This is a genomic window from uncultured Bacillus sp. (assembly GCF_958411575.1).
Classification (GTDB): domain Bacteria; phylum Bacillota; class Bacilli; order Bacillales; family Bacillaceae; genus Bacillus; species Bacillus spizizenii.
Window position 1 is genome coordinate 113443 of the sequence record NZ_CATYRA010000003.1, and the last position, 57671, is coordinate 171113.

At 45.4% G+C, this 57671-nt stretch carries 59 protein-coding genes, 2 pseudogenes, 1 riboswitch and 1 other annotated feature (1 of these 63 running past the window's edge); of the genes and pseudogenes, 21 read left to right on the forward strand and 40 right to left on the reverse strand.

Annotation, left to right across the window (positions count from 1 at the left end; all coding sequences use genetic code 11):
- Positions 1–748, reverse strand: partial view of an oligopeptide ABC transporter permease OppB gene (oppB, locus tag Q5C82_RS06360; protein WP_003224585.1) — the 5' portion only. 188 nt of this gene lie to the left of the window's left edge; the window shows 748 of its 936 coding nt (coding positions 1–748); it begins with the start codon at positions 746–748; its stop codon lies beyond the left edge, outside the window.
- Positions 749–843: 95 nt separating this feature from the next.
- Entirely contained in the window at positions 844–2481 is a 1638-nt protein-coding gene (locus Q5C82_RS06365) for a peptide ABC transporter substrate-binding protein (RefSeq protein ID WP_003224583.1), read from the reverse strand.
- Positions 2482–2953: 472 nt separating this feature from the next.
- Positions 2954–3167: a binding site (T-box leader), on the forward strand.
- A 57-nt stretch (positions 3168–3224) separates the two neighbouring features.
- On the opposite strand from Q5C82_RS06365, the gene trpS reads away from it, so the two are divergent.
- Positions 3225–4217, forward strand: coding sequence for a tryptophan--tRNA ligase (gene trpS / locus Q5C82_RS06370; protein WP_003224581.1), 993 nt, complete (start codon positions 3225–3227; stop codon positions 4215–4217).
- Positions 4218–4250: 33 nt separating this feature from the next.
- Here trpS and Q5C82_RS06375 read toward each other — a convergent pair whose 3' ends face one another.
- The 9 genes from Q5C82_RS06375 to fabH form a co-directional block, all read right to left on the reverse strand.
- Positions 4251–5003, reverse strand: a complete 753-nt coding sequence (locus tag Q5C82_RS06375; RefSeq protein ID WP_003224580.1) for a YjbA family protein — start codon at positions 5001–5003, stop codon at positions 4251–4253.
- Positions 5004–5208: 205 nt separating this feature from the next.
- Positions 5209–6120, reverse strand: a complete 912-nt coding sequence (gene appC, locus Q5C82_RS06380; RefSeq protein WP_003224578.1) for an oligopeptide ABC transporter permease AppC — start codon at positions 6118–6120, stop codon at positions 5209–5211.
- 16 nt (positions 6121–6136) lie between these two features.
- Positions 6137–7087 (reverse strand): ABC transporter permease, encoded by a 951-nt coding sequence (locus Q5C82_RS06385; protein ID WP_003224576.1) that lies wholly within the window; start codon positions 7085–7087, stop codon positions 6137–6139.
- Between the two features lie 75 nt (positions 7088–7162).
- Positions 7163–8794 carry a peptide-binding protein gene (locus Q5C82_RS06390; RefSeq protein ID WP_003224572.1) on the reverse strand — a complete coding sequence of 544 codons (1632 nt, stop codon included), beginning with the start codon at positions 8792–8794 and terminating at the stop codon, positions 7163–7165.
- Positions 8795–8881: 87 nt separating this feature from the next.
- Positions 8882–9871: an oligopeptide ABC transporter ATP-binding protein AppF gene (appF, locus tag Q5C82_RS06395; protein WP_003224570.1), complete on the reverse strand. Its 990-nt coding sequence runs from the start codon at positions 9869–9871 to the stop codon at positions 8882–8884.
- On the reverse strand, positions 9868–10854 hold the full coding sequence (appD, locus tag Q5C82_RS06400) for an oligopeptide ABC transporter ATP-binding protein AppD (RefSeq protein ID WP_003224568.1): 987 nt from the start codon (positions 10852–10854) through the stop codon (positions 9868–9870). Before appD ends, appF begins: the two co-directional genes overlap by 4 nt.
- A 190-nt stretch (positions 10855–11044) precedes the next feature.
- Positions 11045–11830, reverse strand: coding sequence for a DUF2268 domain-containing protein (locus Q5C82_RS06405; RefSeq protein WP_003224566.1), 786 nt, complete (start codon positions 11828–11830; stop codon positions 11045–11047).
- A gap of 75 nt (positions 11831–11905) precedes the next feature.
- On the reverse strand, positions 11906–13147 hold the full coding sequence (gene fabF, locus Q5C82_RS06410) for a beta-ketoacyl-ACP synthase II (RefSeq protein ID WP_003224564.1): 1242 nt from the start codon (positions 13145–13147) through the stop codon (positions 11906–11908).
- 24 nt (positions 13148–13171) lie between these two features.
- On the reverse strand, positions 13172–14110 hold the full coding sequence (gene fabH, locus Q5C82_RS06415) for a beta-ketoacyl-ACP synthase III (protein WP_003224562.1): 939 nt from the start codon (positions 14108–14110) through the stop codon (positions 13172–13174).
- A gap of 165 nt (positions 14111–14275) precedes the next feature.
- Between fabH and Q5C82_RS06420 the strand changes: the two genes are divergently transcribed.
- Positions 14276–14503, forward strand: coding sequence for a hypothetical protein (locus Q5C82_RS06420; RefSeq protein ID WP_072183380.1), 228 nt, complete (start codon positions 14276–14278; stop codon positions 14501–14503).
- Positions 14504–14532: 29 nt separating this feature from the next.
- On the opposite strand, the gene comZ is transcribed toward Q5C82_RS06420, so the two are convergent.
- The 4 genes from comZ to Q5C82_RS06440 all read right to left on the reverse strand — a co-directional run bounded on the left by comZ (position 14533) and on the right by Q5C82_RS06440 (position 17158).
- The gene (gene comZ / locus Q5C82_RS06425; protein ID WP_003224559.1) at positions 14533–14724 is read right to left on the reverse strand and encodes a ComG operon transcriptional repressor ComZ; all 192 of its coding nucleotides are present in this window, start codon (positions 14722–14724) and stop codon (positions 14533–14535) included.
- Between the two features lie 14 nt (positions 14725–14738).
- Entirely contained in the window at positions 14739–15692 is a 954-nt protein-coding gene (gene med / locus Q5C82_RS06430; RefSeq protein ID WP_003224557.1) for a transcriptional regulator Med, read from the reverse strand.
- A 90-nt stretch (positions 15693–15782) separates the two neighbouring features.
- The gene (locus tag Q5C82_RS06435) at positions 15783–16340 is read right to left on the reverse strand and encodes a hypothetical protein (RefSeq protein WP_003224555.1); all 558 of its coding nucleotides are present in this window, start codon (positions 16338–16340) and stop codon (positions 15783–15785) included.
- A gap of 83 nt (positions 16341–16423) precedes the next feature.
- On the reverse strand, positions 16424–17158 hold the full coding sequence (locus Q5C82_RS06440; protein ID WP_003224553.1) for a hypothetical protein: 735 nt from the start codon (positions 17156–17158) through the stop codon (positions 16424–16426).
- 250 nt (positions 17159–17408) lie between these two features.
- Between Q5C82_RS06440 and Q5C82_RS06445 the strand changes: the two genes are divergently transcribed.
- Positions 17409–17594: a YjzD family protein gene (locus tag Q5C82_RS06445; protein ID WP_003224551.1), complete on the forward strand. Its 186-nt coding sequence runs from the start codon at positions 17409–17411 to the stop codon at positions 17592–17594.
- Between the two features lie 45 nt (positions 17595–17639).
- Here the strand turns inward: Q5C82_RS06445 and Q5C82_RS06450 are convergent, their stop codons facing one another.
- The 13 genes from Q5C82_RS06450 to Q5C82_RS06510 form a co-directional block, all read right to left on the reverse strand.
- Positions 17640–17819, reverse strand: a complete 180-nt coding sequence (locus tag Q5C82_RS06450; RefSeq protein ID WP_003224549.1) for a YjzC family protein — start codon at positions 17817–17819, stop codon at positions 17640–17642.
- A 100-nt stretch (positions 17820–17919) separates the two neighbouring features.
- Complete coding sequence (gene argF / locus Q5C82_RS06455; protein WP_003224547.1) at positions 17920–18864, reverse strand: ornithine carbamoyltransferase; 945 nt, start codon at positions 18862–18864, stop codon at positions 17920–17922.
- A complete protein-coding gene (locus Q5C82_RS06460; RefSeq protein WP_003224546.1) occupies positions 18852–21944 on the reverse strand; it encodes a carbamoyl phosphate synthase large subunit in 3093 nt (1030 codons plus the stop codon). Before Q5C82_RS06460 ends, argF begins: the two co-directional genes overlap by 13 nt.
- Complete coding sequence (locus tag Q5C82_RS06465) at positions 21937–22998, reverse strand: carbamoyl phosphate synthase small subunit (protein ID WP_003224544.1); 1062 nt, start codon at positions 22996–22998, stop codon at positions 21937–21939. The genes Q5C82_RS06460 and Q5C82_RS06465 overlap by 8 nt, the downstream gene beginning before the upstream one ends.
- 70 nt (positions 22999–23068) lie before the next feature.
- Positions 23069–24226: an acetylornithine transaminase gene (locus Q5C82_RS06470; RefSeq protein ID WP_003224542.1), complete on the reverse strand. Its 1158-nt coding sequence runs from the start codon at positions 24224–24226 to the stop codon at positions 23069–23071.
- Positions 24223–24999 carry an acetylglutamate kinase gene (gene argB / locus Q5C82_RS06475; protein ID WP_003224540.1) on the reverse strand — a complete coding sequence of 259 codons (777 nt, stop codon included), beginning with the start codon at positions 24997–24999 and terminating at the stop codon, positions 24223–24225. The genes Q5C82_RS06470 and argB overlap by 4 nt, the downstream gene beginning before the upstream one ends.
- Before the next feature lie 14 nt (positions 25000–25013).
- Positions 25014–26234 carry a bifunctional ornithine acetyltransferase/N-acetylglutamate synthase gene (gene argJ, locus Q5C82_RS06480; protein ID WP_003224536.1) on the reverse strand — a complete coding sequence of 407 codons (1221 nt, stop codon included), beginning with the start codon at positions 26232–26234 and terminating at the stop codon, positions 25014–25016.
- A 19-nt stretch (positions 26235–26253) separates the two neighbouring features.
- Entirely contained in the window at positions 26254–27291 is a 1038-nt protein-coding gene (argC, locus tag Q5C82_RS06485) for an N-acetyl-gamma-glutamyl-phosphate reductase (protein WP_003224534.1), read from the reverse strand.
- Between the two features lie 204 nt (positions 27292–27495).
- Positions 27496–28035, reverse strand: coding sequence for an MFS transporter (locus Q5C82_RS06490; protein ID WP_003224530.1), 540 nt, complete (start codon positions 28033–28035; stop codon positions 27496–27498).
- Positions 28035–29465, reverse strand: a complete 1431-nt coding sequence (locus tag Q5C82_RS06495; RefSeq protein WP_003224528.1) for an FAD-binding oxidoreductase — start codon at positions 29463–29465, stop codon at positions 28035–28037. The genes Q5C82_RS06490 and Q5C82_RS06495 overlap by 1 nt, the downstream gene beginning before the upstream one ends.
- A gap of 61 nt (positions 29466–29526) precedes the next feature.
- Positions 29527–29697, reverse strand: a complete 171-nt coding sequence (locus Q5C82_RS06500; protein WP_003224527.1) for a YqaE/Pmp3 family membrane protein — start codon at positions 29695–29697, stop codon at positions 29527–29529.
- Positions 29698–29765: 68 nt separating this feature from the next.
- On the reverse strand, positions 29766–30074 hold the full coding sequence (locus tag Q5C82_RS06505) for a metal-sulfur cluster assembly factor (RefSeq protein WP_003224525.1): 309 nt from the start codon (positions 30072–30074) through the stop codon (positions 29766–29768).
- Between the two features lie 63 nt (positions 30075–30137).
- The gene (locus tag Q5C82_RS06510) at positions 30138–30905 is read right to left on the reverse strand and encodes a prolyl oligopeptidase family serine peptidase (protein WP_003224523.1); all 768 of its coding nucleotides are present in this window, start codon (positions 30903–30905) and stop codon (positions 30138–30140) included.
- Positions 30906–31025: 120 nt separating this feature from the next.
- On the opposite strand from Q5C82_RS06510, the gene yitU reads away from it, so the two are divergent.
- The 3 genes from yitU (at position 31026) to Q5C82_RS06525 (ending at position 32292) form a co-directional block, all read left to right on the forward strand.
- Positions 31026–31838, forward strand: coding sequence for a 5-amino-6-(5-phospho-D-ribitylamino)uracil phosphatase YitU (yitU, locus tag Q5C82_RS06515; protein WP_003224522.1), 813 nt, complete (start codon positions 31026–31028; stop codon positions 31836–31838).
- 103 nt (positions 31839–31941) lie between these two features.
- Entirely contained in the window at positions 31942–32094 is a 153-nt protein-coding gene (locus Q5C82_RS06520) for a hypothetical protein (protein ID WP_003224519.1), read from the forward strand.
- Complete coding sequence (locus Q5C82_RS06525; RefSeq protein ID WP_003224518.1) at positions 32095–32292, forward strand: DUF3813 domain-containing protein; 198 nt, start codon at positions 32095–32097, stop codon at positions 32290–32292.
- 30 nt (positions 32293–32322) lie between these two features.
- Here the strand turns inward: Q5C82_RS06525 and Q5C82_RS06530 are convergent, their stop codons facing one another.
- Together Q5C82_RS06530 and Q5C82_RS06535 are read right to left on the reverse strand one after the other, a co-directional pair.
- Entirely contained in the window at positions 32323–32778 is a 456-nt protein-coding gene (locus Q5C82_RS06530) for a BsuPI-related putative proteinase inhibitor (protein WP_003224516.1), read from the reverse strand.
- An 18-nt stretch (positions 32779–32796) separates the two neighbouring features.
- On the reverse strand, positions 32797–33639 hold the full coding sequence (locus Q5C82_RS06535) for a YitT family protein (RefSeq protein ID WP_003224514.1): 843 nt from the start codon (positions 33637–33639) through the stop codon (positions 32797–32799).
- A 136-nt stretch (positions 33640–33775) separates the two neighbouring features.
- Here Q5C82_RS06535 and Q5C82_RS06540 point away from each other — a divergent pair, with 136 nt between their 5' ends.
- Complete coding sequence (locus Q5C82_RS06540) at positions 33776–34627, forward strand: DegV family protein (protein WP_003224512.1); 852 nt, start codon at positions 33776–33778, stop codon at positions 34625–34627.
- Positions 34628–34668: 41 nt separating this feature from the next.
- Here Q5C82_RS06540 and Q5C82_RS06545 read toward each other — a convergent pair whose 3' ends face one another.
- Complete coding sequence (locus Q5C82_RS06545) at positions 34669–34959, reverse strand: DUF3784 domain-containing protein (protein WP_003224510.1); 291 nt, start codon at positions 34957–34959, stop codon at positions 34669–34671.
- A 112-nt stretch (positions 34960–35071) separates the two neighbouring features.
- Positions 35072–35969: pseudogene (locus Q5C82_RS06550) on the reverse strand (S1 RNA-binding domain-containing protein).
- A gap of 98 nt (positions 35970–36067) precedes the next feature.
- Here Q5C82_RS06550 and Q5C82_RS06555 point away from each other — a divergent pair.
- From Q5C82_RS06555 to Q5C82_RS06585, 7 genes are all read left to right on the forward strand, one after another.
- Positions 36068–36559 (forward strand): YajQ family cyclic di-GMP-binding protein, encoded by a 492-nt coding sequence (locus tag Q5C82_RS06555; RefSeq protein ID WP_003224506.1) that lies wholly within the window; start codon positions 36068–36070, stop codon positions 36557–36559.
- Positions 36560–36666: 107 nt separating this feature from the next.
- Positions 36667–36784, forward strand: a riboswitch (SAM riboswitch).
- 90 nt (positions 36785–36874) lie between these two features.
- Positions 36875–38713, forward strand: a complete 1839-nt coding sequence (locus tag Q5C82_RS06560; protein ID WP_003224504.1) for a bifunctional homocysteine S-methyltransferase/methylenetetrahydrofolate reductase — start codon at positions 36875–36877, stop codon at positions 38711–38713.
- A 91-nt stretch (positions 38714–38804) separates the two neighbouring features.
- The gene (locus Q5C82_RS06565; RefSeq protein ID WP_003224502.1) at positions 38805–39254 is read left to right on the forward strand and encodes a GNAT family N-acetyltransferase; all 450 of its coding nucleotides are present in this window, start codon (positions 38805–38807) and stop codon (positions 39252–39254) included.
- Between the two features lie 5 nt (positions 39255–39259).
- On the forward strand, positions 39260–40117 hold the full coding sequence (locus Q5C82_RS06570; protein WP_003224500.1) for a GNAT family N-acetyltransferase: 858 nt from the start codon (positions 39260–39262) through the stop codon (positions 40115–40117).
- Positions 40118–40229: 112 nt separating this feature from the next.
- A complete protein-coding gene (locus Q5C82_RS06575) occupies positions 40230–41498 on the forward strand; it encodes an MFS transporter (protein ID WP_003224498.1) in 1269 nt (422 codons plus the stop codon).
- Between the two features lie 8 nt (positions 41499–41506).
- Positions 41507–42622, forward strand: coding sequence for a mandelate racemase/muconate lactonizing enzyme family protein (locus tag Q5C82_RS06580; RefSeq protein ID WP_003224496.1), 1116 nt, complete (start codon positions 41507–41509; stop codon positions 42620–42622).
- 95 nt (positions 42623–42717) lie between these two features.
- Entirely contained in the window at positions 42718–43347 is a 630-nt protein-coding gene (locus Q5C82_RS06585) for a YitT family protein (RefSeq protein WP_003224494.1), read from the forward strand.
- A 44-nt stretch (positions 43348–43391) separates the two neighbouring features.
- Here Q5C82_RS06585 and Q5C82_RS06590 read toward each other — a convergent pair whose 3' ends face one another.
- Both Q5C82_RS06590 and Q5C82_RS06595 read right to left on the reverse strand, forming a co-directional pair.
- Positions 43392–44150 (reverse strand): phosphosulfolactate synthase, encoded by a 759-nt coding sequence (locus tag Q5C82_RS06590; protein WP_003224492.1) that lies wholly within the window; start codon positions 44148–44150, stop codon positions 43392–43394.
- A complete protein-coding gene (locus Q5C82_RS06595) occupies positions 44147–44833 on the reverse strand; it encodes a 2-phosphosulfolactate phosphatase (protein WP_003224490.1) in 687 nt (228 codons plus the stop codon). Before Q5C82_RS06595 ends, Q5C82_RS06590 begins: the two co-directional genes overlap by 4 nt.
- Positions 44834–45022: 189 nt before the next feature.
- Here Q5C82_RS06595 and Q5C82_RS06600 point away from each other — a divergent pair, with 189 nt between their 5' ends.
- The 3 genes from Q5C82_RS06600 (at position 45023) to cysC (ending at position 47614) form a co-directional block, all read left to right on the forward strand.
- Positions 45023–45736 (forward strand): phosphoadenylyl-sulfate reductase, encoded by a 714-nt coding sequence (locus Q5C82_RS06600; protein ID WP_003224488.1) that lies wholly within the window; start codon positions 45023–45025, stop codon positions 45734–45736.
- 112 nt (positions 45737–45848) lie between these two features.
- Positions 45849–47018 (forward strand): sulfate adenylyltransferase, encoded by a 1170-nt coding sequence (sat, locus tag Q5C82_RS06605; RefSeq protein WP_003224486.1) that lies wholly within the window; start codon positions 45849–45851, stop codon positions 47016–47018.
- A complete protein-coding gene (cysC, locus tag Q5C82_RS06610) occupies positions 47015–47614 on the forward strand; it encodes an adenylyl-sulfate kinase (RefSeq protein ID WP_003224484.1) in 600 nt (199 codons plus the stop codon). The genes sat and cysC overlap by 4 nt, the downstream gene beginning before the upstream one ends.
- Before the next feature lie 26 nt (positions 47615–47640).
- On the opposite strand, the gene Q5C82_RS06615 is transcribed toward cysC, so the two are convergent.
- On the reverse strand, positions 47641–48447 hold the full coding sequence (locus Q5C82_RS06615; RefSeq protein ID WP_003224482.1) for an alpha/beta fold hydrolase: 807 nt from the start codon (positions 48445–48447) through the stop codon (positions 47641–47643).
- Positions 48448–48650: 203 nt separating this feature from the next.
- On the opposite strand from Q5C82_RS06615, the gene Q5C82_RS06620 reads away from it, so the two are divergent.
- Positions 48651–49289, forward strand: coding sequence for a pentapeptide repeat-containing protein (locus Q5C82_RS06620; protein WP_003224480.1), 639 nt, complete (start codon positions 48651–48653; stop codon positions 49287–49289).
- 6 nt (positions 49290–49295) lie between these two features.
- Here the strand turns inward: Q5C82_RS06620 and Q5C82_RS06625 are convergent, their stop codons facing one another.
- A complete protein-coding gene (locus Q5C82_RS06625; protein WP_079996539.1) occupies positions 49296–50747 on the reverse strand; it encodes a PLP-dependent aminotransferase family protein in 1452 nt (483 codons plus the stop codon).
- A 48-nt stretch (positions 50748–50795) separates the two neighbouring features.
- On the opposite strand from Q5C82_RS06625, the gene Q5C82_RS06630 reads away from it, so the two are divergent.
- Both Q5C82_RS06630 and Q5C82_RS06635 read left to right on the forward strand, forming a co-directional pair.
- Positions 50796–51476 carry a LysE/ArgO family amino acid transporter gene (locus Q5C82_RS06630; protein ID WP_003224475.1) on the forward strand — a complete coding sequence of 227 codons (681 nt, stop codon included), beginning with the start codon at positions 50796–50798 and terminating at the stop codon, positions 51474–51476.
- A gap of 49 nt (positions 51477–51525) precedes the next feature.
- On the forward strand, positions 51526–52035 hold the full coding sequence (locus tag Q5C82_RS06635) for a DinB family protein (RefSeq protein ID WP_003224474.1): 510 nt from the start codon (positions 51526–51528) through the stop codon (positions 52033–52035).
- Positions 52036–52092: 57 nt separating this feature from the next.
- Here the strand turns inward: Q5C82_RS06635 and Q5C82_RS06640 are convergent, their stop codons facing one another.
- The 3 genes from Q5C82_RS06640 to Q5C82_RS06650 form a co-directional block, all read right to left on the reverse strand.
- On the reverse strand, positions 52093–53127 hold the full coding sequence (locus Q5C82_RS06640) for a Gfo/Idh/MocA family oxidoreductase (RefSeq protein WP_003224471.1): 1035 nt from the start codon (positions 53125–53127) through the stop codon (positions 52093–52095).
- A gap of 207 nt (positions 53128–53334) precedes the next feature.
- Positions 53335–54348, reverse strand: coding sequence for a transcriptional regulator DegA (gene degA, locus Q5C82_RS06645; RefSeq protein ID WP_003224469.1), 1014 nt, complete (start codon positions 54346–54348; stop codon positions 53335–53337).
- A 17-nt stretch (positions 54349–54365) separates the two neighbouring features.
- Positions 54366–55229 carry an AraC family transcriptional regulator gene (locus Q5C82_RS06650; RefSeq protein ID WP_003224467.1) on the reverse strand — a complete coding sequence of 288 codons (864 nt, stop codon included), beginning with the start codon at positions 55227–55229 and terminating at the stop codon, positions 54366–54368.
- 123 nt (positions 55230–55352) lie between these two features.
- Between Q5C82_RS06650 and Q5C82_RS06655 the strand changes: the two genes are divergently transcribed.
- Positions 55353–56720, forward strand: a complete 1368-nt coding sequence (locus tag Q5C82_RS06655) for an MATE family efflux transporter (RefSeq protein WP_003224464.1) — start codon at positions 55353–55355, stop codon at positions 56718–56720.
- Between the two features lie 24 nt (positions 56721–56744).
- On the opposite strand, the pseudogene Q5C82_RS06660 reads toward Q5C82_RS06655, so the two are convergent.
- Positions 56745–57574: pseudogene (locus Q5C82_RS06660) on the reverse strand (phytoene/squalene synthase family protein).
- Positions 57575–57671 lie beyond the last annotated feature (97 nt).

Below are 57671 nucleotides of genomic sequence, written 5' to 3' on the forward strand. Positions count from 1 at the left end.
TTTCAATAATGAAGCTTCCCGTTAAGACCTGCGCGGCCATCGGACCCATGTATGTAACAACTGGCAAAAGCGCGTTTCGGATGGCGTGCCGCACTGTAACGGCCGGACGGGACAGCCCTTTTGCTTTCGCTGTGCGAATATAATCACTGTTTAACACTTCGATCATGCTTGAACGGGAAAGTCTGGCAATAAACGCCATCGGCATGGAAGCAAGTGCGATTGAAGGCAAAAAGGTGTATGCCCAGGACTCCCACCCTGCGACTGGAAACAGCCCCAGCTTCATGGAGAACACATATTGCAGAACAGCCGCCATGATAAAGCTTGGAACTGAAATGCCGAAGATTGTTAAAATCGCGACGGTATAATCCTGCCACTTATTATGGTAAAGGGCTGCAATAACCCCAAACAATACACCTAACGCTAAAGCGAGGAGAATAGCTTCTGCTCCAAGAGTGAATGAAACGGGGAAACCTGAACTGATCAGGTCGTTAACACTCTGACCTTTATATTTAAATGACGGTCCGAAATCCCACATTGAAACTGATTTTAAATAGCCAAGGTATTGAACAAACAGCGGCTTGTCCAACCCGTAGTGTTCATTTAAGTTTGCTTCAATTTCAGGCGGAAGCTTTTTCTCATCCGAAAATGGCCCGCCCGGTGCTGCCTGCATCAAGAAAAAAGTCACGGTTACAATGACAAATAGAGTGATAATCATGTAGATTAAACGTCTTCCGATATATTTCAGCAAGGGGAAACACCTCCATTGTTTTTACATTATCAGTAAGAAAGGTATATGGGAAATAGGTCCCATATACCTTGAGGTTTTTTGTTTTTCACATAGACTTATTGAAAGTACGCATTTCTGAAATAAATTTCTCCAGTTCCAGTAATGATGGTTCCTTTCAGATTTTCGTCCTGCACCCAAGGGATGGTATAAAAATAGATTGGCGCAACAGGCATATCGTCCATAAAAATCTTCTCTGCTTTCTTAAGCAGCTCGATACGCTTATTACTGTCCGTTTCAGTTTGGGATTCATTTAACAGCTTTTTATATTCAGCGCTCTCCCAGCCAGTATCATTGTTTCCGCCGTCTTTATCCTTGAACAATTCAAGGAAGGTGATCGGATCATTATAGTCGGCAAGCCAGCCCATACGTCCGATTTGATAGTCTAGATTGTGAAGTTTATCAATATAGACATTCCATTCGGAATTATCAAGCTCAACATTTACGCCAAGATCTTTTTTCCACATTTCCTGAACAGCTTGAGCAATTTTTGCATGCGCCTCATCCGTATTATAAGACAATTTAATTGTCGGAAGGTCGGAGGCTTTGCTCAGTCCCAATTCCTTAAGACCTTTTTTCAAATATTCTTTTGCCGTTTTTACATCGTTATCGTTGAAATAACCTTCTTTGTTATCTTCAAATCCCTTCATTGACGGTGGTACTGCGGCCATTGCTGGGATTTGCTCGCCCTGTGTCACGTTTTTCACGATAGATTGGCGATTAATAGAATAGGCTAGCGCTTTACGGATGTTTACATTATCCAATGGCTTTGCCGTCGTATTAAATTTGTACCAATAAACACCAGCAATTGCTTCAACTTGTAATGAATCATCTTTCTTCAGAGTTGGCAGTGATTCAGTTGGAAGCTGGCCAAGTGGCATTCCCGCCCAATCAAGTTCACCGGCTTGGAATTTTTTAAGCTCAGTATTGTTATTGTTGATCATGACCATTTTGATATTTTTCAGCTTAACCTTGTCTTTATCCCAATATTGATCATTTTTTTCGAGAGTAATAGACCCGCTGTGTTTCCAAGCTGTCATTTTAAATGGTCCATTTGAGACGTAATCTTCGCCCGCATTGGTATACCATTTATTATTTTTCTCAGCAACTTTTTTGTTGACCGGCATATAAGTATAGAACGCAGTCAATTGAGTAAAGAACGGTGTCGGATGGTTCAGTTCAACTTTTAACGTTTTATCGTTAACCGCTTTTACAGCTACGTCATCCAAGCTTCCTTTTCCTGTGTTTGCCGCTTCCGCACCTTTAATGTAATAAAGCTCATAAGCATACTGCGACTCATTGGCAGGATCAAGCGCCCATTTCCAAGCATATTCAAAATCTTGTGCTGTTACAGGATCGCCGTTTGACCATTTTGCGCCATCACGAATTGTAAATGTATATGTCTTTCCATCTTTGCTCGTTTCAATTTTAGAAGCAGCGCCTTCTTCAGGCTCACCATCTGCATTAATACGTGTCAATCCTTCAAAAGTCTGACGGATAACACCGCCTGACACTGAATCTTTTGCTAATCCCGGATGTAAAGAATACGGTTCTGTTTTAATATTAACGTTCAGTGTCGTTTTTCCTTTGCTGTCTTTCTTCCCTTCACCGTTCGATCCGCTGCCGCCAAAGCCGCATGCGCTCAGTACGAGAGTGAAAATGAGCATCAACGTGATAATCGACCAACGCTTTTTCATATTCGCAAACCCCCCAATAATAATTTTTTCAGCTCCTTACGGCTAAATCCTCAGAAATATCAGACAAATGAACCTGAGTTTCCACAACTTTTATTCTGTTCCGTCTTTTCTGATTATTTTTGTAAAAAAGCTGTAACAATAGAGTGAACAAGTTCATTATAATGAAACAAATAATTTATTGCAATATTATTTTATCAATTTAAAATATTTGAACTTCGTTAGTTTTTCTTCCACGAACATAATATCCTTCTACCATTTAAAGCATAAATTGATTAAAAACTATTATATGAGTTTTCTGTCCATATTGCTTTTTACATATAATATCTAGCTTTTTTCACGCTGATAGCAGTTATCATTTAGGGGTTTTACAGCACCAGTAGTATTTATAACTTTACAATGTTACTGGAAAAAAGAATGTTTTTACATGATGACAATTGGTTATAATTGATTTATAATGAAGCAATCAAAAGAAAAGCGTGCTATGAAAAAGAGTAGTACACATTTCACCCGTTTGAAGAGAGTCTGCGGTGCTGGGAGCAGATAACGGGCAATGTGGAATGGACTTTGGAGCAGCTGACCGAAACCGAAAAAGTAGGCTCAGCCGGAGCAGTCTCCGTTACAAACGTCAGAGTGATTCCATTTTAATGGAATAATCAGGGTGGTACCACGGTTCATTCGTCCCTTTTTTATAGGGGAAGAATGAGCCTTTTTTATTATGTTTTAGAAATGAGGTTGATGTTTTCATGAAACAAACAATTTTTTCAGGCATTCAGCCAAGCGGCTCCGTTACGCTTGGCAACTATATCGGTGCAATGAAGCAGTTTGTCGAACTGCAGCATGATTATAACAGCTATTTTTGCATCGTGGATCAGCATGCGATAACCGTGCCTCAAGACCGGCTTCAGCTAAGAAAGAATATCCGCAGTTTGGCGGCGCTTTATTTAGCTGTCGGACTTGATCCAGAAAAAGCAACATTGTTTATTCAGTCAGAGGTTCCCGCGCATGCACAGGCCGGATGGATGATGCAGTGTGTCGCATATATCGGCGAGCTTGAACGGATGACCCAATTTAAAGACAAATCCAAAGGCAATGAAGCTGTTGTCTCCGGCTTGTTAACATACCCGCCACTGATGGCCGCTGATATTCTGCTGTATGGAACGGATCTTGTGCCTGTCGGCGAGGATCAAAAGCAGCACTTAGAGCTGACGCGAAATCTCGCAGAACGCTTCAACAAAAAATATAACGACATCTTTACGGTTCCGGAAGTGAAAATTCCAAAAGTCGGCGCACGCATCATGTCTCTGAATGATCCGCTGAAGAAAATGAGCAAATCCGATCCGAACCAGAAAGCTTATATTACATTACTGGATGAACCGAAGCTTCTTGAAAAGAAAATCAAAAGCGCTGTGACAGATTCTGAAGGCATTGTAAAATTTGATAAAGAAAACAAACCAGGCGTTTCCAACCTTCTTACGATTTATTCAATCCTCGGCAATACGACAATTGAAGAGCTTGAAGCAAAGTACGAAGGGAAAGGCTACGGCGAGTTTAAAGGTGATTTGGCAGAAGTCGTGGTTAACGCATTAAAACCGATCCAGGACCGCTATCATGAACTGATTGAATCTGATGAATTAGACCGGATTCTTGATGAAGGCGCGGAACGTGCGAACCGGACAGCGAACAAAATGCTGAAAAAAATGGAGAACGCCATGGGTCTTGGCCGTAAAAGACGCTAATCAAAAAACCGCTCTTTGTAAAGAGCGGTTTTTTTAGTTTACCTTTGATTCATTTTCCATTTCCCACAGCTTTTCGAAAAAAGGCTGTCCTTTTATCAGGTTTTCGCAAAATGCCAGATGCTTGTCCGACCAGCCTTCAATGGTTTCGTTATACAGCATGTCCCATATCTCTTCAAAGCTCATCCGTTTGATTTGTTCATACATATGTGGGTTCCACTCTGTGTACCAGTAGCCGATTTCAGCGCGGTTTTTCAGCCCTTTTAATTGGTCCAGCGCCATAAACATCAGCTGCTTGATTTGCCGTTCTTTTCTTGTCAGCCCTCTGACGTGCTCTGGTGCTAATGATAAAATGTGATACTCTTTAGAGGATTCCAGCTTCTTTGCCTCATATTCATATGTTACAGGCTCTACATCTTTTACCATTTCATAAACGAGCTGCTCCTGCCTTGGGATCAGACGGCTTTTTCTGACAGGGATCGTGTAGCCGATCGTGTCGACAGCCAAAATGCCGATTCCGTCTGTTACAACAAAACAATACTCAAGCTTTGTCCGCTCATGATTTTTTCGAATGTACGATTTCTGATATACGTCGTCAAGCAAACCTTTCGGAAGCTCAGACAAATCGTTTTCTATGTAATGAAACAGTACCGACGGCACCCTTAACAGCGGCACCTGATCCAAAAGCTCAACCGTATCTTCCTTGCGCCATTCGTGAAAGTGGCATACATTGTAGCCATTTTCTTCCCCTTCAAACCAATTGACCCACACATCATGAAGAAATAACATCTCTAACCCCTCACTTTTATAAAAACTGTTGTCCACAGTATAGGCAAGGGACAGAGAAATTATTCCAAAGAGATTGAGGAAATCTGGAATCGCTGGGTTTATGTAAAAATCACAAAAAACAGATCTCTTTGTATATTTTCTGACAAAAAGAGATCTGCTTTTCTTCTGATTTCGTTAAATTTTATAACAGATATTGTTCTCATTTTTATTTAATATTTTTTGGATCCAATGCATCCCGCAGACCATCACCGACAAAGTTGAAACATAAAACGGTAATTAAAATAAATAGCCCGGGAAATAACGGGTACCACCATGCTTGAATCATTACTGTGAAATTCTGTGCGTCTTGAAGCATGTTTCCCCAGCTTGCAATTGGCGGCTGGATTCCGAACCCCAAGTAGCTTAACGCTGATTCAGCTAGAATGACAGATCCTACTTTCAGCGTCGCCGAGACAATAATCGGCCCTAGCGCATTTGGCAGGATATGCGAAAATATAATTTTGTGCGTCTTTGTCCCAATTGTTTTAGCGGCGAGAACATATTCTCTTGAACGAAGCGACAAGAATTCTCCCCTTACTAACCGCGCCGTCGTGGTCCAGCCTGTAAGACAGAAAATTAAAATCAGTTTGTCCACACCGGGCTTGAAAATCGTGACCAGCGTGATCAGTAAGAAGATATCAGGAATGGATAATACAATATCGACCAGACGCATAATGACAGCATCGACTATTCCTCTGAAATATCCAGCTAACGCCCCTAAAACTGTTCCGATCAAAATCGAACCGACTACAGATGCAAAACCAACCAATAAAGAGACACGCGCTCCATACAAGATCCGGCTGAAGATATCACGGCCGAATTTATCCGTTCCCATCAGATGTTCAAGGCCCGGTGCCTTATATTTATCAAGCAGGCTTTGCTGCTCTTGCGGATAAGGCGCAATAAGAGGAGCAAAAACAGCCGACATAATAATAATGAATAGAATGACTGCACCTAGAATGGCCAGTTTGTTTTTCGAGAATTTCTCCCAGAATATCTTGGTCATCGTTTCTGGTTTTTTCGAAATATTTTCTTTCAGCCTGATCTCCGGCGAGGGAGTTGTTTGCAGCTCTGACATCTCTGTTTCCCTCCTTTTAATATTCGATCCGCGGATCCACAATCGCGTAAAGGATGTCTGCAATGAGGTTTCCGATAACAACAAGAACCGCTGAGATCACAGTCATCGCCATGATAACCGGATAATCGCGCTGGAATGCTGAATCGACAAACAGCTTTCCTAACCCCGGCCAAGTGAAAATCTGCTCTACGACAACCGCTCCGCCGATAAAGGAGGGAATCATTAAACCGAAGATCGTAATAACAGGTAATAATGCATTCCGCAAGCCGTGCTTAAACAATACTCGATTCTCTTTGAAGCCTTTTGATCTGGCAGTCCGAATATAATCTTGGTTTAATACATCGAGCATATTGGATCTTGTATATCTCGTTAAGCCAGCCATATCTGCTGTAGCTAACACAAATGCGGGTAATAACAAATGATGAATTCGGTCTAATAAGCTAAAATCCGTGTTAAGAGTAGCGACTCCCCCTGTCGGGAACCAGCCAAGGTTCACAGCAAACACCATAATTAAAATCAGACCGAACCAAAAGTTCGGAATGGCTAAACCGATAAATGAAGTAAATGTAATGCCATAATCCAGTTTTGAATAAGGTTTTTTAGCAGAAATCACCCCGAATGGGATGGAAATGATCAGCGCCAAAATCGTTGACACCAGCATCAAAAGGAGTGTGTTGGGCAGCCGTGCTACAATCAGTTCTGAAACAGGCGTCCCTTTTCTGATGATAGACGTGCCGAAATCACCTTGAACCATATTGCCGAGCCATTTTAAATATTGCACATACTCAGGATCGTTGAGACCGTATTTTTCAATAAACTGCTCCCTGTCTGCCTGACTGATCGTAGGGTCCATCATAAGCGTCATCGGATCTCCTGGAGCGGCTTTCATAATAACGAAAGACAAAATTGTAATTCCCAATAGAATAGGAATCGAAGATAGCGTTCTTCGAATGATATATGTAACCATATTCTTGTCCCCTTTGTTGTTCTTTTTCAAAAATCAAAGGGGAAGGAAACGTGCTCCCTCCCCTGCAAGGGAAATTTATTGGGCAAGCCACCATTTTTCAATATGGTACAGCTCGCGTTTTGGATGATATACATACCCTTCTAAATTAGCCGGCATCGCCATATGGTTGTTCGGATAATAAAGGAAGGTGTACGGCTGATCTTCAGCAAGCTTTTGGTAAATCTTCTCGTAGGCCTTAGAGTATTCCTTGCGGTCACTGATTGATTTTGCATCCTTCAGAAGCTGATCAACCTCTGGATTTTTGTACCACATATTATTTAAACCTTTTTCAGACTGGCTTGAATGGAAGATATCGTAATGATCCGGGAATGTGGACAGACTCCAACCTAACACCATTGCGTCATAGTCCCAATTAGGGGCATTTGTCTGTTCGACTAACGCACTCCATTCAACGATTTGCGGCGTTACTTTAATACCGACTTTCTTCAGCTGTTCTTGGACAACAACTGCAATATCTTCACGAACTTTGTTCCCTTGGTTCGTTTTCAATGTAAACTCGAATTTTTTGCCGTCTTTATCGAGGATACCGTCACCGTCAGTATCTTCCCAGCCGGCTTCTTTCAGCATCTTCTTCGCCTTTTTTACATTGTATTCAAATTTAGGGACCTTTACATTTTTCGGATAATTCCATGAAGCAGGGCTTTCAGGAATGTAAGCGACCTCCGCATCTCCGTCCAATACGGTTTGCACCATTGTTTCACGGTCTAAAGCTGTCGTAAGCGCCTGGCGCACTTTTTTGTCTTTAAACAGCTCATTTTTCTCATTCCAGCCAATATACGTATAGCTTAACGCCAAGTCTGTTACGACTTTGACATTATTAAACGATTCAGCTGTCTTATAGTCAGTTGACGGCACGTTAAAGAAATCAATATCTCCAGCTTGAAGCTGGGCAACCGCTGCATTGGCATCAGGAATGATTTTATACGTGACACTATCTAAATACGGACGGCCGTCATAGTAGTCATCATTAGCCACGAGCTTGACGTATTGCCCGTCTTTCCATTCTTTAAATTTGAAAGGGCCCGAGCCAATTGGATTTTTTCTATTAAAGTCATTATCCTCAAGCTCTGCAACCGGTACGTCTTTTAAAATGTGCTCAGGCAGAATGCCGTAGCTGTCTAACGTATTGTTATAGAAGTTTGGATCTTTGTACTTCAGCGTAAATAAAACCTCATAATCTCCCTTTTTCTCTACCGATTTCAGCATTTCAAAGTTAGAGCCGCGCTCTCCTTTGTAATCCTTATTCAGTGGAATGTTGAACGTAAAGACCACATCATCAGCAGTAAGCTCTTCTCCGTCATGGAACTTAACGCCTTTTTTGATTTTCACATCATATTTCAGTCCGCCATCCAACTCTTTTACGCTTTCTGCCAGCGACATTTTGACATTTAAGTTTTCATCTGTTTCCGTTAGATAGCTGTAAATCATTTGTTCAATATCTGTACTCGATTGGTCTGTTGAGTATAATGAGTTAAAAAGGGTTGGCGCTCCGATTGAGCCAACAACCAAATCCCCGCCTTGCTGAGGTTTTCCGTTTGATTTTTTCTCACTGCTGCTGCTCGATTTTGATCCAGAGCAGGCCGATAAAAAGATGGCCAGAACCATCAATACACTTAGCATCATCAGTGCGGTTTTCCGTCTTTTCATTTCATATTCCCCCTCTTGAAATGTTCGTTCTTCTGAGCTGTTGTTTATGTAGTGTGCATACCCCCTCTCAAAGCTGTGCGGGCAACTTTAGCTATAAAGGTGACAAGCCACAAAATGGCTGGGAGCAGCTTCTTTAAATTCTGGTATTTGTTCCTTGCATATCGGCTTTGCAACAGGACATCTTGTGTGGAAAACACAGCCTTTTGGCGGATTGGCCGGACTCGGCAGTTCTCCCTTCAGGACGATGCGTTCACGTTTGACAGATCCTTTTCTTCTTGTAACCGGTACGGACGATAAAAGAGCTTGGGTATACGGATGGAGCGGATTGTCGTAAAGCTCATGCTTGCCGGTCAGTTCCATCATTTTGCCAAGATACATCACTCCTACTCTGTCGCTGATATGGCGGACGACACTTAGATCATGAGAGATAAATAAATACGTAAGATTAAATTCTTCCTGCAATTCTTCCATTAAGTTAATCACTTGGGCCTGAATGGATACATCAAGTGCGGAAACGGGCTCATCTGCAATGATCAGCTCTGGATTTAAAGTGAGCGCTCTGGCGATGCCGATCCGCTGACGCTGGCCGCCGGAAAATTCATGGGGATATCGGTTGGCAAACGACGGGTGAAGGCCTACTCTCGAAAGCAGTTCTTCGACTTTCTCGTTTCGTTCACGCACCGTATACATGTGGTGCGTATTAAACGGCTCCTTTATGATGGAACGCAGCGTCTTTCTTGGATTCAAAGAGGCAAATGGATCTTGGAAAACCATTTGAATATTTTTGCGGACACTTTTCCGCAGCTTCTCCTCTGACAGATTGGATATATCCTGCCCTTTAAAAAGGATTTGGCCTTCTGTCGGTTTGTACAGCCTGATCATCGTCCTGCCGGCAGTCGATTTTCCGCAGCCCGACTCTCCAACGATTCCAAGTGTTTCTCCTTTTTTTAACGAAAATGAAACACCGTCCACCGCTTTAACATCACCGACTTTTCTTTGAAAAAAGCCTGAGCGGATCGGGAAGTATTTTTTTACGTCACGGAGCTCTAAGATTGTTTCTTGATTGTCTGCTGTCATGATTGTTCGGCACCCTCTTCCTCATATAAAAAGCATCTCACCATTCTTCCGCTTTTGTGCGTCAAAAGCGAAGGCTGATTTGTCCAGCATTTATCCATGGCTTTCGGACACCTTGGGGCAAACCGGCATCCCGGCGGCAGATTATCTGGTGTCGGCACGCTGCCTTTAATGGCATTTAATTTATCAATCTCTCCATCTATGACGGGAATCGACATAAGCAGGCCTTCTGTGTAAGGATGAAGCGGCTCTAAAAATAAGTCGTCAACGGTGGCGTTTTCTACGACTTGTCCGCAGTACATGACAATCACTCTATCGGCTGCTTCCGACACGACACCTAAGTCGTGTGTGATGAGAAGAATCGACGTGTTGAACTTCTGACAGAGATCTTTCATGAGCTCCAGAACTTGGGCTTGTATTGTCACATCCAGCGCTGTCGTCGGTTCATCGGCAATGAGCAGTTTAGGATTACAGCTGAGTGCGATGGCAATCATCACCCTCTGTCTCATTCCGCCAGACAGCCGGTGCGGGTACTCCTTCATAATTTGCTCGGCCCGGGAGAAACCGACCATCTGCAAAAGTTCAACAGCTTTTTGGCGAGCTTCTTTTTTCTTCATGTTTTTATGGTAAATCAGCACTTCGGTAATTTGTTCTCCGATTGTTAACACCGGATTCAGGGAGGTCATTGGTTCCTGAAAGATCATGGATACTTCGTTTCCGCGGATTTTGCAATAATCGTTTTCAGTAAATGAGGTGAGGTCTTTGTCTTCAAGTTTAATAGAGCCGTCCATGATTTTTCCGCCTGAGCTTTGGACAAGGCCCATAATTGATAAAGAAGTAATGCTTTTTCCCGAGCCCGATTCACCTACAAGCGCGACGGTTTCGCCTTTGCTGATGTGAAAATCGACTCCGTCAACCGCAGGGATCGGCTCCTTTTTCCTGAAAAAATAAGTCTTTAAATTATTCACTTCTAAAAGTGTACTCATGCTAGCTCCCCTTTCCCCCTCTTGTTGTCAAACATTTTCAAGAGAAAGCAATCCCTTTATTCAGAAATAATAAATAATATTGAATTATCGAAAAATTTTATAGTTGTATATTATTACAACCATTTTGCAAAATCAAGAATTTTTTAGGATAAATGTAATATTATTAATGAAATTCCATTATTTTATTCTTTTAAAGCGTTGCATTCAAAAAGGTTTCAGCAGGAATGGACAGCCCGTCTGCCGTGTTTGCTTTGTTGGCCGTTAAATACTTTTTCACAATATTGAATCCGACTGCGTATCCAAGCATTTTGGGCTGATATCCTGTACCGAATAACAGCTGTGAGAATAATCGATTGTCCCGTTTGATATCCTGGTGGGGCGCAATCTTTTTGTCGTATAAAGCTTGCAGCTGCTCCGGGGTATACCAAGACGTCCATTCAGCCGTTTGACTTCGGCCGAACCTCTCATAAACAGCATATTCTGCCAGCCCTTCCATGATGATTGTATCAAGTAATGTGACATCCTTTTCCTCTTTTGTCAGATGGTCTAACCGGCAAACGTGGTGATATTCATGTGTCATCAGAGCAGATACCGAAGCGAAATCTAAATGTGACGAGAGAAAGAGGAACATTTTGTCTTGAAAGGCAAGTCCTGATTTCGATCCGAATTCTAAACGAATTCTCTTGTTTCGTTCATCAACCGGCAGCGTGACAATTGGTACATCAGGACCTTGCCATTTGTTTTTGAGATACTGTTCTTCCTTTTGAATATGCTCGTAAAAACCTTTTTCTTTCAGCTTGGAAGCAGTCTGAATGCCCTCTTTTATGTTTTTAAACATCCCGTAATGCTGAAGGTGCCCCAGAATGCCTTTCCAGTTCTTTTTCTCCACCCCTGAAAAAAGCGGGACAATGTAAAGGGCCAAATCATCTATTGAAGCAGCCTTCCCGAGCCAGCTATATGTTTGTTCTACACTCATGTGATCGCCTCCTCTTTTTATCCTATGCGCACAAAAAAAACCGGCTACCCTTTAGGGGCAGCCGGTTTGGCGTGATCATGCTTGGTATTTCTTAAAGATTAATGTTGCATTGTGTCCGCCGAATCCCAATGAGTTGCTGAGAACATAATTGAGATCCTGTCTGCGGGCTTCATCTGGCACATAATCTAAATCGCATTCTTCATCAGGTGTTTGAATATTAATTGTCGGCGGGATCACACCTTCTTTGATGGCAAGCACAGAGAAAATCGCTTCAATACCGCCAGCTGCTCCTAAGAGATGGCCTGTCATCGATTTTGTAGAGCTTACCGCAAGTTTATGCGCATGCTCGCCGAAAACGGTTTTAATCGCCATTGTCTCATATTTGTCGTTGTAATACGTGCTTGTCCCGTGAGCATTGATATAATCAATTTCTTCAGGCGCAATACCCGCATCTTTAATGGCTTCTTGCATCGCTCTCGCTCCACCTTCACCGTCTTGTGCCGGCGCTGTGATATGATAAGCGTCTCCTGTTGAGCCGTAGCCGACAATTTCTCCATAAATCTTAGCGCCGCGGGCCAGGGCATGCTCAAGCTCTTCAAGAACGATAATCCCTGCCCCTTCACCCATAACAAAGCCATCACGGTTTTTATCGAACGGGCGGCTTGCTGTTTTCGGATCTGGATTAGTAGACAGCGCTTTGTTGGCACTGAAGCCCGCGAATGACATTCTTGTCAGCGGCGCTTCTGTTCCACCTGTAACCATAACGTCTGCATCGCCGCGCTGAATGACTTTAAACGCGTCACCGATAGAGTTCGTTCCTGTAGCACATGCTGTAACCGTACAAGAGTTAACCCCTTTTGCTCCTAATGCAATAGAAATCTGGCCTGTCGCCATATCAGGAATCATCATTGGCACGAAAAACGGGCTAACCCGTCTTGGTCCTTTTGTTAAGAAGATTTCAAATTGAGACTCTAGTGTTTCAAGTCCTCCAATACCGGAGCCTACCCAAACACCGACTCTTGGCGCAATCGCATCGGTAATGTGAAGATCAGCGTCTTCAACCGCCATTTTTGCAGCTACAACCGCATATTGTGTAAAACGGTCCATTTTTCTGGCTTCTTTTTTATCCATATAATCTTCAACATTGAAGTCTTTCAATTCAGCGGCTACTTTTGCCGGATATTCTTCAGCATCAACACGAGTGATCGGACCGATTCCGGACACACCGTTGATTGCGTTATTCCAACTTGTATCGACATCGTTGCCAAGCGGAGACAATGCTCCGAGCCCTGTAACAACTACTCTTTTTTTACTCATCTTGTGTGCACCTCTCACCTTTTTTTATCGGCCCCAGCGTATTGCAATGGCGCCCCAAGTTAATCCTCCGCCGAATCCTACCATGACGACCACATCGCCATCTTTGATTTTACCGGCTTCCAATTCTTCTACGAGAGAAATCGGAATGGATGCGGCAGAAGTATTTCCATATTTATGAACGGTTTTAGACATCTTTTCGACAGGAAGCTCCAAACGCTCACGTGCAGCTTCCATAATGCGTATGTTCGCCTGATGCGGAATTAAAAAGTCGACGTCTTCTTTTGAAAGTCCGGCTTTTTCAATGACATTAACACATGATTCTCCCATTTGGCGGACTGCAAATTTAAAAACTTCTCGTCCATTCATGATTGTATGTCGTTTTTCATTGAGATACAAGTGCTGACCGCCTGTGCCATCTGCTCCTAGTTCAAATGAAAGGATCCCTCTGTCATCACTGACTGGCCCGACTACCGCAGCGCCGGCTCCGTCACCAAACAGAACGGCTGTGTTGCGGTCTTCCCAGTCTGTAATGCTTGAGAGCTTTTCTACACCGACAACAAGAACATGTTTGTACGTTCCGGATTCAATAAATTGTTTACCTGTGACAACCCCGTACATAAAGCCCGCACAAGCCGCGCTGATATCCATAGCGCACGCTTTCTTCGCGCCGAGCTGTTCTTGAATCATACAAGAGACCGTAGGAAATGACTGATCAGGTGTAACAGTTGCAACCAATATCATATCCAGGTCCTCAGCAGCCACTTCAGCTTGTTCAAGCGCTTGTTTTGCAGCTGCAACAGCCATATGTGATGAAAAGACGTCGTCTGCGGCGATTCTTCTTTCTTCTATTCCTGTTCTAGTACGAATCCACTCGTCAGAAGTTTCAACCATTTTTTCGAGATCATGATTTGTTAAAACCTTCTCAGGGATATAACGTCCCATTCCAAGTATTCCAGCTTTCATAAGGGAAGACTCCTTTATATAGTAAATTTAGAAGATCAATCAGGTTGTGATCAATTATTAGTATCAGGTACTAATTCTATCCTATTTTTTTTCACATGGCAATATATTCGTCTAAACTATCAGTTCATCTTACTCATACAGTATGGTATATGGAAAAGGAGGCGTATACAGGTGGATATATTTTCAAAGATGATGTTCGGCGATAACGCAAAACAAAACCCAGAGAAGGAAGAAGTGGAGGAGGAGGTTTCCCGTACAAACGAAGAAGAGACGATTGATTACATGTATATTATGAACCAAATCGGTTCGATTATGAACTCTCTCGATCAAATCAAGCCCGCTCTCAAGGAGCTCGCCCCTATGGTTTCCGCTATTAAAAAGAAAATCAAGTGAAAAGCCACTTTCGAAAAAGTGGCTTCTTTTTATTCGGTTTCAGATTTTGCGTCAGACTTGCCAAGCTCATAAGCTTCCGCCATTACCGTTGTAAATAAATTCATAAACGGCTGTATGGCCTCCATCGACAGCTCAATGCCTGATTTTTCAAGCTGTTCTTTCGCTTCAGGCAGATATTTCATGGCAATTTGCAAGAACTCAAGTGATTTTTCGTGCTGCATGTGATGTCACTCCATTACTCGTTTTTTGGCAGTTCGCCTGTTTTGTTGTACGTTTTGATCAGCTTGGCGATTCTTTGCTGAAAGTCTTTATCGACAAGCGGGCTGAATGTTCCCATTTCAACAACCCCCGTTTTCAGGTCGTAGTAATGATCGCCGCCTTCAAGGGTGCCTTTGTTGAATTGCTCAGCGATGATTTCATAAGCCTTGTCCACATTTTGCACCGTGCTGGTTAATACGGTATTCTCGCCCAGGTCCGATTGATCTGTGACGTAACCGATGGCATAAAGGCCGTCTTTTTTGATTTGCTGAATGACAGGAACATTATACCCGTCTCCGGCAGGATACACAACATCCGCGCCTTCGTTCTTCATTTTCTGATAAAGCTTTACTGCTGTCGTATCATCATCCCAATGATCCGTATATTTTGTGTTGACTTCTATATCCGGATTTTCATATTTGGCCCCTTTGATAAAACCGTCTACCTCCGGCTGCCACGTAAAGGAAGCAATCACGCCGACCTGATTCGTTTTCGACAGATGGGCAGCTGTCATTCCTCCAAAAAAACCCATTGCTTCGCCGCTGAAATGGACACTCGTCACATTATCAGCTTTTGCTTTAGCATTAGAAATGACGAATTCCATATCTGGATAATCTTCGCTGACCAAGTTAAACACCTCTGCATATTCACTCCCATGGCCATAGAGAAGATTAACACCCCGCTTATGAAAATCCTCAATTGCATTTATAATATCTTCATCTGTTTTAACGCCTTCTTTATAGTAGACATCCACATTGTATTTTGATTGTATATTCAGTAATCCTTTATACCCTTTTGTGCCCCATACGAGGTCATTAATCGTATCAGGAAAGAGCATGCCGACCTTCTCAATTTTTCCTTTAAACGGAGTTTGTCCACAACCGCTTAATAAAAGGAGGACAGAAAAGATCATGACAAGCCTTGTGATCAAGTCATGTTCAACTCCTTTTGACAAGCTATAACATGTATCATTTTTATACGTTTATTGTATCTAGAAAACTCGAAACATGGAAGGTATTTCTTAATATTTGTCGAAAATTGATGAAAATTGTCTTTTCCACTCGGAAATTTTTGCTTTTGCTTCTTCTTTTGAGGTTTTTTCTGTGACTTGCAAATCAAAAAACTGATCTTTGCTGTCGCAGCTTGATTCAAGCAGGAATCTCAGCAGCTCGTCAGCCACATCGTCTGTGTAATAGCCGTCTACCTCAATTTCTTCTTTCCAGGGCCCATACATTTTCGGCAGAATCACCGTTTTTTCTGCCCCCTTCTTTTCACGCTTCTCCCATTCTTTTCGGTCTTGTTCATATATTAATATATAGGGGGAATCAAATTGGTCTAAAGGCAAAAAGCCGCCGAACTGGATACAAATTGTATCATATTTTTGATCTCCAATGTGTTCAAGCTGGCGAAAGAGTCCATTTCTCCCAAGCCACATGAGTCTTTCTTCTAAGTACATTTGTCTCATTTCATCTTCTGTTTCCGCCAGAATGACGTCAACATGTATGCCTTCATTCATCATTCGCTCGCATAATGAAAGGCCGAAAAATTCGTCCGCACCTACAATCAGCGTTGATTCCATTGCATCTGCCGCCCTTCCGGTTTTTCTTTTCCCAAAGCAAAAAACAGCCTCCGCAAAAGGGAAGGCTGTTGTTATTGTATTCTTTATAACTCTTTTTCATGACTGTGAAAGAATTTGCAGATTGATGCATAAATTCTGCTTGGATGCTCAAATAAGTGAAATGTCATGTCGACCGGTGAACCTTGCTTTTGCTGTTTTCCCTTGAATACTTCGGCATGTACGCTGTACGGATAGGGAGCTCCGGTCATACGCTGCCATATATGAACCGGCACGCCGCTCAGATAGCTTTCAATTGTTTTGTAACGAAGCACTTCCGCTTCTTTTTCAGAAACTCCGTAGCTTTCTGACACTTCTTTTAAAAATTGCTTATAGAAAAATTTATTTTCTTTCTCTGATTCATAATGTGCCTGAAGATCGAGACAAGGATTCAACATTGCGGCTGAGCGGATATGATCCGGGGAAAAACGAAGCAGTTCATCGGCCACGAGAGCACCCATGCCTTCTGCTAAAATATGAATCTTCGGATTGAGGATTTCCTGCTTTAGCACGGAATGTATCAGCTGTTTGGCATAGGCGACCGCTTTTTCCGCACCCCAATGCCTTCCGAACAGATTGCTGTTAAAAAGAGTATATCCTTCATTCCTCAGCATGTTCAGAAGCTGATTTCTGCCGTAATGTTGAAGCCAAAAGCTTGAATGATTCCCGACAAAGTGGGTTCTGTCCCCCAAGATAAAGATGCCGAAGCCGTTCGGGCGATAGGGCAGATGAATGACATTATGCTCCGTTCCCAATTGAAAGTACCTTTCCGTTATTCCCATCGCTTGCCCGCCTCCTTTCACACTTCATCTCACGCTATCTTATGTAAAAAGAAAAGAAACGAATAAGGTAAAGTCCTAGCCTTTTACAGTTTTGGCTAATATACTGATTGATGTTTTTTATATTTTACCATTAAAGTGTGACGAATTAGACTCTTTTGTCACCTCACTTTCTGCTAAAATTGGATTCCCCCTTCGCTTTTTGTATGGTATGATAACTGTTAGAAAAGAATGAGAAGGACGAGGTGGAAACGTGCGATATATTATTGCCTTTATTTGGACGTTCCTTTTATCACATATGGCATGCTACTTGATTGCCAGCATGAACAGCGCTGCGTATAACTTCAAAACATCATCTGTCATTGCTGTTGTACTGTATGTCTTAATCATGGTTTTAGCGGAAATCATGCCTATGAACAAAAATGCAAGCCAGCATTAAAAAGCCAAAAACCCAAAACATTTATTGTTTTGGGTTTTTTCTTGATCACGGCTTTCTTTTATATGTCCACAGCCGATTGTGATTTGATGTTTCGGGGAACATTTCTCCTGCTGATAGATGGATCTTTTGAGGGTTTTTAACCATGCTTCCCGTCTCGCCGATTTCTACGTAGACACCGTTATTAGGCGCTTTCTGCCCGGGCCGGAATTGATGCTGCTGTCCCACTGTTTTTCCTCCTTTTCCTTTTTGCTGTAGTATGCGCCTAAGCGGCTGTGAATATGTTGCCATCAAAAAAACTGCTGAGTCTGGCTCAGCAGTTTTTTGATTATTCCCCTTTGTATAAAATGGCCTTCAGCAATGCTTTTTGCACATGGAGACGGTTTTCCGCCTGCTGGAATACTGCAGAATTCGGCCCGTCAATAATCTCCGCAGTCACTTCTTCCTCACGGTGCGCAGGGAGGCAATGTAAAAAGGTATAGTCAGGCTTGGCATGGCTGACAAGCGCCGCATTCACCTGATAAGGTGCAAAGACAGCGAGACGCTCTTGCTCTTCCGCTTCCTGCCCCATGCTTGTAAACACATCAGAATAAATCACGTCCGCGTCTTTTACAGCTTCAACCGGGTCTGCTGTAAGCGTGATAGAAGCGCCCGATTGAAGTGCAGATGTTTTTGCCGCTTCAACTGCTTCGTCTAACACTTCGTATCCCTTTGGAGAAGCAATCGAGATTTCACAGCCCATTTTGGCGCAGCCGATCATTAATGAGTGTGCCACGTTATTACCGTCACCGATGTACGCGACTTTCACGCCTTTAAGCTTCCCTTTCATTTCCTTAATCGTCAAAAGATCCGCCAGCGCCTGGCATGGATGGTATTTATCCGTAAGTCCGTTGATGACCGGAATGTCAGCTTCTTTGGCAAGCTCCTCCACCTTTTCATGCTCATAGGTCCGAATCATGATGGCATCCACATAGCCTGACAGCACTTTTGCCGTATCAGCAATAGTCTCACCGCGTCCCAGCTGCAGATCTTTTTGGCTTAAGAAGAGGGCGCTCCCGCCCAGCTGCGCCATGCCGGCTTCAAATGAAACACGGGTCCGCGTTGATGATTTTTCAAAAATCATCGCCAAGGTTTTGCCTTGGAAAATAGGCTGGATTTTGTTTCGTTTCAGCTCACCGGCTTCTGCAAGCAAGGCGTTTATATCCTGTTCACTAAGACCCTTTAACGTTAATAAATCTTTTCCGTATAAACTGGTTTGTGTCACTGTGTGCATGATGCCACTTCCTTTTTATAGAGATCTTTGAGAGATACAGGCTGCGGATGGCCTGAACCGCTTTGTAAAAACGCCCGCACGGTTTCTTCTTCTGTAAAGACGGTGATGCCGTGCGTCATGGCTTCCAAACGTTCTTTGCGCGCTTCTTCAGAGCCGCACAGATTGATGTGGAGCGCTTTTCCTTCCTGTTCCATCCATGAGGCAAATGTCCCTTCATGAACTGTAAAACCGGCGTTTTTCGCTAACTCCTTCACATCGTCCGGCCCGTTTTGCAAATAAATGCTTCCTTTTTGATTCCAGACACGTGTATAGATTTTTTTCAAGGCGCTGTCGGCATCATATGCAACACACATGCCTTCTCCCGTTGATTTCATTTCCGGTCCAAGCTTGACATCCACATCCTGAATCGCATGAGAAGAAAAAACAGGGAACTTCACGGCAACCCCATGATGATTCTGAACTGCCGGTTTTACATCTTTTAAAGACGCCCCCGCCAGCAGGCGTGTGGCGAGCGGGATCATCGGAACGCCCATTACTTTGCTGACAACGGGAACCGTGCGGCTCGCTCTCGGGTTCACTTCAAGAACGAGAATGTTTCCATTGTCGATCACAAATTGAATGTTCATGATGCCTTTAAATGAAAGCTTTCGGGCAATTTTTTGCGCGGCATCTTTTATGCCCTGCTGTAGCCTGTTTGTGATGGACGGTCCGGGAAGGATGGCAAAGCTGTCTCCCGAATGGACACCTGCCCGTTCAATATGCTCGGTATATGTCGGGATAAAGACATCCTCACCGTCGGAAATTAAATCAATTTCGACTTCCTTTCCCGACACATACTGATCAATTAAAATCGGGTACGGCATGCTGTCCTCACCGTTCAGCAGCTGAGAAAGCTGGGCTTGCGAGTCAACAATGATCATGCCCATTCCGCCGATGACGTAAGATGGGCGGATGAGCACCGGATAGCCGATCTCATCAGCTTTTTCAGCGGCTTCTTCTTTTGAATAAGCGATTTCTCCTTTTGCGTGGTTCAATTCAAGCTCATCAAGAAGCTGATAGAATTGATCCCGATCCTCTAACACGTCGAGCGTTTCAAACGAGGTGCCGAGAAGGGTAATGCCGGCTTTTTCAAGCGCTTCAGCAGCATTGATCGCGGTTTGGCCGCCGAATTGCACGATTGCAAAATCAATATTTTCCTGCTCCGCCACGTTTAAAATGTGCTCCGTTGTCATCGGTTCAAAATACAGGCGGTCCGCAATTTCATAATCGGTGCTGACCGTTTCCGGGTTATTGTTGATCATGATGGTTTCGAACCCAAGCTCTTGCAGTGTCAGCACGCCGTGAACAGCACTGTAATCAAATTCAACGCCTTGGCCGATCCGAATCGGGCCAGATCCGATAATCAGCGCGCGTTTTTTCTCTTTGCCGCTGATGTCCCCATCGGTCTCTCCGAAATATGTGGAGTAAAAGTAGTTTGTTTTCGCATCAAACTCAGCCGCGCACGTATCTACAATTTTGAAGGAAGGCGTAATGCCCATCTCCTTGCGTAGCGCGCGCACCTCTTCTTCTGTTTTGCCAATCAGTGAGGCAATCGTTGCGTCTGAAAATCCCTTTTCCTTTGCTTTTTTCAACAATTCATAAGAGAGATCGCTGCCCGCTTCCATTATGCGGTTTTCCAGTTTGATGATGGTGTCAAAGGTATGCAGGAAAAACGGATCAATTTTTGTTTTCGCATGAATGTCATCAATCGTCACGCTGCGGCTTAATAGCTCCATGACAACGAAAAATCTGCGGTCGTCCGGAGTGACTGCCAACTCCCATAGCGCTTCAATCGACAAGCCGCTGAGCTCTGGAAGGTGCGTACCGATATTTTTCAGTTCAAGGGACGCGGCTGCCTTTTGTATCGCCGCTTCTAAATTCCGTTCAATCGCCATTACTTCACCGGTGGCTTTCATTTTTGTGCCAAGCTTGCGGTCTGCGTTTTTGAATTTATCAAACGGCCAGCGCGGAAATTTGACGATGACATAGTCCAGTGCAGGTTCAAAGCTTGCGTAAGTCGAACCTGTGAGCGGATTTTTCAGCTCATCAAGGGTATATCCGACTGCCAGTTTTGCAGCCATCTTCGCAATCGGATAACCGGTCGCTTTAGACGCGAGAGCCGATGACCGGCTTACACGCGGATTGACTTCAATGACATAATATTGCTTGCTGAATGGATCCAGCGCGAATTGAATGTTGCAGCCGCCTACGACATCAAGTGCTGAGATGATCGTCAGACTAGCCGTCCGCAGCATTTGATAGTCATCATCCGTCAATGTTTGTGACGGCGCCACAACGATGGAGTCACCTGTATGCACACCGACCGGATCGATGTTTTCCATGTTGCACACGGTGATGCATGTGTTATTGCTGTCACGCATGACTTCGTATTCGATTTCTTTAAAGCCGGCAATGCTTTTTTCCACAAGGCATTGATTGATCGGGCTTGCTAATAGCGCCTGCTTGATCATGGCGGTAAAAGCTTCTTTATTAGGAGCAATTCCTCCGCCCTTTCCGCCTAATGTGTAAGCAGGTCTGATAATAACAGGAAAACCGATGGATTCCGCAAAACGGAGGGCGTCGGTCTCGTTATCAACAATTTCACTCTCCGGCACGGGCTGGTTCAATTCGTTCATTAACGAACGGAATTTTTCTCGGTCTTCACCTTTTTGTATCGTTTCAACGGATGTGCCGAGCAGTTTGACGCCGTGCTCTTTTAAAACACCCGTTTCTTCAAGCTCCACCGCTAAATTCAACGCGGTCTGCCCGCCTAAATTGGCAAGAAGCCCATCAGGCTGTTCTTTCTTAATGATGGCTGTCAGGCTTTCTGCTGTCAGCGGCTCAAAATAAATTTCATCAGCGAAGGCTTCATCGGTCATAATTGTCGCCGGATTGTTGTTGACGAGGATCACCCGATAGCCCTCCTCCTTCAGGGCGATGCACCCTTGAGTGCCTGAATAATCAAATTCTGCCGCCTGCCCAATGATGATCGGGCCTGAGCCGATTACTAATATACTTGAAATACTGGTGTCTTTAGGCATGCGCGATTTCTCTCCTTGCTGGTATCACATTCTTTAAATAATCATCAAAAATCCATTCGCTTTCCGCTGGTCCGGGATGGGCTTCCGGGTGGAATTGAACACTCATGACAGGCAGTTTTTTATGGGAAAGCCCTTCAACTGACGTATCATTGACGTGATGAAACCTGATCGTGAGCTCTTCTTCATTAATGGAATGTTCATCAACCACATAGCTGTGATTTTGGCTTGTCATGAAGACGCGTTTCGTTTCACGGTCGATGACCGGATGATTTGCACCCCTGTGTCCGAATGGCAGCTTGAATGTATTCCCTCCGAACGCGAGCGCGATCAGCTGATGGCCGAGACAGATGCCGAGAGTCGGATAACGGCTGACGATGCTTTTGATCTTTCCTAAATACGGCTGAATCGCTTTTGGGTCTCCAGGTCCGTTCGATAACACAATGCCGTCCGGCTTTATATCGTAGACAGCTTCCATTTGCTGATACGGTACCACGGTGACCTTGCATCCTCGTTTGACAAGTGATGACGCGATGGACTTTTTATAGCCGAAATCGATGAGGGCGATATGTTTATTTCCGTCGCCGAATGTGCTGATTTCCTGTGCGGAAGCCATTTCTGCCACGTTCTCAGGCTGAAGGGCAATCTCAGCTGCTTCTTTAGAGGCTGTGACAGTCGCACCCATCGTTCCGTTTGCACGGATTTTTTTCACGACAGCCCTCGTATCAACATGGGTCAACAGCGGAATGTTCCATTTCTGTAAATACTCCTTGAGGCTGTATACCGCTTCATGATGAGAAAAATGATCACACGCCTCGTAGACAACCGCGGCTTTTACTTGCGGTTTCTTGCTTTCAAAATCCTTTTCATTAATGCCGTAGTTGCCAATCAGCGGATAGGTAAATACGATAATCTGGCCTTTATATGATGGATCTGTCAGCACTTCCTGGTAGCCTGTCACTCCTGTAAAAAAAACAGCTTCTCCCGTGCAGTTTTCATGACTGTCCAGCTCGCCGCTGAACGCTGTTCCATCTTCTAACACTAAATAACCTTCCATCTCACAGCCCACCTCTTGATGAATAATTAATTATAAAAATGAATTTTTATACTTTCGTGCCGAAAAAAAATTACTGGTTTACAGCGGAATGATGAGCGATTGCCTGTTTCAGCTTGCTGACAGCTTCTGCTATTTCATCCTTTGTCACAGTGAGGGGCGGCAGCAGCCGAATGACGTTCGGGCCGGCCGGCAATACAAGCAAGCCTAATGTCTGCAATTCAGTAATGATGTCAGCAACAGGTCCATCACACTCAATTCCAAGCATTAATCCTTGACCGCGGATTTGTTTGACAAACGGGCTCTTTAGCTCAGCCTCGAGCTGTTCCTTTAAAAATGCCCCTTTGTCAGCAGCCTCTTGCAGAAAGTCAGGCTGGAATACAATTTGCAATGTGGCATTTACAGCAGCCATCGCCAGCATATTTCCTCCGAAAGTCGTTCCGTGAGAACCAGGGGTAAACGCTTCTCCAAGCTGTTTCTTTCCGATGACAGCGCCAACTGGAAAACCGTTTCCCAATCCTTTTGCGACTGTGATAATATCCGGTGAAAGTCCGAAGTGCTCGTATGCGAAGCCCTTTCCCGTCCGTCCGATGCCGGTCTGGATTTCGTCAACGATCAGAAGAGCTTGCTTTTCCTTACAAAACGACTGTACAGCTGTTAAAAATTCAGCGCTTGCCGGATTGACTCCGCCTTCTCCCTGCACTGTCTCAAGCATCACCGCAGCAATGCCGTCTTCCTCCCCAAAAGCCTCAAAAGCGGAAGGATCGTTGTATGGCAGGTAATGAAAGCCTTCCAGCATCGGGCCAAAGCCTGTTTTGATTTTTTCCTGTCCGGTCGCAGCCATCCCTGCATACGTGCGGCCATGGAATGACTGTAGGAAAGTGATGATTTTCGTTTTCCCAGTTGCTTTTCGGGCGAGCTTTATCGCGCCTTCATTCGCTTCCGCACCGCTGTTGCAGAAAAAGACGAGATCCCCCGCACTGTGCGCCGCCAGCTTTTGTGCCGCTTGCTCCTGGAGACTGTTTTGAAACAAGTTGGATACGTGCCATACGCTGTCGAGCTGTGTTTTGACTGCTTCTGTAACCGTTTCATGGCAGTGGCCTAGGTTAGATACCGCAATCCCCTGAATAAAATCCAGGTAGGTTTTTCCGTTTTGATCCTCAACGTACGTTCCCTTTGCTTTTTTGATGTCAATATCCCAGCGTCCGTAGGTTTGAAACAAGCTGCTCATGAAACAGCCTCCTCTGCTTTAACAATTTTTGTTCCTTGAAAGGTTTGTTCTGCGAAGAATGATCCTTTACCGTTTACGATCATGACTTCAGTCACCTGATCCGTTAAAGCTGACAAGGCTGAATTGACTTTCGGAATCATCCCCCCTGTGATCACTTCCTGCTTGATCAGCATTTGAACCTCCTCAGGGGTCAGGACGTCAAGACGCTGCTTATCTTTCATGATCCCATCGACATCAGTGACAAACATCAGCTTATCAGCTTCAAGCGCTCCGGCTACTGCGGAAGCAGCCAGATCAGCATTCACATTCAGCGTCTTGCAGTCTCTCGTCATAGACAGCGGCGCAATAACAGGAATGATGCCCTTTTCCATCAGCGCGTTTACCATGGATGCATCAACCTTTTTGATTTCTCCGACTTCCCCGTATGTTTCCGGATCGAGATAATCCGCCTCCAAAAGACCGCCGTCCTTACCAGAGATGCCAGCAGCACGCAGTCCGTGTTTGGCAAGCTCAGCAACGAAAAATTTATTCACAGAACCTGATAAAACCATCTCCGCCACTTCTAACACTGGCTTCGTTGTTTTACGCTGTCCTCCCGAAAACTCTGTTTTGATATTTAACCGTTTCAGCATATTTGTGATTTCCGGGCCGCCGCCGTGTACGATCGCCAGTTTCCATCCTGACGCCATCAATTCTTTCAGATTATCAAAAAATTCCTCAGACAGCTCCCGGATGACACTTCCCCCGCATTTAAAAACGATTGTTTTCTTCATTGTGCTCCCCTTTATTACGTGCGATAGCTCGCGTTAATTTTGATATAGTCATAGGTCAGGTCACAGCCCCACGCTCTTCCGTTCCCCTCACCTTCATCCATCTTGATGACAATGGTGATTTCATCTCCTTCAAGGTATTCCTTGGCAAGAGATTCAGAGAATGGCTGAGGTTCGTTATGTTTAAACAGGCATTGGCCCCCGAGATATACCTCAACTTCTTCTGCCGTCACCTGAGCTGCGCTGTGCCCGATGGCTCCGATGATGCGCCCCCAATTGGCATCAGTTCCGTAGACTGCCGTTTTTACGAGATTGGACCCGACAATTTTTTTGGCAATCACGTTTGCATCAAGATTGTTTTTCGCACCCTGCACTTGGGCTTCGATTAGTTTTGTCGCGCCTTCTCCGTCTCTGGCAATCTCTTTAGCCAAATCCTCGCAAGTAAGCAAGAGCGCTTTTTTAAAGACCGGCCATTCTGGATGATCTTCCGTCAGGCACTCGTTTTCCGCGCAACCGTTTGCCATGACCAAGACCATATCGTTCGTGGATGTTTCACCGTCAACTGTGATTTGGTTAAATGAAACGTCAGTGATCTCACGCAGCGCCTTTTGCAGCGCTTTTTCTTCGATTGCTGCATCTGTTGTGACAAAACCCAGCATCGTGGCCATGTTCGGGTGAATCATTCCCGAGCCTTTAGCCGCTCCGCCGATCGTGACTGTTTTGCCGCCGATTGTCAGCTCATAGCACGTCTGCTTGATCACTGTATCGGTTGTTAATATCGCTTCCTCAAAATCTCCTGAACCCGCAGGTGTTTGTTTCAATAGCTCGATGCCTGCCTGAATTTTTTCCATGTCTAAATGTTCGCCGATGACGCCTGTAGATGAAACGGCGACAAGCTCCGGCTCAATGTCAAGCTGTGAAGCAAGGCTCTCCCGCATTGTGTATGCGTCCTTTATGCCCTGTTCTCCCGTACAGGCATTGGCAATCGCGCTGTTGACGATAACGGCCTTTAATGCTGCCCCCTGTTTTAAGCTGTCTTGTGTCACTTTGATTGGAGCGGCCTGAAAGTGGCTTTGGGTATAAACCGCTGCACTGACGGCCGGTGTCTCACTGATAATGACGCCGAGATCTTTTTTCGAGTAGCGCAGCCCGCAATGCACGCCCTTTGCCTGAAACCCTTTTGGCGAGGATACATCACCTGTTACTTTTACAATTTGATCTTCACTTAACTGAATCATGATTCGATTCTCTCCCGTTCTATGGATATATTGGCGTCATGGTGAGTCCAGTCTCTTCATTCCAGCCATTCATCAAATTAAAGTTTTGCACAGCCTGACCGGCGGCACCCTTCATTAAATTATCGATTACCGAAACGATTGTGACTCTGTTCGTTCTCTCGTCGAGGGTAACGGCGATATCACAGAAATTGCTGCCGTACACTTCCTTCGTTTGCGGATATTGCCCTTTTGGCCTTACTCTCAAAAAATATGAATTTTGGTAAAATTCCGAATATAAATCATGCAGGTCATCTGCCGATAGATCAGAGGTTAATTGTGTGTACATTGTTGCCATGATCCCTCTTGTCATCGGAACCAAGTGAGCCGAAAATGAAATAGGCCCGAGGCCCGGCTGCCATTCTTGCAGCGCCTGTTCAATTTCCGGCGTATGCTGATGTTCATTGACTTTATAAATTTTAAAATTGTCGTTCAGCTCAGAAAAATGAGTTCCCATGGATGCTTTTCTTCCCGCTCCGGAAACACCGGTCTTCGCGTCAACGATAACGAAAGATTCATTGAGCAGTTTCTTTTGAGCCAGTGGTGCGAGGCCAAGTAAAACAGCAGTTGGAAAACAACCCGGATTGGCAATGAGTTTCGCCTGTTGAATTTGCTTTTGATTCAGTTCTGCCAGACCGTATACAGCCTCATGAATCACTTCCTTTGGTGCCGCTGTCCGTTTATACCACTTTTCATATTCAGCCGGCTCTTGTATCCTCAGATCACCTGACAGATCAATAACCGGAATCCCTGCATCTGCCAGCTGCGGAGTCAATTCACTTGATACCCCGGGCGGCGCAGCAAGAAACATGATATCTATTTCGTGTTTGATCGTATTCATATCAATCGGCTTCAGCTTTTGATCCGCTAAGCCGGCAAGATGAGGATAAACCTCGCTATAGACATTCCCTTCCCCGCTGGATGAATAAAGTATACATTCCTCTGCATGAGGGTGATGTGAGAGAACCCTGACAAGTTCGGTGCCTCCATATCCTGTAGCGCCTACAATTCCTATTTTCAAAACAAGTTCACCTTCTTGGTCTTTGTGAAATTATTTAACATTATAACATGAATAAAAATTAATTCAATCGTATATTTAATATTTTTATTCATTTTTAAATTTTCTGTTCAATAAAAAATCAGTTCAATAAAAACGGCACTGATTCAACAGAAGACGTTGATACGCCGCCTTTTTTCAGCTGAATAAAAAAACAGGCCGACCGCATCAGCCTGTTTTCATCATCATCAATCCGCTCAAAAAATATAGAATAGAGCTTGCATAAAAAATCATTTCTACTGTAAAAAAGTCAGCGAGAAAGCCGCCGAGCATAATGGCTGCTGCTGAAAAAACAGCTGTCCAAAAATGGTAATTCCCAATCTTCTTTCCGCGCTCTCCGCTGTCTGTGAAATCGGCGACCAGCACTTTTTCTCCGTGCTTTTGCATCGCACCAAAGAGCCCTAACAGCACTTGGACGATGTACACTTGAACGACGCTTCCAATATGCGGGACATATAAAAGCAGCACGGCCATGCCCCAAGAGTTTGCAAGCAGAAAATAACGGCTGTCAAACCTTTCAGACAGCCGTCCGAGCAGCGGATAAATGAGCGCTCCGCTCAGCCCGAACAATCCGTAGGAAAAACCGAACTGCGTGTAGCTTGAGCCGATATTTTTCACAAACAGAATATAAAACGGAAAGATTAAGCTGCTTGCAAAAAACACGCTGCTTTGTGATAATGTCAGCCATTTTAATTTGTTTTTTCCCATTATTTATACCTCTGATAAAAGTAATTCATAAAGCGCTCATCCGGGTCATACGTTCGTTTTTTCTGAAAAAACGCCTCGCTTTTCGGGTATGCCTGTCTCATTTGCGCTTTTGTCTGGTAAGTCATATACGGCAAATAATAGCTCCCGCCGTGTTTGATGGCAACGTCAGTCATACGCCTGATGATCCGGGCAGTATCTGCCTGGTCTTCTTTTGAAAAGCCCTCATTTATTAAAAGCACAAGCGAAAACATATCATCCTTCGCATAGGAAAGATCGGCTTTTTCATTTTTCTGCACGTAACGGATCGTAATGTTCAACAGGTTTAAATCCTCATCCGACAGTGTTTGTCTCAGGTCGTCAATGTAGGACGAATACTCCTTCACCGGCACAAAGTATTCTTGCAGAACATCTGTGTTGTCATTGTTTTCATATTCGAGAAATTTTGATTCGGACCGCATAACGTTATTACGTGAGATCTTTGTGCCGTTTTGGTTCAGAAAATAGGATTGCTGCGTGTTCCAAAGCCAATTTCTTCCCCATTCATATCGTCTTGACAAGCCGAGTGCAAACTTTGTGACCCCCGTATACTCGTCTGCTTTGAGGTCGCTGTATGATGGCAGCTGATCCTGATGATTGGCCAATTCATAATTCGTAACATACATGTCTTTCAGAAATCCTGTTTTCGCTGTTGAAATTCGCGCCAGATGCATTCGGACATCCGGATCTCCTTTTACGTGCTTTGTAAAATAGTCCGCGTATGCACTGTAATTCATTGTTTCTGTCTGCATGACATACAGCTCATCATCCGTCAGCTGAAGCGTTACATCAAGAATCACGCCAAAAAGACCGTACCCTCCGATGACTGCCGTAAACAAATCATCTTTTGGAGTGACGGTGACGATTGATCCGTCAGCTTTTAAAAGCCGAAATGATTTGACTGTATCAATCAGCGAGCCGTAGCGGATATCACGTCCGTGGGCATTGGCGCTGAGAGATCCTCCAATTGTAAAAATGTTTTGTGACTGCATGACTTTTACCGCGAGTCCGTATGGATTCACGTATTTCTGGATGTCATTCCATGTCGCGCCGCTTTGCACCCTGATGGTTTTCTTCTCTTGATCAAGCGACAGGATTTTGTTATAGCCTGTCATGTCGAGAACGATGCCGTCCTCATAATATGTATGGCCGCCCATGGAATGCTGGGCCCCGGCGATTGAGATCTTTATGTTTTTTCGATTTGCCTCTTTGACCGTGTCAATGAGCGTTTCCTCTTCCTGCCCTTTCACTGTCTGCTTAATTTTCACAGGCATTAGGCGGCTGACATCCGTCATCTCGCTTGTGTCTGTTTTTTGATCTGAATGCACAGAGTACGCAAACAGGGCCGCATACGCGCCTATACAAAGCGCGAATGCAAGCAATTTCTTTTTCATGGCGCTCTCCCTGCTGTTTTTTTATACCATTATACCATGTCTGCGCCCTCATTTTTCCAGATTATCGTCTTGCCCGTTTTTCGGCGCGGCGGTCAGCCACGATAAAGCAGGCGTGAATCGCGCCCGGCAGCCAAAAGATGCAGGTCAATATAAGATTCAGCAATGCCTGAAACGGTTTTCCCGTAAACAAAACAGCAAGCGGCGGGCATAGGACAGCAAGCAGGTACATCATTTTACCTCACTCCTTTCAGTTGTAAAAAAGGACAGCCTCACAGTAAGGCTGTCCTCTTTTGTTTTGTTTTATTGAATGCCAAGCGCGATTTTCGCGTATCTGGACATTTTGTCTCTTGTCCAAGGCGGATTCCACACAATGTGAACCTCCGTCTCTTTTACTTCCGGAATGTCCGCTAATGCTTTTTTCACTTCATCAACGATAATCGGCGCTAACGGGCAGCCCATTGATGTCAGTGTCATCGTAACGTGCGTTAAGCCATCTTCATCCATATCAACATCATATACCAAACCAAGGTTCACGATATCAACGCCAAGCTCAGGGTCAACAACCTGTTCCAGAGCGCCCATGATGTTTTCTTTTAATGCTTCTTCCACGTTCCCTCACTCCTTTTTTCTACAGTATAACGTAAATCCAGCCCTTCTTCATACCATTGTGCTTTATAAGTACGTATCAAACCATTCAATCGTTTTTAACACAGCTGTCCGCGGGACTTTATGGTCAGCGTGTTCATCTCCGATAAATTGGAGGCGTTCCGGCTGCTCGCTGTAATGGGATTTGATCGTCTCATAAAATTTCCGAGTCGGCGCGTAAGGCACGACTTTATCTTTTGCGCCGTGCCAAAATAATAGCGGGCGCTGGCGCAGTTTTTCCGGCTGTAGGCTGAGATCCCGCATTTCGAGACGCTTTATCAGCTCCTCTACCTTTTCTTCCGGCACGTCGATATCAATTCCCTGAGATTGAATATGGTCAATCTGCTGCTGAAACAGTTCCACATAATTCGGGCTTCCCATCAGGCTGACGCCGGCCTTTATCCAATCATAAGCAGTCAATGCGCCAAGCGTTGTGATACCTCCCATTGATGTGCCTGCGAGGCCGATACGACCGCTGTCTATCAGGCCCTCTTTTTCAAAATGCGTTTTGAGTACGCCGATCTCTTCAATCTCATTGAGGACGATGTCCCAAAAATGGCCTGCCAGCTCTTCAACAGCCATTTCTTCTCCCCGTTCACCATGGTGCAGAGCCTCCGGCAGAACGGCTCTAAAGCCCTTTTCCGCAAGCAGATAAGCAATATGAAGGTTGTGTTCCTTCGCGCTCGTAAAACCATGTATAAAGATGACGAGAGGAACAGCGCGGTGCCTGTTCTCTTCCTTTACAATATGTAAAAACGGAATACCGGAAACGGTTTGATTTTCAATTTGAATCACAATGTGCCCCTCCTTAGGATAACCATAATCATAAGTGTAACATGTAGACAATAAAGATGGTAAAAAGCTACACTGTAAGTAAGGCAAAACAAGCAAATTCTAAGGTCAAAGGAGCTTTTCATGGAGACAAAACCCTATTTAATCGCATTAGATTTAGATGGAACGTTATTAAAGGATGACAAAACCATATCGGAATACACCCTTCGGACGATACAGCGCCTAAAAGATGACGGGCATTATGTCTGCATCTCAACGGGCCGTCCATATCGTTCAAGTTCCATGTACTACCAGCAGATGGAGCTGACAACGCCGATTGTCAATTTTAACGGAGCGTTTGTCCATCACCCGCAGGACGACAGCTGGGGACGATATCATACCTCACTGCCGCTTGATGTTGTCAAACAACTAGTCGAGATCAGTGAGAGGTACAACGTACATAATGTGCTTGCCGAAGTCATTGATGACGTGTACTTTCATTACCATGATGAGCACTTGATTGATGCCTTTAATATGAATACAACAAATGTGACGGTCGGAGACTTGCGGAAAAATCTCAGTGAGGATGTTACATCCGTGCTCATTCACGCAAAAGAAGAAGATGTACCGGCCATACGCTCCTATTTATCGGATGTGCACGCCGAAGTGATCGATCATAGAAGATGGGCCGCGCCGTGGCATGTCATCGAAATTATTAAAAGCGGCATGAATAAAGCGGTCGGCCTGCAGAAAATCAGCGATTATTACGATGTGCCGAGGGAGCGGATCATTGCTTTCGGAGATGAGGATAACGATTTGGAAATGCTTGAATTCGCAGGCTGCGGCGTTGCGATGGGAAATGGAATTGACGAGGTCAAGCAGATTGCCAACCGGACAACGGCTACAAATGAAGAGGACGGCGTGGCAAGATTTTTAAAAGAATATTTCTCACTTTAAAGATCGCCCATATTAATTTTTCCCACTCATAAACGTTACTTCGCCCCACCATACTATTGAAGACGACTCATCTCGTCAAAGTATGGAAGGGGGCAGTCTCACAATGGGTAAACGAAGCAAATCCAGAAGGTTTATTCACCAGGGTAAAGACTCCATCGGGCTACACGCCGCAAGATTTCCATATCGGTCTACATTAGAAGAAGCTCACCAGCATGCCGCAGCACGAGACTCGGCAGAAAGGCAGTATGAATATTAAATGAGAAATGAACTGTTTCAGCAGGCAAAATCATTTGTTCAACAGGCTGTCATGGTGACAAACGGCTTTGAGGAAGGCGATCAGGAGCAAGCGATTCTGAGAGCCAAAAATGCTGTGTCTTCTGCGTATGCCAATTCGACAGATGCGGAACGTCAACAGCTTCATCAATTTCAGGATCAGCTAGACAAACTGCAATAAAAAAAGGCTATGGCGATTCGCCATAGCCTCTTATTTGACTTCAAACTCCTGAACAGCCTGAACCTGCTTGAGATTTTCCGCTCTGCCCTTAAATGTTACCTTTACCTCGTAAGTTCCGGGCTCAGGGACTTCCTTCCACACATCAGAGAAATCATATGTTTCTCCGGGTTCCAATGTCATGTTTTGAAAAGCCTGCGTAAACATTTTGTCTTTCGAATAACGGTATCTTTCTTTGTTGTCAGAATCATACACGACAAGTTCAAATTTTTGTCCTGTGCTGAATTGAAACTCGACAGCACGTTCGCTTTGGTTCTTCAGCGACATGTTAAACTTGATTTGTTCAGGCTCCTGAATTGCGTCAACAGATAAAACAACCTCTTGATTCTCCATTCCGCCTGATACCTCCTTATCGGGTTCTGTCTGCTCATCTTTCCCGCAGCCTATCAAAAGCAGCACGGGAAGGAGCATCACAAGCAGCCGTTTCACGACTTCCACCTGCTTTCGTCAGTCTTTTCTAAAGAAACCAAAAATCCCTGTCGTTTGAACAATGTTCGTAAATGCTTTCGGATCAACTTCTTTGACGATCTTCTCTAAATCGTACAATTCGTACCTAGTGATGACGATAATCATCATTTCTTTCTGTTCGTTCGTAAAGGCTCCTTTAGCCGGAACAGTTGTGATGCCGCGCACCATTTTTCCATAAATGGCTTCTTTGATTTCGTCCGCTTTTTTCGTCACGATCATTGCCGTGAGCTTCATGTGGCGGGTGTGAATGGCGTCGATCACCCTCGTTGTCACATACAGTGTTACCAGGGTATATAATGCTTTCTCCCAACCTTGCAATAATCCTGCCGTCAAGATGATAATCCCGTTGAGAATAAAGAAATATGTGCCGACGGGTTTATCCTTCCACTTTGCTAGCACCATGGCGACGATATCGAGCCCGCCTGTTGAAGCGCCGTATTTTAATGTTAAGCCGATACCGACCGCGGAAATGACGCCGCCGAACACTGCGTTCAGCAAAATGTCATGTGACAGGCTTGTTTCCGGCAGGATCCCCATAAACACAGTAGTGAGTGCGACACTTAAAATACTGTACACCGTAAACGATTTGCCGACCTTCAGCCACCCTAAAATACCGACCGGAATGTTTAAGAGGAACAAGAGCGTTCCCGTCGATATGTAAAAGGGGGCATATTGAACAATGACGCTTGATAAAAGCTGGGCGACACCTGTAAATCCGCTGGCATATACATCTGCCGGAATCAAAAATAAGTTCAGCCCGGCCGCATTGAGTAAAGCGCCGATGATGACGATGAGTAATTTTTTTGTTTGATCTAGTACCATTGCATGTTCCTCCGCTCTTTCTTCTTATTATGTTTTCCCTTAAAACAAATATTTGAACACGATTTTGGCAAATTAATATGATATAGTTGGCTTAACTCTTATGATAACGAGCGATAATGGAAAGAAGGGAAGCAATATGACAGTTCATCTCATCGCTGACAGCGCCGCTGATTTGCCTCGTTCTTATTTTGAAGAAAACGGCATTGGCTTTATTCCGCTCAGAGTCTCTCTCAGCGATAAAGAATTCGAGGATGCAGTCACGATTGATGCGGATCAAATATTTGAAGCGATGCAAAATGGAGAAACGCCTAAGACGTCCCAAGCCTCACCGCAAACGATTAAAAATGTGTTTTTGCAATATGCCGAAACAGGTGATCCCGCTTTTTACATTGCCTTTTCCTCAGGCCTCTCCGGCACGTATCAGACAGCTGTGATGATGGCCAATGAAGTAAAGGAGGAATTCCCCGATTTCGATTTACGGGTCATTGATTCCAAATGTGCTTCATTAGGATACGGCCTGGCTGTCCGGCATGCTGCCGATCTCTGTATCAACGGAAATACAATACAAGAAATTGAAACGTCTGTAAAGAACTTTTGCGAACAGCTTGAGCACATTTTTACCGTTGATGACCTCACATATCTTGCAAGAGGCGGCCGCATCTCCAAAACATCCGCATTTGTCGGCGGTCTGCTGAATATTAAACCGCTTCTTCAGATGGAGGACGGCAAGCTTGTGCCTCTAGAAAAAATTCGCGGGCAGAAAAAACTTTTTAAACGGATCATCGAACTAATGAAAGAGCGCGGTGATGATTGGGGTAATCAAACCGTGGGGATCAGCTACGCTGCGAACGAAGAAAAAGCCATTGACATGAAAAATTTGATTGAAGATACGTTCAATCCGAAAGAGATTATCATGCATTCAATCGGTTCTACGATCGGCTCACATGCCGGTCCCGGCACATTAGCCGTATTCTTTTTAAGAAAATGAGCAAACAAAAACCTCCAGATATTTGATATATGCTGGAGGTTTTATATTACTTTTTTGTTTACATAAATGATGACGCCAACTCCATATGCCAAAATCATTGGCGGAATCAGCTGATCTTGTCCTTGGAATGAAATAAAACCGTTTAAAAGAATAAATATCCCTGAATTCAGAAAAAAGTATCCCGCAATTCTAGCCAGACGGTCTTTGTCACGTATCCGAGACTCACGGAAACCAGACAATATCCATGTTTGCTTTTTTATTCCTGCCATATAAGCAATCCAAAAGAAAAGCATCGCAATCAAGACCAATAAAAAATCGATGCGAATGTCCACAAAAGCTCCCCCTGTCTTTTAACTGACAAAACAATCTGTCTCCCCTAATAATACGTAACAGAATTTTATTTGTGAAGTTCTTATATAAAAAATAGAAGACCTGTACGGCCTTCTATTTTTTCTCGTATGTCCATCCGTTCTCCTGATACACTTTTCCGTTTTTCATCAAATGGCCGAGCGCGCGTTTAAAGGCGGCTTTGCTCATGTTAAACCGTTCTCTGATATCGTCAGGCTGGCTTTTGTCGCTGTACGGCATAGCACCGTTTCTTGTTCTCATATACGTCAAAATGTACTCGGCATCTACAGACAATGCATCCTGTTTTCTCGGAAGCAGCGACATGTTCACTGAACCGTCTTCTTTTACTTGAATCACCCTTCCCGTGATTCTTGAGCCGAGTCTTGGCTCTTCTTTTCTTTCTGACGGATGGATAAAACCGCGGATCCCGTCGTCTGTGATGATGAATGAACCCGTTGCGATTAATCTGTACACCGTACCTGACAGCTCTTTATTCATCAGATCTTCTGAAGCGTCGGTAAACAGTTCGCTGATGATATCTTCCGGCGCTGGTTTCGCAAACATGCGCCCCCGGTTCGTCACTTTCAGCATACAGTATAGTTTATCCCCTTTTTGCGGCCAGACATCCTCGTATGGCGGCAAATGCTCAGTTGCAACAAGCGCGTCCTTAGATAAGCCGACATCAACGAAAACGCCCATATCTTCCACTTTATCCACCACTTCGACCCAGCCGTACTCATCAGCGCTGATGACCGGAATTTTCATCGTGGCCGCAAGTCTTTCCTGCTGGTCGACGTATATAAAGACCTCTACCTCATCCCTATCTTCGATATCCTCAGTTATTTCACTGTTATGTAAGAGAATCGTATCTTCTCCGTCGGTTAAAAAGTAACCGAAGTCAGTTTGGTGATCTATACTCAAGGTTAATTGCTGCCCTGGTCTCATGCTATCGTCCTTCCTGTTCCGCTTATTTTTCTGCGGATTCTGTTAACATTTTTTCCAATCATCTCAAATTGATTCTTTGTTCTGTTGGAAGTTTCTCTTTATTCTACTATAATCAACACATAAGTTAAATGTTATGGAGGTTTTCTTATGGCAAAAGAAAGTTCATTTGATATTGTATCCAAGGTGGAATTGCCCGAAGTGCTAAATGCGATCCAAATCGCACTGAAAGAAATCAGCACACGCTATGACTTTAAAGGAAGCAAAAGCGACATTTCTTTAGATAAAGAGGAGCTTGTCCTCGTTTCTGATGACGAATTTAAATTAAGCCAGTTGAAAGATGTGCTGGTCAGTAAATTGATTAAACGAAACGTGCCGACAAAAAACATTGATTACGGCAAGGTTGAAAGCGCGTCAGGCGGAACGGTGCGCCAGCGTGCAAAGCTTGTTCAAGGCATTGACAAGGACAACGCCAAAAAAATCAATACCATCATCAAAAATTCCGGACTGAAAGTAAAGTCTCAAGTGCAGGATGATCAAGTGCGCGTCACTGGAAAAAACAAGGATGACCTGCAGCAGATCATCACAGCAGTACGCGGCGCAGATCTGCCAATTGACGTTCAATTTATTAATTTCAGATAAATTTTCTGAATCCTATTGATTATTGTCTTTATTTTCGGTAAATTTGGAGAAAGGGAAAATGCCAGTTTTCTTTAGAGCACTTCCTGAACACAAAAATTTCATATCCGTTCTTATCAAGAGAAGCAGAGGGACTGGCCCGACGAAGCTTCAGCAACCGGTGTAATGGCAATCAGCCATGACCAAGGTGCTAAATCCAGCAAGCTCGAACAGCTTGGAAGATAAGAAGAGACAAAATCACTGACAAAGTCTTCTTCTTAAGAGGACTTTTTTTATTTCTCTTTTTTCCTTGCTGAATGTGAATAAAGGAGGCAGACAATGGGACTTTTAGAAGATTTGCAAAAACAGGTGTTAATCGGTGACGGTGCCATGGGGACGCTCCTCTACTCCTATGGCATTGACAGATGCTTTGAGGAGCTCAACATTTCAAAGCCGGAGGAAATTCAGCGCATACATAAAGCGTACGTTGAGGCTGGAGCCAACATCATTCAAACAAATACGTACGGGGCCAATTATATTAAACTATCCAGACACGGGCTTGAGGATGACATCAAAAAAATGAATCAGGAGGCGGTAAAAATCGCGCGGGCTTCAGCAGGCGATGCGTACGTGCTGGGGACAATGGGCGGCATCCGCACCTTTAATAAAAATGCGTACAGCCTTGACGAAATCAAACGCAGCTTTCGCGAACAGCTGTACCTGCTGCTGCATGAAGAGCCGGATGGGCTGCTGTTAGAAACGTATTACGATTTGGAAGAAGCCCGTGAAGTGCTGAAAATCGCGCGCAAAGAGACTAGCCTTCCGATTATGCTTAATGTCTCCATGCATGAGCAAGGTGTACTGCAGGACGGAACACCGCTTTCTGAAGCATTGCGATCGATTGCGGATCTCGGGGCTGATATCGTCGGCATTAACTGCCGGCTCGGCCCTTATCACATGATTGAAGCGCTTAGCGAAGTGCCGATTTTTGATGACGTGTTCTTATCAGTTTATCCGAACAGCAGTCTTCCCTCGCTTGAAGAAGGCCGGCTCGTCTATGAAACAGACGACACGTATTTTCAAAACAGCGCGTCAGAATTCCGCAAGCAAGGCGCACGGATTATCGGCGGCTGCTGCGGCACCACGCCGAATCACATCCGGGCGATGGCGGAAGCGGTTGGCGGGCTTGCTCCGATTACAGATAAAGAAGTCAAAACCCGGCCTAAGGAATTCATTTCTGTTCAGGATGAGCGGACAGAACCGGGCCTGAATGAGATCGCAGCGAAAAAACGCTCCATTATCGTAGAGCTGGATCCACCAAAAAAATTGAGCTTTGACAAATTTCTGTCCGCCGCTGCTGAATTAAAAGAAGCGGGAATCGACGCCCTGACCCTCGCTGACAATTCCCTGGCTACTCCGCGGATCAGCAATGTTGCCTGCGGCGCCCTTGTGAAGCAACAGCTCGATATGCGCTCCCTTGTCCATATTACGTGCCGTGACCGAAACATTATCGGCTTGCAGTCACATTTAATGGGCCTTGATACGTTAGGGCTGAATGACGTGCTGGCCATTACCGGCGATCCTTCTAAGATCGGGGATTTTCCGGGTGCGACGTCTGTGTATGATTTAACATCCTTTGATTTAATCAGGCTGATCAAACAATTCAACGAAGGACTGTCCCTGTCTGGAAAACCGCTTGGCAAGAAAACGAATTTCTCAGTCGCCGCCGCATTTAATCCTAACGTCCGCCATCTGGATAAAGCGGTAAAACGGCTGGAGAAAAAAATAGATTGCGGCGCCGATTATTTTGTTTCACAGCCTGTCTATTCCGAGCAGCAGCTTGTCGATATCCATAACGAAACAAAGCATCTGAAGACACCGGTCTATATCGGCATTATGCCGCTCACAAGCAGCCGAAATGCTGAATTCATCCACAATGAAATTCCGGGCATTAAGCTATCTGACTCTATTCGCGAAAAAATGGCTCTCGCCGGCGAGGATAAAGAGAAACAAAAAGCGGAAGGCCTTGCGATTGCACGCTCCCTGTTGGATACGGCATGCGAGCTGTTTAACGGCATCTACTTGATTACGCCTTTTCTCAGATCTGACTTAACCGCCGAGCTCACTTCGTACATTCAGCAAAAAGATGAGCAGCGCCAAAATATCTATTTGCATTAATACCTAGAAGACTGCCTGAGCCAATCGGGCGGTCTTTTTCAATGTAATTCGTGTTACGATAAAAGAAAATCAGTTTATGAGGAGGAACATCATGCTCGAAGTTAAAGCCATTTCTGCGGAAGATACTTACGACATCCGGCACCGCATCCTGCGTCCCCATCAATCCATCGAACAATGCAAATATGAACAGGATCATGCGGAAGGCGCCTTTCATCTCGGTGTGTTTTATGAAGGAACGCTGATCAGCATCGCTTCTTTTTCCCCTCAAAATCAGCCATTATTAACGGAATCCCCTGCATATCGGCTGAGAGGCATGGCGACGCTTGAAGGATATCGCGAGCAAAAAGCCGGAAGCACGCTGATCAAATATGCGGAGCAAAAACTGGCAGACAGAGGCGTACAGGCGGTCTGGTGCAATGCAAGACAACATGTCAAAGGCTACTACGCAAAGCTTGGCTGGAAAGATCTTGGCGAACCGTTTGAGATTCCCGGCATCGGCACTCATGTTGTCATGTACAAAACATTCGGAACAAGCAGGTGACCCGTATGAAGGTAATGGATGAGCTGATTGAGCTTAATGAAGAACATACCCCCGGACTATTGCGGCTTTGCAGGCAAGCCGGGTGGCCTGATTATGGCGAACAAGAGCTGGCATTGCTTGTCCAACAGGGGCGCTTTTTCGGTTATCAAAATGTCCGCGGAGACATTATTTCCTGCATCGGCTTGTTTTTGTTTGGCCGTCTTGCCTCTATCGGACTCGTCATCGTAGACAAAGAATACAAACGGCTCGGTCTCGGACGGCGGATGGTGAACGCGTGTATCAGCCAAACGGATGAAAGCACCGCTATCAGGCTTTGCGCCACAAAAGAAGGTTTGCCGCTTTATGAGAAAGCGGGTTTTCAAACAGCGGGTTCAGTCCGAAAGTACAGCTGTCACCGTTTTCAACCGATTGAAAACCAAGATCATCTTGATGCTGAACTGACGGCCTTTAGAGAACAAGACTTTCAAGAATTAGCCGCGGCCGATCTGGCTGCCTTTGGCGGAGATCGAACAAACCTTCTTCAGCAGCTTATTTCCACTTCAGAGGAATGCGTCATCGCCCGAAACAATGAGGGACATCTGATTGGCTACGGCCTATCTGTACAGACACCTGCCAATCTGAAATTCGGCCCCATCATCGCCCCATCATCAGACGTGGCTGCACAATTCATCAACAGGCTGGCCGCCGGCAAACAAGGTCCGTTGCGCATCGATATACCGGGTGAACACACATCTTTGCATGGCAGGCTGATGGAAATGGGATTTCATGCAGACGATGAGCCTCCGCTTATGCTTTACCGGAAAAAGAAGCTTCCTATCCAAAATGGACACTTATATGCGTTGATTTCACAGGCTCTCGGTTAATCCTCTTTTTTCCCGAACAGGTATTTTCTGTTCGGTTTTTTTACTGTCTAAACGTTGAATAAACGAAGCTATCAGGGACATTCTAAGCAGAAGAAAAGGAGTGTGCTCTGAGATGGAATCATCAAAACAAAATAACGGAATGACGATTGTCGCAATCGGTTCAATCCCTTTAATATTAACACTTGGAAACTCGATGCTTATTCCGATTTTGCCAAAAATGAAATCTGAACTTCATTTATCACAATTTCAAGTCAGTCTCGTGATCACAGTATTTTCCTTGATTGCGGCGTTTGCGATTCCGATTGTCGGTTATCTCGCTGACCGATTCTCAAGGAAAGTCATCATTATCCCTTGCTTATTTTTGTATGGTGCCGGCGGCTTATTAGCCGGGTTTGCGGCAGGTTTTTTTGACAATGCGTACCCTTGGATCATGGCAGGACGGGCGCTTCAGGGAATCGGGGCAGCCGGGACCGGCCCGATCGCCATGGCACTGTCAGGGGATCTGTTTAAAGGCGCCCAGGAAAGCAAGGTGCTCGGCCTCGTTGAAGCTTCAAACGGCATGGGGAAAGTGCTTTCGCCGATCATCGGCTCGCTTATCGCCCTGCTTGTCTGGTATGGCGCATTTTTTGCCTTCCCAGTATTTTGTATCATTTCAATTGTGCTGACTTGGATTTTTATTAAAGAAAAGAAAAAGGAAAAAGAACCGCCCCCGATCGGAAAATATGCGAAAGGGCTCTTAAGTGTTTTTAAACATGAAGGCAGATGGCTGTTTACCGCTTATTTAGCCGGGGCGACCTGCCTGTTTACTTTATTCGGCATCCTGTTTTATCTATCAGATGTCTTAGAAAAAACATACGATACCGACGGCGTCAAAAAAGGCTTGATTTTGGCGATCCCGCTTTTGGTCATGTGTGTAACGTCTTATACAACCGGTAGCAAAATTGGCCAAAAGCAATCGTTAATGAAAAAGCTGATCGTACTCGGATTGGCATTCATGACCGTGTCTTACGCGGCACTGTCATTCATTGAGAACCTTGTCCTATTTATCAGTGTTCTCGTGTTGAGCAGTATCGGTTCAGGACTTGTTCTTCCTTGTGTGAACAGCTTTATTACCGGAGCTGTCGGGAAAGAAAGACGGGGATTTGTGACTTCGCTCTACGGATCGGTTCGTTTCTTAGGGGTTGCCATCGGGCCTCCGATTTTCGGCCGCCTGATGCAATGGTCCAGACCCGGCATGTTTTTGAGCATAGCGGGATTGACGCTTGTTGTCGGCATTCTCGTGATTTTGCTGATCCATGTGAATCAAAACAAAGAAGAAACAAAAGAAAAAGAAGATCCTAAAATGGCAGGCAATCGGCTTCAGCCGGCTGAGGAAAGGTAGCATCCAATTTGAAAATCGAACGGGTTGATACTTTTCCGCTTTTGCATCGATTAGAAGAGCCGTACGGTGACGCAAACGGGTTTAAACAATATCGAACTTGCTATCTCATCAGAATTGTCACAGAAAGCGGAATTGACGGCTGGGGAGAATGCGTTGATTGGCTCCCGGCTCTCCATATCGGTTTTACCAAACGGATCATTCCCTTTCTTTTAGGAAAACAGGCCGGCAGCCGCCTGCCATTAGTGCGCACGATTCAAAAATGGCATCAGCGCGCGGCCTCCGCTGTAAGCATGGCGCTGACAGAAATTGCGGCTAAAGCTGCGGATTGTTCTATTTGCGAACTATGGGGCGGGCAGTACAGAGAAGAGATCCCTGTATACGCCTCCTTCCAATCGTATTCAGACCTGCCGCAATGGATCAGCCGTTCGGTTTCCAACGTTGAAGCCCAGTTAAAAAAGGGCTTTAAGCAAATCAAAGTCAAAATCGGCGGGACTTCTTTCGAGGAAGATGTCCGGCACATCAGTGCGCTGCAGCATACGGTCGGCAGCTCCATTGCGTTGATTCTGGACGCAAACCAAAGCTACGATGCAGCAACAGCTATGAAATGGGAACGCTATTTCTCAACATGGACGAATATCGGCTGGTTCGAGGAGCCTTTGCCCTTTGATCAGCCGCAGGATTACGCTTTGCTGCGCAGCCGTTTATCTGTTCCTGTTGCCGGTGGAGAAAATATGAAAAGCGCGGCGAAATTTGCCTCCCTCCTTTCACAGCGCTGCTTGGATATCATTCAGCCCGATGTTATGCATGTCAACGGGATCGATGAGTTTCGGGACTGCCTCCAACTCGCGCGTAATTTCGGCGTCCGAGCGTCCGCCCATGCATATGACGGATCGCTTTCACGGCTATATGCTTTATTTTCGCAAGCCTGTCTGCCTCCATGGTCTAAAATGGAGAAAGATCAAATTGAACCGATTGAGTGGGACGTCATGAAGAATCCTTTTACAGATCTCGTCAGCCTTCAGCCTTCAAAAGGAATGGTCCACATCCCGAAAGGAAAAGGCATTGGAACAGAGATCAATATGGAGATCATTCATCGCTACAAGTGGGATGGTTCAGCATATTAAGCTGAGCCATTTCTTTATTTGCAGACATAAATGATGGACAGCCTCATAAAATGGAAACAGCGGACAAGTCTTTTCATAAAGGAGCAAATGACTTAATGGCTGAACTGCTGATGAAAGCAAAACTCACTTTTATGATTGTCGTAGGCGGCGTATTACAGGGACTCGGCATGTCCTTGTTTTTATTTCCACATGATATTCCGACAGGCGGGGCAGCAGGTATTGCGGTGCTGCTGCATTATCTGTTTCAAATTCCACATGGCTTTTCAGTGTGGGCAGTGAATGTTTCGATGCTTTTTACTGCTTTAAAATGGCTGGAGATGAGAACATTCACCGGCACCCTTGCTTCGATCACCGTCACCTCTGTCTCGGTATTAATATTTGATGTCGTTTTTCCGGATATCACATCAAACCTGTGGCTTGATTTGGCAAGCGGCGCTGTTTTATTGGGACTCGGCATCGGACTTTTATACAAATACAAAATTTCGAACGGAGGATTCGGGGCTCTTGCTCTGATGATTTCCATCTACCGCGGCGGGAATCCTGGAACGATCCTGCTCATCATGAATTGCATCATTTTTATGGTTACTGCGTCTATTATTGCCTGGGGCATCGTCATTCAAGCCCTGATATGCCAAGTCATATCGACAAGAGTCATCGACTTCATCTATAACATCCGTCTGACTTCACTTCCCTATCTCACGCCTATGTACCGCCATAAAAAATAATAGGCAGAGGCTCTCTTCATGGCGAGAGCCCCGCAGCCGCTGTTTTACAAATAAAAGGTATCGGATCTTAGCCCTAAGCGCAGTGTCTCTAACGCGATGGCATCATGAAAGGGGATATTGGCCAGATTCACATTCGGCCCAATCCTTTGAATAAACCCTTGCTGGAGCGTTTTGTTCGGCGCTTCAAAAATCAGCCTGGTGATATCAATATTTGAGGAAATGATGTCATCAACAATTTGAAACCGGACATCGCCGCTGCTGGAACAGATCCCTCCTGTCCCGCTTTCCCTTGCCTCTGTAATCACTTTTTCCGCGCCCGCTTCCATATCCTCAACGATATACTCAAGCCATTCCTCAGAGCTTTGCCGGCTTGATAATTCCGCATCCTTGCTGCCCACCTCACTGAGCACAAGAAATTCATCAGAAAAATCGGCAATGTAAGCCGCTTTCTCTTTATTCGTCATCGGGAGCGTACCGTTTGAAATCTCAATATATTCACAGCCGAAATAGGTACAGTATCGATGAAATTCATTCACTTTTTTCTGGCTTACATATTTCTCAAACAATGTGCCGCCAAAGAAAAATTTAATGTCATGCTCTTTGAGCGAGCTGATTTTTTCTTCAAGATCTTTCGTAAGTAATGATGTGCCCCAGCCGAATTTCACAAAATCAATATAGTCGGACGCCCCGGCTATTACATCTTTAAAAAATTGCAAGGGGTAGCCGTTATCAATTAAAATGGTCTGCCCGGTTTCTCTCGGCTTGCTTGTTCTCACTGGCAATTCTAGTGAAAAATCATTCATATTATGACCCTCTCTATCGTTGGAACTTCTCTTTCTTGTTTCACTTTCATCACGAAATCGCCTGTCAGTTCTTTTGTACAGTATGATATGTCTTCCGGATCAAACAATGGCTGGCTGCGGTCAAAAAATTTCTCTGCAACAGAAGAGCGTTTTATTCTTTCAATTACCCCCGCAGCCGTTACAGCATTTGTCCCTTCAATGATGCCTTTGATATACTCCGCACACGCCATGTCGTCATCACCTGACGGGTGGGAAGCAACAATGTTCATGACACAATCCTTTACGGCGAGTGTTTTCACATGCTCTGCCGTTGTTTTGGCGTTGGAGAATCCAGTTACGAACAGATGCTTGGCGTTCAGCGCCCCTAACGCCGCTGTGACGCCGTTTGTTGTTTTCTGGATCAAACGCTTATCCGCCATATCCTGCATCGCCATGCGTTTTGGAGAATTATCTAAATCAAATCCGCTGATACCGACCCCCTTTTCCTCTCCCGTCAATACGTAATCCGGATAACTGTCTTTCAGCGCAAAGGCTTCCTCTGCTGTTCCGACCAATAAAATCTCTTTCGCTCCGCCGATAAACGCATAATGGGCGACCGTAAAGGCTCTGATGACATCAATGACGATGTTAATATCCGCCGGGGCAAGCGAATGATGATGCCCCTGATAAATGGTAATCGGCATAATACCTCTCCTTGGGCATAAAAACCATTTTGCTTAAAGCATATTCAGCCGGTCTCTTAATGGTTCCGCCCCCTCATTTTAGGCGCCGCCGCACCTAAAAACCCTGAACGTTTATGCGAAAAATGAATAGTCTGCCTATAACTCGATCAATAGATAAGAAAACAGACAGATACAAACGGGGGGAAAATCTTGAACGAACAAATCATCACATATCACACATGGAACGACACGCTGTCCAAACAGATAACGGATCAATTGATCGATGAGCTTGATGTGTTGAAATGGGCTTACCGAATATACGGGGAAAAGATTGTGTACGCGTGCAGCTTTGGCGCAGAAGGGATGGTGCTTCTTGACCTCATATCAAAAATCAACAAAAACGCGCACATCATCTTTTTGGATACAGGGCTGCATTTTCAGGAAACATATGAGCTGATCGAGACCGTCAAAGAGCGATATCCGAGCTTGAACATTCAGCTGCTCGAACCCGACCTGAGCTTAAAAGAACAGGAGACGCAATACAGAGGAGAGCTGTGGAAGCATAACCCGAATCTATGCTGCCAATTGCGGAAAATCGAGCCGCTAAAAAAACACCTGTCCGGCATGTCAGCTTGGATTTCAGGACTGCGCCGGGAGCAGTCGCCTACGAGAAAGCATATTCAATACGTGAATCTGGATCAGAAGTTTAAGCTCATCAAAATTTGCCCGCTCATCCACTGGACATGGGATGACGTTTGGACATACATCCGCCTGCACAATTTGCCTTATAACAAACTGCACGATCAACATTACCCGAGCATAGGCTGTGAAATGTGTACATTGCCTTCCTCGGACCCGAACGATGAGAGGGCTGGCAGATGGGCCGGACGGGAGAAAACAGAATGCGGCCTGCATCAAGAATAATGTCCGGCATGCTCATGCTATGGGAATAAAATGATGTTGAGGCGCTACTTTGAAGTTTTCAACAAGCGCAGAAAAGAAAACAAAGGAAACGTAAAAATGGAGGTTGAACACGTTGAATGGAAGCGAGCCCCATGGAGGGGTGTTAATCAACCGCTGCGATCCCGCATGCCATTTTGAAGGGTGCACGTGCGAAGCGGAGCTGGATCAGCTTGCACTAAGCGACCTGGAGCTTATCGCGATCGGCGGCTACAGCCCGTTAACTGGTTTTTTGGGAGAAAAAGATTATCATACTGTTGTGAAAGAGATGAGGCTGGCAAACGGCTTGCCGTGGAGCCTGCCGATTACGCTGCCTGTCGGAGAAGAAACGGCTAACAAACTGTCTGCCGGAGATCGCGTCAAGCTTGTGAAGAACGGTGTCATCTATGGCATGATCACAGTTACTGATATATACCAGCCTGATAAAACACAAGAAGCACTGTCTGTTTTTAAAACAAACGACCCTTCCCACCCAGGCGTGAAAAAAATGCTGGCGCGGCCGGATTACTACATCGGAGGGCCAATCGTTGTCAGCCGCCTTCCCGACAAATCCTTCGAACAGTTTTACGCAGCACCCGCAGAAACAAGAGCAGCCTTTAAAAAGCTCGGCTGGAAAACGATTGTCGGTTTTCAAACCAGGAACCCTGTTCACAGAGCGCATGAATACATTCAAAAAACAGCGTTGGAAACGGTCGACGGTCTGCTGCTTCACCCGCTTGTCGGAGAAACGAAGTCAGACGATATCCCGAGCGATATCAGAATGGAGAGCTACCAGGTTTTGCTTGATCACTATTATCCAAAGGATCGTGTCATGTTGTCGGTCTTCCCTGCCGCCATGCGGTATGCAGGTCCGCGGGAAGCGATTTTCCACGCGCTCGTCCGCAAAAATTACGGCTGCACCCATTTTATTGTAGGCCGTGATCACGCGGGTGTCGGCAGCTATTACGGAACGTACGACGCGCAAAATATTTTCCAATCATTCACTGAGGAGGAACTGGGCATCAAGCCGCTGTTTTTCGAGCACAGCTTTTACTGCCGGAAATGCGGAAACATGGGCACCTCGAAAACATGTCCGCACAGCCAAAGAGAGCACATCCACTTATCCGGCACAAAAGTGAGAGAGCTTCTCCGCCAAGGCAAAAAGCCGCCTAAAGAATTCAGCCGGCCTGAGGTCGCAAACGTGCTGATCAAGGGCCTTCAGCAACAGCCCGTTGCCATTCAGCAAAACAGCGGGGGATTGGAATGACACACAATCCAAACATCATTTGGCACCCCGCTGCAATCACAAAGTCTGACAGACAGTCCTTAAACGGACACAAAAGCTGCGCCCTCTGGTTTACCGGGCTGTCCGGCTCGGGAAAATCGGTGCTGGCCAATGCGGTTGATGAAAAGCTTTACCGCATGGGAATTCAGAGCTATGTGCTCGACGGCGATAATATCCGCCACGGTTTAAACAAAGATCTTGGTTTTCGGACTGAGGACAGGATAGAAAACATCCGCCGAATCGGAGAAGTGGCGAAGCTGTTTGTCGACAGCGGGCAAATGATTTTAACGGCCTTTATTTCTCCATTCAGAGAGGACCGGGATATGGTCAGAGCGCTCTTTCCCGAAGGGGAATTTTTCGAAATTTATGTGAAGTGCCCGCTGCATGTCTGTGAACAGCGCGATCCGAAGGGCCTTTATAAAAAAGCGCGAAACGGAGAAATCAAACACTTCACCGGGATCGATTCTCCGTATGAAGCGCCGCTTTCACCTGATTTCATCATTGAATCAGACCAGATATCTATTTCCGACGGAGCTGATTTGATCATTACTGAACTGCAAAGCAAAGGAATCATATAAAAACCCGATTAATATCGGGTTTTTTCTTATAGTTTGGCAAACTGCGCAATTAAACTGTTGATCTTCTCTTTTTCTTCATAGAAAGCTCCGTGCCCGCTATTTACAAGCGGAACCAATTCCGACTGTTTGATGCCGCGCTTCAATTCTTTCGCAAAATCAAACGGCGCAATTTTGTCCTTTTTCCCGTGCAGGATCAGCGCCGGCACCTTGATTAAGGCAAGATCCTTTCTGAGATCCTCGTCTCTTAATGCAAACCCTGAGTGGATTGTCCCGTAGGAGGAAGCCTCCAGCATCAGATTGAGAAACCACTGCCTGAACTCTGGAGACACTTTTTTCTCAAAAAACTGTTTCCCTAAATCAGCCAGTGTTTTTGGCCGATCCGTTTTGAATTGCTCAATCATATCGTCAATATCCTGCTTCCTCATGCCGTACGGATAACCCGGGCGTTTTGTGAATGCGGGTGCTGCTGCAGACAATAAAATCAGCTTATCAATATCGGCTCCGTCATGCCTTGCCAAATAACGGATTGCAATTGCGCCGCCCATCGAAAAACCGGCAAGAACCGCGTTCTCAAGCTGCAGCGTATAAATGACTGCCTTCACATCATCGGCCATTGTGTCATAATCGTAGCCTTCCCACGGGCGGTCAGATTGCCCATATCCCCGTAAATCAATGCCGATAAAACGAAATCCTCTTTTCGGAAACTCATTCATTTGATATTCAAACATCTTATGATTCAACGGCCACCCGTGCAAAAAGATGATCGGCCTTCCATGCCCGATATCCTCTACAAACAGTGTCACATGTTCCTCGGTTTTGACGTAATGCCCCATTCCGCATTCCTCCTGTTCCCTTTTCTTTCCCCGCCTGTAAACGCCTTGACGCACAGGAAGCTTTCCATTTATGCTACAAAACAAGCGGGCTGCTGTACCAAGAAAAGGCTCTTCACGATTTACTATATGTATCAACTTCCATAACGATCTATTAAATTGATCCCGGAGGCCTCTGGTTTTCGGGCAGTAAAGGATGTCATCTCATGAATAAAATAGTCATTCAAAAACCGCACATACCGGAAAACCTGCAAACAGCAGATTTTCATGAAACCGTGACGCAGAATGATGTGGTCAGCATGCATTTGTTTGCAGATTGTACAATCTGTGGCGAAGATATAGAAAGACTTTGTGTGGAAAAAACGATATTCAGAAATGTCGTGTTTATCGATGTGTCTTTCCGGCATATTGAACTGACCGATGTGATCTTTGAAAAATGTGATTTGTCAAACGCTGATTTCAGCGGGGCTGTCATTCACAGAACTTCTGTTAAGCAATCAAAAATGGTTGGAATGAATGTGGCAGAATCAACGCTGCGGAATGTCTCATTCGAGGAGTGCCACGGACATTTCAGTTCATTTTCGTACTCAAATATGAAACAAGTTCGTTTTGATCACTGCGCCCTTATGCAAAGTGAGTGCAGCAATATGGCGCTTCAGCAGACACACTTTAACGGGTGCGAACTGGAAGGCGCCAGTTTTTTTGGCACATCCCTTCAAAACATGGATCTCAGCACATGCCAGTTTGAACAGCTTCATGTCTCCCTCGACAAATTGAAAGGCTGCAAAATCGCGCCTGAGCATGCGATTGCTTTTGCCAGAGCGCTCGGAGCTGTCATTGTATAATAAACGTTAGGACATCAGGCGGCGGGCTGTATCGGCCGCCGCTTTAATGCCTGTTTCCAAGTCCGCAAGAGATGCAAAGGAATATGACAGCCTGATGCTGTTTCGGTCTTCGCCGTCGTAAATGGAACCGGGATTTACCAGCACCTGCTGTTTCAGCAATTCATGAAAGAAACGGCTGATAGGCAAAGTTTTGTGAAATGTCACCCAAATATAAAAGCCGCCGGCGGGAATCCGCCACGTCGCGATGTCTCCGGCATACCGATTGAGAAAATGAACTGCCGCGTCTCTTCTTTGTTTTAGTGCCCTTCGTATCCATGTCAGATGCTCTTCATAATACCCCTGTGACAGCCATTCGGCAGCCGCCCACTGGGACAGGCCGCTCGATCCGTAGTCTGTCTGCATTTTAATGTCCGCCAGCCTTTCAATGACCGGCTCTGGTCCGGCAAGCCAGCCGATTCGAAGGCCGGGGCTAACCGTTTTTGAAAAAGTGCCCAGATACAGAATATTGCCCTCATGATCCATTGCTTTTAACGGCTGCGGCGGTTTTTCTTCAAACCATAAATCATCGTACGCATCATCCTCAATGATCGGCAGCTGCTCTATTTTTGACAGGCCGATGATCTCTTTCCTTCGCTGCTCTGTCATAACAGTGCCTGTCGGATTATGAAACGACGGAATGGTGTAAAGCAGCTGTCCTCCGTATTGTTTTCGATAAGAAGAAACAAGCCCCGCCTTGATTCCTTCTTCATCCATCGGCAAGCCGCGAAGCCGCATCCCCGCTGATTGAAACACATGCAAAGATTGAAGGTAGGAGGGCTTTTCCGTCAAAATAACAGAACCTCGTTTTAAAAGCCCGATCGAGATGAGCTGAAGTGCCTGAAGTGCGCCAGACACAATTAAAATGGATGACGGTGATACATGGATCTGCTTGCCTTTTAAATGGTCCGCCACCGCCTCCCGCAGCTTAGGATTTCCTTTCGGCTGCTCGTATCCTAAAGACAGGGCGTGCGGATTGATCTGCTGAAACATCCGGCGCATTGTGTCAACTGGAAGCAGATCCGGTGAAAGCTCTCCTGTGCCTAATCTAATGATATCCGCTCTTGGTTCGTTTTGATTAATATCCTGAATGATAGAAGAATTAGGGTGATGAATGCCTGAACGGACGTAATCACTCCAATCGAGCGGAGGCTCAGCCGCCAGCACGCTCCAAGTACTGTTTACAACCTTCGTGCCGCCTCCTCTTCTCCCCTCTAATAGGCCTTGAGACGTGAGTTCATCAATGGCAGCTGTCACTGTGCTGCGGTTGACTTGAAACATGTCGGCCAGTGTTCTCTGTGAAGGGATTTTTGTCCCCACCACCCACTCTCCGTGAACAATTTTGTCTTTCATGTATTGTTCAATCTGCCGATGCAACGGAATATTCGAATCTCTGCTTGGCTGCCATTGCGACATAGTTATGCCCCCTTTTTTCACATTATACATTTGGCTGGTTCTAAACCCAACCAAATGGCCGGAGACACGGGGGAAAATCTCTCTTATGATGAAAAAAACAGATGTGAAGGGAGTTTTTTCAGCATGAATGCAATCATTCACGGAGTTGTGCTTGCTTTTGGCTTAATTTTGCCGCTGGGAGCGCAGAATGTGTTTATTTTTCAGCAAGGAGCGTGGCAAAGGCATATTTGGCGGGCACTTCCTGCCATCATCAGCGCTTCTGTCTGCGATACTCTGTTAATTGTTTTAGCTGTTGCAGGCGTATCTGTCATCGTCCAGCAGCTGCCTGTGTTTGAGACAGTCATGATGGCCGGCGGATTTTTGTTTCTCCTCTATATGGGCTGGGTAACTTGGACCAGCCATCCGAAAACAAATCAAAATGAGAAAAATACGTTTACAGCTAAAAAGCAGGCTGCGTTTGCGGCCGCCGTTTCTCTTTTAAACCCACACGCTATTCTGGACACGATCGGCGTCATCGGCACGAGCTCGCTCCAATATTCGGGTTTTGAGAAATGGCTCTTTATGGGTGCCTGCATTGCTGTCTCTTGGTTTTGGTTTATCAGTCTTGCGATAGCGGGCCGGCTGTTTCAGACAATAGATACGAGCGGCAGGCTTATGCTGATCATAAACAAATGCTCTGCAGTGGTAATGTGGGCAGCAGCAGGATATTTCGGGGCATCGCTCTTCAGCAATTGAAGGAATAACAATTGAAACAGCGAATTTATTAGAAAAGGAGGCAATGCTGATGACTGATGCAAAACAGCTTTATGACTACCATTGCTGGGCGAACAAGCGAATATTGAACCATATCGAAAACCTGCCGGAGGAAACGGCTTATCAAGAAGTAAAGAGCGTATTCCCTTCTATCAGCGGCGTGCTGCTTCATATGTGCAGGGCTGACTACATTTGGCTGAACGTTCTTTCGGGAGTGGCCTACCAAGAGATTATAGACGGCGCAGGCAAATTCGAGTCCGCGCATGTCAAGATGACAGCGATTAAACAGCACACTTCCGAGTTGGAATTACAGTATCATGATTTCTTCAGCCGCCAGACGGACTTAGAACAGACCCTCTCAATGCAGCATCCGAAACTCGGGACACTGGAATCAACCTATGCAGATATCATCCTGCATGTCGTCAATCACGGCACTTATCACAGAGGGAACGTGACCGCAATGCTGAGACAGCTGGGCCATCCAGGCGTACCTACTGATTATGTGTACTATTTATATGAAAAGAGAGAAAGCAAGGGCTGAACTGTCCTTGCTTTTTTGACCAAAAATAAGTGCGTGAAAAGCGCAGGCGTCTCATGATCATGTTTCCAAATTAGTGTGAGCGCCCTTCACATCCAGCTGTACGGGCCTGCCGCTTCGGTACGAATTAGTCGCAGCGATGCCGACTTTAAAATTGATCGTTGCATCGACATCCGTCACAATCGGCGTTGTTCCATTCCGGACACACTCGGCAAAATGCTGCAGTTCTAAGCAGTAGGCTTCATGAAAACGAGTTTGAAAGTCTGGAATAATATCATAGCTGCTCCCTTTCGCCGACAGGATGGTCACATGTTGATTTCTCAATGTCCCTATGAAAATACTGCCCTCTGTCCCGATAACTTCCGCTCGGATGTCATGTCCGTATGGAGAGGTTCTGCTTGCCTCGACATCCCCCGCAGCACCGGAGTCAAATTCTAAATACGTCAGCGCCTGATCCACATCGCCATACTGCTCCATAAACGGGTTCTTCAGGATCCTGCCGTGTCCCGAAACAGAAGTAATCTCCGCTCCTAGCAAATAACGGGCCATATCATAGTCATGGATAGAGCAGTCAATAAAGATCCCGCCACTGTGTTTGATAAACTCTGCGGGAGGCGCTCCCTGGTCACGCGTAAAGCCTTTATAATAGATGGGTTTGCCGATTTCCCCAGCGTCGATCCGCCGTTTGGCATCTGCGTATGCGGGATCGAATCGTCTCATAAAGCCGACTTGGCAAATGACTCCCGTCTCTTTCACTTTTTCAGAAACTGCCTTTGATTCCTCAAGGCTTAATGTCAGCGGTTTTTCAACGAATATCTGCTTCCCGTTCTCGGCTGCTTTGATGATCATATCACCATGTGTGCTTGTCGGCGTTACGATAATGACTGCGTCAATGCCGGGATCTTCTAACATCTCATACGGGTCCTCTGACCATTTTTCGATACCGAATTCTCTGGCAACCTGCTCCGCTCTCCCTTTCAACGGATCACCTACACTGACCAGCTTTGCCCCCGGCACACTGGAGACGAGATTTTTCGCATGATCATAACCGAGCCTTCCTAATCCTAATACTGCGCACCTTACTTGATGTTTCACGTCCCATCCTCTCCCTTATGTCAATTTAGGATCGCTTTAAGAAAACGCTTTCTCTTGACAGCTAAAAAAAAGTGGTTCAATTCGCTTTCACATATTGCGCAAGCGCTTTCTCAAAAGATGGTTTCATTTTACACTGCCTGTTGTTTACACGCAATATGTTTTTTGGCTTCAATTGTCAAGATGAAAAGAACCCGCTTATTAGCGGGCTCATGTTTTGAGCGGTGATGTAGAGTGTCTAATCACGAGCTCAGGAGGCAGCACGATTTTTTGTTTCGTCTTTCGTTTTCCTTCGATTGCTTCTGCCAGCAGTTCGATGACACTCCGCCCCATATCTTTAATTGGCTGGGCCACGGTGGTCAGGGGCGGGGCAGCCATTTCTGCAAGTATCGTGTTATCAAAACCGATGATGGAAAGGTCATCCGGCACTTTTATGCCTCTTATTCTCGCTGCTTGTATGGCGGCGCAGGCCAATACGTCGTTGAAAGCAAAAATAGCCGTTGGGGCGTGCCTGTCCAGCAATTTCCCCGCTTCTTCCTTGCCGCTTTCCAAAGAAAATCGCGTCGGAACGATAAGCGATTCATCGACAGGCACACCTGCTTCCTCCATCGCCTGACGGAAACCCTTGATTCTGTTTTTTTCACCCGTTGTTGACCCGTCTCCAACAATGCAAGCGATGTTTGTATGGCCGAGCGACAGAAGATGCTTGGCAGCCTCGTACCCGCCACGAACGTCATCCACCACGATAATATCCATCGGAAGCAGCGGCTTATCCTGAGAAATCATGGCGAGCGGAATTTGTTCACTGGCGATTTCCTCCAAAGCAGACATGCTGTCATGATTCTCAATCCCTGTCGCAAAAATAATCCCGTCCACTTTTTTCTGCTTCAGCACCGAAAAATATTTTGTTTCTTTTTTCGGATTGTAATCAGTACTGCAAATCATCATTTGAAAACCGAGCTCATCCGCCCTTTCCTCAATACTTTTGGCAAGTTCGCCGTAAAACGGATTTGAAATATCAGGCGCCACAAGTGCAATCATATTCGTTCGTTTTCCTGTTAAAGCTGCGGCGTGAACATTGGGCGTGTACGCCATTTCCTTCATGACATTCATCACCTTCTGCCGCGTTTTGTCGCTGATTCTGCCCGTCTTGTTAATCACACGCGACACAGTTGTGATCGAGACTCCCGCCGCCCTTGCCACATCGTAAATTGTTGTTTTCATGTTCATCCCTCGTCTGGTTATTGAACTTTCCGGCTGACAATTTTCCGGTATTCAATTGGTGAAATGCCTTCTATCTGCTTAAAGAGTTTTGAAAAGTATGTCGGGTCTTCCATTCCGACCGTTTCCGCAATGACGCCCATTTTATCATTTGTAGAGGATAAAAGGCGCTTTGCTTCCGTCATTCTCACCCGGTTCGTGTATTGTGCCGGCGTGACGCCTAGCACCTGCTGCATGCAGCGGCTCACATAATCCTGATGATAGTGAAGGGCGAGCGAGAGATCTTTGATTGTCGTCTTTTCCTTATAATGCTCCTGTAAGTACCGGGCCGCCTCCCAGGCTACCCGCTCTTTCGCAGACGGAATTTGAAACGCCTCTTTTTGAAGATGCAGCATCAGCTCCTCAAATAAGATTTGCTTTCTAAGCGGCAAATCAGAGTTTTCCGCGGAGTAATCTATCAGCCTTTCAAACTGCTGCGCCATAAACTGCGGGCGCTGCACCTTGCCTTTTCTCGGCAAAGCCAGTCCGTAGCGGGCAGGCTCCTCGAAGCTCCCTTTTTCCTGCTGAAGCTCAGACCAATTGCTGCCTCCCTTTGCCGTAAATTCATACCGATGTTCATCAAAGTGAAGCCAATAATAGGAGGTTGCTTCATCACTGCCCTTCGTCCCGTAGTGTTCAAGACCGGGAGAAAGCAAGATGTACTCGCCGCCTTCAACAGAGAACGATGTTTCATTTTCCGTTATATATAACGTTCCGTGTTTGACGTATATCAAATCAAACACGGAGAATACACGTTTCACATGGGTTTCTCCCCTTTTAAAAACCCCTTCTCCAGCTGCGATAAATACCGGAAAAGGAGGGACTGTAAACAGGATGCGGGGCATTTTGATCATCCTCCTTTTTAAGTCGGATTTTTACAAGAAGTATCGTTTCTCTCCCTTTTTATTATAAGGAAATGGAGGTACACTTTAAAACGTTGATTTTATTTACGAAAGGGGTTAGACACAATGAAACAAGCTGTCTTCAAATCAACTGCTTTGAAAAAACCCGCTGACAAATCGTTCTCATTATTTTCGCTTACTTGGCCGATCTTTATTGAGGTCTCATTATATATGTTTATGGGTAATGCCGATACACTGATGCTCAGCCAGTATTCAGATAACAGCGTGGCAGCAGTCGGCGTCAGCAACCAGATTTTGAATTTAATTATCGTGATGTTCAGCTTTATCGCCACAGGAACGACCGTTATCATTTCACAATTTTTAGGGTCACGACAAAAGAAAGAAGCCATGGAAGTCGCTTATGTATCAATCGGCGCCAACTTCTTCATCAGCCTTGCCATCAGCGCCATTATCTTTTTCGCCGCTGTCCCTCTGCTTCATATGATGGGATTATCAAGCGACCTGATGCCTGATGCAAAAGTCTTTTTACAAGTTGTCGGAGGTCTGTCCTTTATTCAGGCTTTAATCATGACATTCAGCGCGATCTTAAAAAGCTACGGCTACACAAAGGATACAATGTTTGTCACAATCGGCATGAACGTATTAAACATTGCCGGAAACTTTGTTGTGATTTTTGGTCTGTTCGGTTTTCCTGTTCTCGGCGTTGCCGGTGTGGCCATGTCTACATCTATCGCCCGCGTCATCGGATTAATCGCGATGATTGTCATTGTCAACAAACGCATCCAGCTGAAAATGTCGCTGAAAAAAGTCTTTCATATGCATAAAGAGCATTTGCGCAAGCTGCTGAAAATCGGCATCCCTTCTGCGGGAGAACAGCTTTCATACAACCTGTCGCAAATGATTGTCACGTATTTTATTGCCATCATGGGCGCGCAGGCTTTGACAACAAAAGTATATACGCAAAATATTACGATGTTTATTTTGCTGTTCGGCACTGCGATCAGCCAGGGCACGCAAATTTTAATCGGCCGCTATATCGGCGGCAAACAGTTTGATGCCGCGTATGAGCGCTGCATGAAGAGCTTATATTGGGCACTCGGAATTGCTGCAGCTACATCGGTTTTGATGACTATTTTTTCAAAAGACCTGATCGGCATCTTTACCCAAAGCCCTGACATTATTGCGACTGCGAGCCTTTTGATTGCCATGACGATTATCCTTGAACCGGGCCGCTCGTTTAATGTCATTATCATTAACTCCCTGCGTGCCGCGGGGGATGCAAAATTCCCGGTTTACATGGCAATGATTTCGATGTGGGGCATCGGTCTCCCGCTTGCTTATCTATTCGGCATCCACCTCGGTTTCGGTCTTGCCGGCATTTGGATTTCCTTTATCGCGGACGAATGGGTACGGGGAATCTTAATGTATAGAAGATGGCGCTCCCGTATCTGGATTCAAAAAGGTATGGCGTAACACCCGGCTCAAGGCCGGGTTTTTTTATATGTCAGACAGAATCTGCTTCGCTTCATTCTCTGTAACGTCGTATTGATGCTGAAATACATCGTGCTGCTCCGCCCGGATTTTTTCTAAAACAGCCCGGTACAAACGAAGAGCGGCTTTCACCGTTTTTTGCGAATACTGTGGGAATAGAGGCAAGGCATCCTGACTCTCCTCAAGATAGGCTTCCGCTTCAAAAGCGATATACTCCCACGTCATTGTGAATGCCTTATTCACGACACCCTTCTGAAGGTCGTCCTCTGTATATCCAAATTGCTGCATCACCTGCCGAGGGATGCGGCTTTTTTGCTGTTGGCCTGTGCCGATATCTCTCATAAGCCGAATCAGCTGAATCGCTAAACCGAGAGAACCGGCTGCATGTGTAAGCTGTTCCCGTTGTCGGCGCGCCATAATCGGGAGCATCATCAATCCGGCCGTACCGCCCGTCTGGTATGCGTACATGAGCAGTTCATCAAGGCATTCGAACGGTTTATCTTCCGCCTTCTGTGCGGCAATGAACTCACGGAATGGCTCGCTGTCCAATGTAAAGGTCTGATACGCATGGCTGAAAGCCTTGTATAAAAAATGATTCCCGTTATATGTCCCGGAAAAAACATGTTCTGCCTCAGCTTCAATGGCAGATAACGCGTTCTCTTCCGCATTGGCTGCCGTATGGCAAAATGCCATAACCGCCCAAGCAGCCTGTCTTTGCTTCAGCGGAAGAAACGAGAATGCTTTGTAACAGGCAGGTTCGCGGGCGCTGACGATCTGCCCGCACTGCTGATAGGCTTCTTTTATCTCTTTCATTTCTTTTCACTCCTATGTAACACTGCTTCTTCAAGTCTATTATGTTTTTTCCCAATTGTATATGAAGAAAAAGCCGATTTCTGCTTTGTAGAAGATAAGTGAGTGTATGTTTTTATGATG

Bases quoted from the DNA above. Each gene is read 5' to 3' on its own strand.
- Q5C82_RS06365 (WP_003224583.1), bottom strand. From the start codon at position 2,481: ATGAAAAAGCGTTGGTCGATTATCACGTTGATGCTCATTTTCACTCTC.
- trpS (WP_003224581.1), top strand. From the start codon at position 3,225: ATGAAACAAACAATTTTTTCAGGCATTCAGCCAAGCGGCTCCGTTACG.
- Q5C82_RS06375 (WP_003224580.1), bottom strand. From the start codon at position 5,003: ATGTTATTTCTTCATGATGTGTGGGTCAATTGGTTTGAAGGGGAAGAA.
- appC (WP_003224578.1), bottom strand. From the start codon at position 6,120: ATGTCAGAGCTGCAAACAACTCCCTCGCCGGAGATCAGGCTGAAAGAA.
- Q5C82_RS06385 (WP_003224576.1), bottom strand. From the start codon at position 7,087: ATGGTTACATATATCATTCGAAGAACGCTATCTTCGATTCCTATTCTA.
- Q5C82_RS06390 (WP_003224572.1), bottom strand. From the start codon at position 8,794: ATGAAAAGACGGAAAACCGCACTGATGATGCTAAGTGTATTGATGGTT.
- appF (WP_003224570.1), bottom strand. From the start codon at position 9,871: ATGACAGCAGACAATCAAGAAACAATCTTAGAGCTCCGTGACGTAAAA.
- appD (WP_003224568.1), bottom strand. From the start codon at position 10,854: ATGAGTACACTTTTAGAAGTGAATAATTTAAAGACTTATTTTTTCAGG.
- Q5C82_RS06405 (WP_003224566.1), bottom strand. From the start codon at position 11,830: ATGAGTGTAGAACAAACATATAGCTGGCTCGGGAAGGCTGCTTCAATA.
- fabF (WP_003224564.1), bottom strand. From the start codon at position 13,147: ATGAGTAAAAAAAGAGTAGTTGTTACAGGGCTCGGAGCATTGTCTCCG.
- fabH (WP_003224562.1), bottom strand. From the start codon at position 14,110: ATGAAAGCTGGAATACTTGGAATGGGACGTTATATCCCTGAGAAGGTT.
- comZ (WP_003224559.1), bottom strand. From the start codon at position 14,724: ATGCAGCACGAAAAATCACTTGAGTTCTTGCAAATTGCCATGAAATAT.
- Q5C82_RS06435 (WP_003224555.1), bottom strand. From the start codon at position 16,340: ATGGAATCAACGCTGATTGTAGGTGCGGACGAATTTTTCGGCCTTTCA.
- Q5C82_RS06440 (WP_003224553.1), bottom strand. From the start codon at position 17,158: ATGGGAATAACGGAAAGGTACTTTCAATTGGGAACGGAGCATAATGTC.
- argF (WP_003224547.1), bottom strand. From the start codon at position 18,864: ATGCACACAGTGACACAAACCAGTTTATACGGAAAAGATTTATTAACG.
- Q5C82_RS06460 (WP_003224546.1), bottom strand. From the start codon at position 21,944: ATGCCTAAAGACACCAGTATTTCAAGTATATTAGTAATCGGCTCAGGC.
- Q5C82_RS06465 (WP_003224544.1), bottom strand. From the start codon at position 22,998: ATGGAAGGTTATTTAGTGTTAGAAGATGGAACAGCGTTCAGCGGCGAG.
- Q5C82_RS06470 (WP_003224542.1), bottom strand. From the start codon at position 24,226: ATGAGCAGCTTGTTTCAAACCTACGGACGCTGGGATATTGACATCAAA.
- argB (WP_003224540.1), bottom strand. From the start codon at position 24,999: ATGAAGAAAACAATCGTTTTTAAATGCGGGGGAAGTGTCATCCGGGAG.
- argJ (WP_003224536.1), bottom strand. From the start codon at position 26,234: ATGATTCAGTTAAGTGAAGATCAAATTGTAAAAGTAACAGGTGATGTA.
- Q5C82_RS06490 (WP_003224530.1), bottom strand. From the start codon at position 28,035: ATGGGAAAAAACAAATTAAAATGGCTGACATTATCACAAAGCAGCGTG.
- Q5C82_RS06495 (WP_003224528.1), bottom strand. From the start codon at position 29,465: ATGAAAAAGAAATTGCTTGCATTCGCGCTTTGTATAGGCGCGTATGCG.
- Q5C82_RS06500 (WP_003224527.1), bottom strand. From the start codon at position 29,697: ATGATGTACCTGCTTGCTGTCCTATGCCCGCCGCTTGCTGTTTTGTTT.
- yitU (WP_003224522.1), top strand. From the start codon at position 31,026: ATGGAGACAAAACCCTATTTAATCGCATTAGATTTAGATGGAACGTTA.
- Q5C82_RS06520 (WP_003224519.1), top strand. From the start codon at position 31,942: ATGGGTAAACGAAGCAAATCCAGAAGGTTTATTCACCAGGGTAAAGAC.
- Q5C82_RS06525 (WP_003224518.1), top strand. From the start codon at position 32,095: ATGAGAAATGAACTGTTTCAGCAGGCAAAATCATTTGTTCAACAGGCT.
- Q5C82_RS06535 (WP_003224514.1), bottom strand. From the start codon at position 33,639: ATGGTACTAGATCAAACAAAAAAATTACTCATCGTCATCATCGGCGCT.
- Q5C82_RS06540 (WP_003224512.1), top strand. From the start codon at position 33,776: ATGACAGTTCATCTCATCGCTGACAGCGCCGCTGATTTGCCTCGTTCT.
- Q5C82_RS06555 (WP_003224506.1), top strand. From the start codon at position 36,068: ATGGCAAAAGAAAGTTCATTTGATATTGTATCCAAGGTGGAATTGCCC.
- Q5C82_RS06560 (WP_003224504.1), top strand. From the start codon at position 36,875: ATGGGACTTTTAGAAGATTTGCAAAAACAGGTGTTAATCGGTGACGGT.
- Q5C82_RS06565 (WP_003224502.1), top strand. From the start codon at position 38,805: ATGCTCGAAGTTAAAGCCATTTCTGCGGAAGATACTTACGACATCCGG.
- Q5C82_RS06570 (WP_003224500.1), top strand. From the start codon at position 39,260: ATGAAGGTAATGGATGAGCTGATTGAGCTTAATGAAGAACATACCCCC.
- Q5C82_RS06575 (WP_003224498.1), top strand. From the start codon at position 40,230: ATGGAATCATCAAAACAAAATAACGGAATGACGATTGTCGCAATCGGT.
- Q5C82_RS06585 (WP_003224494.1), top strand. From the start codon at position 42,718: ATGGCTGAACTGCTGATGAAAGCAAAACTCACTTTTATGATTGTCGTA.
- Q5C82_RS06590 (WP_003224492.1), bottom strand. From the start codon at position 44,150: ATGAATGATTTTTCACTAGAATTGCCAGTGAGAACAAGCAAGCCGAGA.
- Q5C82_RS06595 (WP_003224490.1), bottom strand. From the start codon at position 44,833: ATGCCGATTACCATTTATCAGGGGCATCATCATTCGCTTGCCCCGGCG.
- cysC (WP_003224484.1), top strand. From the start codon at position 47,015: ATGACACACAATCCAAACATCATTTGGCACCCCGCTGCAATCACAAAG.
- Q5C82_RS06615 (WP_003224482.1), bottom strand. From the start codon at position 48,447: ATGGGGCATTACGTCAAAACCGAGGAACATGTGACACTGTTTGTAGAG.
- Q5C82_RS06620 (WP_003224480.1), top strand. From the start codon at position 48,651: ATGAATAAAATAGTCATTCAAAAACCGCACATACCGGAAAACCTGCAA.
- Q5C82_RS06630 (WP_003224475.1), top strand. From the start codon at position 50,796: ATGGCCGGAGACACGGGGGAAAATCTCTCTTATGATGAAAAAAACAGA.
- Q5C82_RS06635 (WP_003224474.1), top strand. From the start codon at position 51,526: ATGACTGATGCAAAACAGCTTTATGACTACCATTGCTGGGCGAACAAG.
- degA (WP_003224469.1), bottom strand. From the start codon at position 54,348: ATGAAAACAACAATTTACGATGTGGCAAGGGCGGCGGGAGTCTCGATC.
- Q5C82_RS06650 (WP_003224467.1), bottom strand. From the start codon at position 55,229: ATGCCCCGCATCCTGTTTACAGTCCCTCCTTTTCCGGTATTTATCGCA.
- Q5C82_RS06655 (WP_003224464.1), top strand. From the start codon at position 55,353: ATGAAACAAGCTGTCTTCAAATCAACTGCTTTGAAAAAACCCGCTGAC.